This is a genomic window from Bartonella japonica (genome assembly GCF_040545385.1).
GTDB classification, from domain to species: Bacteria; Pseudomonadota; Alphaproteobacteria; order Rhizobiales; family Rhizobiaceae; genus Bartonella; species Bartonella japonica.
Genome location: NZ_JBEPLT010000011.1, coordinates 1 through 57,671, shown reverse-complemented (window position 1 = coordinate 57,671; position 57,671 = coordinate 1). Strand labels below are relative to the sequence as shown.

General features: G+C 36.8%; 47 protein-coding genes, 2 tRNA genes and 3 pseudogenes. 11 read left to right on the top strand and 41 right to left on the bottom strand.

Annotated features, from left to right (window positions below; genetic code table 11):
* Positions 1–16: 16 nt before the first annotated feature.
* Positions 17–100 (bottom strand) — tRNA-Tyr (locus ABID39_RS05740).
* 202 nt (positions 101–302) lie between these two features.
* Between ABID39_RS05740 and ABID39_RS05735 the strand changes: the two genes are divergently transcribed.
* Entirely contained in the window at positions 303–1,133 is an 831-nt protein-coding gene (locus ABID39_RS05735) for a TrmH family RNA methyltransferase (RefSeq protein WP_354186912.1), read from the top strand.
* Here the strand turns inward: ABID39_RS05735 and ABID39_RS05730 are convergent.
* The 6 genes from ABID39_RS05730 to ABID39_RS05705 form a co-directional block, all read right to left on the bottom strand.
* Complete coding sequence (locus ABID39_RS05730) at positions 1,123–1,863, bottom strand: rhomboid family intramembrane serine protease (protein WP_354186918.1); 741 nt, start codon at positions 1,861–1,863, stop codon at positions 1,123–1,125. The genes ABID39_RS05735 and ABID39_RS05730 overlap by 11 nt on opposite strands.
* 489 nt (positions 1,864–2,352) lie before the next feature.
* Positions 2,353–2,778: a DUF2155 domain-containing protein gene (locus ABID39_RS05725; protein WP_354186910.1), complete on the bottom strand. Its 426-nt coding sequence runs from the start codon at positions 2,776–2,778 to the stop codon at positions 2,353–2,355.
* 82 nt (positions 2,779–2,860) lie between these two features.
* Positions 2,861–3,259: an NADH:ubiquinone oxidoreductase subunit NDUFA12 gene (locus ABID39_RS05720; protein WP_354186908.1), complete on the bottom strand. Its 399-nt coding sequence runs from the start codon at positions 3,257–3,259 to the stop codon at positions 2,861–2,863.
* Positions 3,260–3,441: 182 nt separating this feature from the next.
* On the bottom strand, positions 3,442–4,941 hold the full coding sequence (gatB, locus tag ABID39_RS05715; protein ID WP_354186906.1) for an Asp-tRNA(Asn)/Glu-tRNA(Gln) amidotransferase subunit GatB: 1,500 nt from the start codon (positions 4,939–4,941) through the stop codon (positions 3,442–3,444).
* Positions 4,942–5,066: 125 nt separating this feature from the next.
* The gene (tig, locus tag ABID39_RS05710; protein ID WP_354186904.1) at positions 5,067–6,494 is read right to left on the bottom strand and encodes a trigger factor; all 1,428 of its coding nucleotides are present in this window, start codon (positions 6,492–6,494) and stop codon (positions 5,067–5,069) included.
* 138 nt (positions 6,495–6,632) lie between these two features.
* Positions 6,633–6,715, bottom strand: a tRNA-Leu gene (locus ABID39_RS05705).
* A gap of 171 nt (positions 6,716–6,886) precedes the next feature.
* On the opposite strand from ABID39_RS05705, the gene trmFO reads away from it, so the two are divergent.
* Positions 6,887–8,287, top strand: coding sequence for a methylenetetrahydrofolate--tRNA-(uracil(54)-C(5))-methyltransferase (FADH(2)-oxidizing) TrmFO (gene trmFO / locus ABID39_RS05700; protein WP_354186902.1), 1,401 nt, complete (start codon positions 6,887–6,889; stop codon positions 8,285–8,287).
* A gap of 628 nt (positions 8,288–8,915) precedes the next feature.
* Here trmFO and ABID39_RS05695 read toward each other — a convergent pair.
* From ABID39_RS05695 to ABID39_RS05660, 8 genes are all read right to left on the bottom strand, one after another.
* Positions 8,916–9,191, bottom strand: coding sequence for an HU family DNA-binding protein (locus tag ABID39_RS05695; RefSeq protein WP_354186900.1), 276 nt, complete (start codon positions 9,189–9,191; stop codon positions 8,916–8,918).
* Between the two features lie 231 nt (positions 9,192–9,422).
* Complete coding sequence (gene lon / locus ABID39_RS05690; RefSeq protein WP_354186898.1) at positions 9,423–11,846, bottom strand: endopeptidase La; 2,424 nt, start codon at positions 11,844–11,846, stop codon at positions 9,423–9,425.
* Positions 11,847–12,027: 181 nt separating this feature from the next.
* On the bottom strand, positions 12,028–13,302 hold the full coding sequence (gene clpX, locus ABID39_RS05685; RefSeq protein ID WP_354186896.1) for an ATP-dependent Clp protease ATP-binding subunit ClpX: 1,275 nt from the start codon (positions 13,300–13,302) through the stop codon (positions 12,028–12,030).
* 180 nt (positions 13,303–13,482) lie between these two features.
* The gene (gene clpP, locus ABID39_RS05680) at positions 13,483–14,112 is read right to left on the bottom strand and encodes an ATP-dependent Clp endopeptidase proteolytic subunit ClpP (RefSeq protein WP_354186894.1); all 630 of its coding nucleotides are present in this window, start codon (positions 14,110–14,112) and stop codon (positions 13,483–13,485) included.
* 161 nt (positions 14,113–14,273) lie between these two features.
* Positions 14,274–15,083: a glycosyltransferase family 32 protein gene (locus ABID39_RS05675; protein ID WP_354186892.1), complete on the bottom strand. Its 810-nt coding sequence runs from the start codon at positions 15,081–15,083 to the stop codon at positions 14,274–14,276.
* A gap of 10 nt (positions 15,084–15,093) precedes the next feature.
* Positions 15,094–16,470, bottom strand: coding sequence for a Trk system potassium transporter TrkA (trkA, locus tag ABID39_RS05670; RefSeq protein WP_354186890.1), 1,377 nt, complete (start codon positions 16,468–16,470; stop codon positions 15,094–15,096).
* Between the two features lie 3 nt (positions 16,471–16,473).
* Entirely contained in the window at positions 16,474–17,829 is a 1,356-nt protein-coding gene (ntrX, locus tag ABID39_RS05665) for a nitrogen assimilation response regulator NtrX (protein WP_354186888.1), read from the bottom strand.
* Position 17,830: 1 nt separating this feature from the next.
* Positions 17,831–20,086: a sensor histidine kinase gene (locus ABID39_RS05660; RefSeq protein ID WP_354186886.1), complete on the bottom strand. Its 2,256-nt coding sequence runs from the start codon at positions 20,084–20,086 to the stop codon at positions 17,831–17,833.
* Positions 20,087–20,262: 176 nt separating this feature from the next.
* Between ABID39_RS05660 and rirA the strand changes: the two genes are divergently transcribed.
* From rirA to ABID39_RS05645, 3 genes are read left to right on the top strand one after another with little or no spacing between them, the layout of a single operon-like run.
* Positions 20,263–20,709, top strand: coding sequence for an iron-responsive transcriptional regulator RirA (rirA, locus tag ABID39_RS05655; protein ID WP_354186884.1), 447 nt, complete (start codon positions 20,263–20,265; stop codon positions 20,707–20,709).
* A 21-nt stretch (positions 20,710–20,730) separates the two neighbouring features.
* Positions 20,731–21,924 carry a bifunctional 2-C-methyl-D-erythritol 4-phosphate cytidylyltransferase/2-C-methyl-D-erythritol 2,4-cyclodiphosphate synthase gene (locus ABID39_RS05650; RefSeq protein WP_354186916.1) on the top strand — a complete coding sequence of 398 codons (1,194 nt, stop codon included), beginning with the start codon at positions 20,731–20,733 and terminating at the stop codon, positions 21,922–21,924.
* Positions 21,921–22,409 (top strand): CinA family protein, encoded by a 489-nt coding sequence (locus tag ABID39_RS05645; RefSeq protein ID WP_354186882.1) that lies wholly within the window; start codon positions 21,921–21,923, stop codon positions 22,407–22,409. The genes ABID39_RS05650 and ABID39_RS05645 overlap by 4 nt, the downstream gene beginning before the upstream one ends.
* A gap of 88 nt (positions 22,410–22,497) precedes the next feature.
* Here ABID39_RS05645 and ABID39_RS05640 read toward each other — a convergent pair whose 3' ends face one another.
* The 14 genes and pseudogenes from ABID39_RS05640 to tpiA all read right to left on the bottom strand — a co-directional run bounded on the left by ABID39_RS05640 (position 22,498) and on the right by tpiA (position 36,639).
* A complete protein-coding gene (locus ABID39_RS05640; RefSeq protein WP_354186880.1) occupies positions 22,498–22,959 on the bottom strand; it encodes a type II toxin-antitoxin system RatA family toxin in 462 nt (153 codons plus the stop codon).
* Positions 22,960–22,961: 2 nt separating this feature from the next.
* Positions 22,962–23,924: a lipoyl synthase gene (gene lipA, locus ABID39_RS05635; protein WP_354186878.1), complete on the bottom strand. Its 963-nt coding sequence runs from the start codon at positions 23,922–23,924 to the stop codon at positions 22,962–22,964.
* 71 nt (positions 23,925–23,995) lie between these two features.
* The gene (gene lpdA / locus ABID39_RS05630; protein WP_354186876.1) at positions 23,996–25,456 is read right to left on the bottom strand and encodes a dihydrolipoyl dehydrogenase; all 1,461 of its coding nucleotides are present in this window, start codon (positions 25,454–25,456) and stop codon (positions 23,996–23,998) included.
* A gap of 214 nt (positions 25,457–25,670) precedes the next feature.
* Complete coding sequence (locus ABID39_RS05625; RefSeq protein ID WP_354186874.1) at positions 25,671–27,026, bottom strand: pyruvate dehydrogenase complex dihydrolipoamide acetyltransferase; 1,356 nt, start codon at positions 27,024–27,026, stop codon at positions 25,671–25,673.
* A gap of 13 nt (positions 27,027–27,039) precedes the next feature.
* Positions 27,040–28,413 carry a pyruvate dehydrogenase complex E1 component subunit beta gene (locus ABID39_RS05620; RefSeq protein WP_354186872.1) on the bottom strand — a complete coding sequence of 458 codons (1,374 nt, stop codon included), beginning with the start codon at positions 28,411–28,413 and terminating at the stop codon, positions 27,040–27,042.
* 16 nt (positions 28,414–28,429) lie between these two features.
* Complete coding sequence (pdhA, locus tag ABID39_RS05615) at positions 28,430–29,473, bottom strand: pyruvate dehydrogenase (acetyl-transferring) E1 component subunit alpha (RefSeq protein WP_354186870.1); 1,044 nt, start codon at positions 29,471–29,473, stop codon at positions 28,430–28,432.
* A gap of 129 nt (positions 29,474–29,602) precedes the next feature.
* Positions 29,603–29,932: an FtsB family cell division protein gene (locus tag ABID39_RS05610; RefSeq protein ID WP_354186868.1), complete on the bottom strand. Its 330-nt coding sequence runs from the start codon at positions 29,930–29,932 to the stop codon at positions 29,603–29,605.
* 175 nt (positions 29,933–30,107) lie between these two features.
* Positions 30,108–30,517 (bottom strand): annotated as a pseudogene (locus ABID39_RS05605) (TM2 domain-containing protein).
* A 349-nt stretch (positions 30,518–30,866) separates the two neighbouring features.
* The gene (locus ABID39_RS05600; protein WP_354186866.1) at positions 30,867–31,271 is read right to left on the bottom strand and encodes a TM2 domain-containing protein; all 405 of its coding nucleotides are present in this window, start codon (positions 31,269–31,271) and stop codon (positions 30,867–30,869) included.
* Positions 31,272–31,374: 103 nt separating this feature from the next.
* On the bottom strand, positions 31,375–32,643 hold the full coding sequence (gene eno / locus ABID39_RS05595; RefSeq protein WP_354186864.1) for a phosphopyruvate hydratase: 1,269 nt from the start codon (positions 32,641–32,643) through the stop codon (positions 31,375–31,377).
* Positions 32,644–32,707: 64 nt separating this feature from the next.
* Positions 32,708–33,547, bottom strand: a complete 840-nt coding sequence (kdsA, locus tag ABID39_RS05590) for a 3-deoxy-8-phosphooctulonate synthase (RefSeq protein WP_354186862.1) — start codon at positions 33,545–33,547, stop codon at positions 32,708–32,710.
* Positions 33,548–33,583: 36 nt separating this feature from the next.
* Positions 33,584–35,212 carry a CTP synthase gene (pyrG, locus tag ABID39_RS05585; protein ID WP_354186860.1) on the bottom strand — a complete coding sequence of 543 codons (1,629 nt, stop codon included), beginning with the start codon at positions 35,210–35,212 and terminating at the stop codon, positions 33,584–33,586.
* Positions 35,213–35,343: 131 nt separating this feature from the next.
* Positions 35,344–35,793, bottom strand: coding sequence for a preprotein translocase subunit SecG (secG, locus tag ABID39_RS05580; RefSeq protein ID WP_354186858.1), 450 nt, complete (start codon positions 35,791–35,793; stop codon positions 35,344–35,346).
* A gap of 81 nt (positions 35,794–35,874) precedes the next feature.
* Positions 35,875–36,639, bottom strand: a complete 765-nt coding sequence (gene tpiA / locus ABID39_RS05575; protein WP_354186856.1) for a triose-phosphate isomerase — start codon at positions 36,637–36,639, stop codon at positions 35,875–35,877.
* 153 nt (positions 36,640–36,792) lie between these two features.
* Here tpiA and ABID39_RS05570 point away from each other — a divergent pair, with 153 nt between their 5' ends.
* The gene (locus tag ABID39_RS05570) at positions 36,793–38,682 is read left to right on the top strand and encodes a peptidyl-prolyl cis-trans isomerase (protein ID WP_354186854.1); all 1,890 of its coding nucleotides are present in this window, start codon (positions 36,793–36,795) and stop codon (positions 38,680–38,682) included.
* Positions 38,683–40,154: 1,472 nt separating this feature from the next.
* Here ABID39_RS05570 and ABID39_RS05565 read toward each other — a convergent pair.
* Complete coding sequence (locus ABID39_RS05565; protein WP_354186852.1) at positions 40,155–40,757, bottom strand: MFS transporter; 603 nt, start codon at positions 40,755–40,757, stop codon at positions 40,155–40,157.
* A 497-nt stretch (positions 40,758–41,254) separates the two neighbouring features.
* Here ABID39_RS05565 and ABID39_RS05560 point away from each other — a divergent pair.
* Positions 41,255–41,452 (top strand): annotated as a pseudogene (locus tag ABID39_RS05560) (Arm DNA-binding domain-containing protein); the annotation flags it as partial.
* Between the two features lie 198 nt (positions 41,453–41,650).
* Here the strand turns inward: ABID39_RS05560 and ABID39_RS05555 are convergent.
* The 9 genes from ABID39_RS05555 to tatA form a co-directional block, all read right to left on the bottom strand.
* Positions 41,651–42,511, bottom strand: a complete 861-nt coding sequence (locus tag ABID39_RS05555; RefSeq protein WP_354186850.1) for a phytoene/squalene synthase family protein — start codon at positions 42,509–42,511, stop codon at positions 41,651–41,653.
* 952 nt (positions 42,512–43,463) lie between these two features.
* A complete protein-coding gene (locus ABID39_RS05550; protein WP_354186848.1) occupies positions 43,464–43,850 on the bottom strand; it encodes an Mth938-like domain-containing protein in 387 nt (128 codons plus the stop codon).
* 490 nt (positions 43,851–44,340) lie between these two features.
* The gene (gene yajC, locus ABID39_RS05545) at positions 44,341–44,793 is read right to left on the bottom strand and encodes a preprotein translocase subunit YajC (protein WP_354186846.1); all 453 of its coding nucleotides are present in this window, start codon (positions 44,791–44,793) and stop codon (positions 44,341–44,343) included.
* 402 nt (positions 44,794–45,195) lie between these two features.
* Positions 45,196–46,359 carry a peptidoglycan DD-metalloendopeptidase family protein gene (locus ABID39_RS05540; RefSeq protein WP_354186844.1) on the bottom strand — a complete coding sequence of 388 codons (1,164 nt, stop codon included), beginning with the start codon at positions 46,357–46,359 and terminating at the stop codon, positions 45,196–45,198.
* 168 nt (positions 46,360–46,527) lie between these two features.
* The gene (locus tag ABID39_RS05535; protein WP_354186842.1) at positions 46,528–47,187 is read right to left on the bottom strand and encodes a protein-L-isoaspartate(D-aspartate) O-methyltransferase; all 660 of its coding nucleotides are present in this window, start codon (positions 47,185–47,187) and stop codon (positions 46,528–46,530) included.
* 135 nt (positions 47,188–47,322) lie between these two features.
* Entirely contained in the window at positions 47,323–48,600 is a 1,278-nt protein-coding gene (serS, locus tag ABID39_RS05530; RefSeq protein WP_354186840.1) for a serine--tRNA ligase, read from the bottom strand.
* Positions 48,601–48,660: 60 nt separating this feature from the next.
* Complete coding sequence (tatC, locus tag ABID39_RS05525) at positions 48,661–49,443, bottom strand: twin-arginine translocase subunit TatC (protein ID WP_354186838.1); 783 nt, start codon at positions 49,441–49,443, stop codon at positions 48,661–48,663.
* Complete coding sequence (gene tatB / locus ABID39_RS05520; RefSeq protein WP_354186836.1) at positions 49,433–49,879, bottom strand: Sec-independent protein translocase protein TatB; 447 nt, start codon at positions 49,877–49,879, stop codon at positions 49,433–49,435. Before tatB ends, tatC begins: the two co-directional genes overlap by 11 nt.
* 56 nt (positions 49,880–49,935) lie before the next feature.
* Positions 49,936–50,247 carry a twin-arginine translocase TatA/TatE family subunit gene (tatA, locus tag ABID39_RS05515; RefSeq protein ID WP_354186914.1) on the bottom strand — a complete coding sequence of 104 codons (312 nt, stop codon included), beginning with the start codon at positions 50,245–50,247 and terminating at the stop codon, positions 49,936–49,938.
* Between the two features lie 968 nt (positions 50,248–51,215).
* Between tatA and ABID39_RS05510 the strand changes: the two are divergent.
* The 4 genes and pseudogenes from ABID39_RS05510 to pgsA all read left to right on the top strand — a co-directional run.
* A pseudogene (locus tag ABID39_RS05510) lies at positions 51,216–51,350 on the top strand (DUF4102 domain-containing protein); the annotation flags it as partial.
* Positions 51,351–52,339: 989 nt separating this feature from the next.
* A complete protein-coding gene (locus ABID39_RS05505) occupies positions 52,340–53,194 on the top strand; it encodes a 23S rRNA (adenine(2030)-N(6))-methyltransferase RlmJ (protein WP_354186834.1) in 855 nt (284 codons plus the stop codon).
* A gap of 406 nt (positions 53,195–53,600) precedes the next feature.
* Positions 53,601–55,586, top strand: a complete 1,986-nt coding sequence (gene uvrC, locus ABID39_RS05500) for an excinuclease ABC subunit UvrC (RefSeq protein ID WP_354186832.1) — start codon at positions 53,601–53,603, stop codon at positions 55,584–55,586.
* Positions 55,587–55,657: 71 nt separating this feature from the next.
* Entirely contained in the window at positions 55,658–56,239 is a 582-nt protein-coding gene (pgsA, locus tag ABID39_RS05495; RefSeq protein WP_354186830.1) for a CDP-diacylglycerol--glycerol-3-phosphate 3-phosphatidyltransferase, read from the top strand.
* 97 nt (positions 56,240–56,336) lie between these two features.
* On the opposite strand, the gene ndk is transcribed toward pgsA, so the two are convergent.
* Both ndk and ABID39_RS05485 read right to left on the bottom strand, forming a co-directional pair.
* Positions 56,337–56,759 carry a nucleoside-diphosphate kinase gene (gene ndk / locus ABID39_RS05490; protein WP_354186828.1) on the bottom strand — a complete coding sequence of 141 codons (423 nt, stop codon included), beginning with the start codon at positions 56,757–56,759 and terminating at the stop codon, positions 56,337–56,339.
* 698 nt (positions 56,760–57,457) lie between these two features.
* Positions 57,458–57,671: autotransporter outer membrane beta-barrel domain-containing protein (locus ABID39_RS05485; RefSeq protein WP_354186826.1), on the bottom strand; the 214-nt coding region annotated here is incomplete at its 5' end.

The following is a 57,671-nucleotide window of genomic DNA, read 5'->3' as shown; positions in this document are numbered from 1 at the left end:
CTCTCCTTACGATGAATGGTGGAGGGGGTTGGATTCGAACCAACGTAGCATACGCAACGGATTTACAGTCCGCCCCCTTTAACCACTCGGGCACCCCTCCATTCCATCGGTAGAGTTACGCGATGAAACATCACGACAACCAAATCTTGACCCATTCAATTCAATGGCTGCGGGGTGTTTATGGCGATTACTGCCGCATCTGTCAACAAAATAAATATGATTCTGTATAAATTTCCTGCTAATAATTTTAAATCACAGCTTTTTTCTACCCATTTGTGCCATGAACACGCTATAAAGAAGCTATGAAAGAAAAAACATCAAAAAATATTCATTATGCCCGTTTACGTCGCCAATATCGTGATGCAAAAGGCTCTTCTTTTCGAACTGCAACATACCTCAAAAAAGAAGCAGATTCCTTGCAAAAAGAAACAATCCGTCTGTATGGAATCCATTCAGTTCATGCCGCTTTAAAAAACCCAAAAAGAATTTTAAAAAAACTTTATGTTACACAAAATGCCTTGAACCGGTTAAATATACCCGAATCAGATTTACCTTGTCCTGTTGCATTATGCTCCCCAAAAAAACTCGATGCACTTGTTGGAAGTGATGCTGTTCATCAAGGTGTTGTTGTCGAAACCGAACCTCTTAAGCCATGCCAATTGTCTGAACTCACCAATACTGATCTTGTTATTGTTATGGATCAAATCACCGACCCACATAATGTCGGCGCTATTATGCGCTCTGCCGTTGCATTTAAAGCCGAAGCCCTTATTACCACTTGTCGCCACTCACCACAAGAAAGCGGAGTTCTTGCTAAAGCTGCATCCGGAGCTTTAGAAATGATTAACTATATTACCGTGCGAAACCTCGCTAAAGCAATCCAAGAGCTGCATAAACTGGGTTTTAGCAGTTTTGGACTCGATTCAGAAGGCGAATACCCTCTAGAAACAGTATTAACAGGAAAGAAAATTGCTCTTATTCTAGGGGCAGAAGGAAAAGGTTTACGTAAAAAAACACGCGAAACCGTTTGCGCATTAACACGCCTCGATATGCCCGGAAATATTAAGTCATTAAATGTTTCAAATGCGGCAACAACAGCGCTTTATGTGGCTCATAGATATCTTAGGTCGTAGTTTTCAATTTTTTCTGTGAAATATCAAAAAAACTGATTAGCAAAAACCCTGAAATAAAACCACCAATATGAGCCTCCCACGCAATCGAAACACTGTCTTCTTCAAGAAAAACAGAGGAAATACCTATGATAAAATCAATACTTAACCATATACTTATGTAAATAAGTATCTCCCTTGAACATAGGGCTTTTTTAAGAGGCAATAAGGAACCTAGAAACTTTTTATTCTGCACACTAGTACCAAGAGATCTCAAAGCAAAACCGTAACGTACAACGGCCCCCATCATTCCAGATACAGCACCCGATGCCCCAACAAGCGATACCATACTCTCTTGATGAAATACAAAATAAGTTAACACCGAAATTATTGCTGTTAATATCCAAAAAATTAAAAAACGCAAACCACCCAAATGTTTTGCCAAAAGAGATCCAAACACCAAAAGCCAAGCCATATTAATAGTAAGATGTTTCAAACTACCATGCATAAACGAATAGCTAATAATTGTATGACAAAATTTTAACGGTTCAGTCTTAAATACCCTTGGTATAAATGAAAAAAACTCAAGGCTTGCAATATAAAGTTTATAAGGAAAAAGGTGATGAGGAATAAAATAGATACAAGAGCAAAACACTATCAAAACAACTATAATCAATGGAACATTTAATAATGGTCTCTTAGATTGCTCTGATAAAAATGAAGCATTACCATACTGATGGTCGACATTTTTCATTGTATAAAATCTCATACGCTTTGTAGAAGCGATAAGTTTTTGCATAAAAATGATATACTCTTTTTGATCATGAGGGATCTTTAAACTTAATATTCATTCAGTTCCTACTCTTAAAATCCCAATATCTTACAATGAATGCTTGTATTTTGTATAAAATATTATTCTCAAAATTTCCGCACCATGACCAGTCTAAATGGAATCATTCAAATGACTAAGATATTATTGTAGAAAAAATTCATTCTGATTATTCACCTGTTGAATGCATTCTTAATCAAAAAGAAAAAACTCTACCGACATGAAAATAAAAAAACTCAACTTAAAAACTATCAAAACATAAAATAGATAAACCACCTATAAAAAAAGAGAGAACTTCTCCCTCACTTTCAGTATTTTACAACTCTTACTTTAAAAACTGCATTTAACCACTAGAATAGAATTACAAAACAAACAAAATACTACTTTGATTTGATATATATTTATGAAAAAAAATCATTGAGAAGAAAGGTTCGAAGAATTTTGTTTGCAATCTTTTAACCACACATCGTAAATAGGATGTTCTACAGCATTCAAGCCAGGGCTATCTGCAAACATCCATCCTGTAAAAATACGCCGTACCTTTTTATCTAATGCAATTTCATTAACTTCAACAAAACTGGTCGTACGCGTTGCCTCATCCTTGGAGCTTGTATAACATGCACGCGGTGTTACCTGTAAAGCACCATATTGATGAACTTCACCAAGAGAAACTTCAAAACGTGTAGTCCGCCCAGTAATTTTATCAAGCCCCGAAAAAACAGCAATTCCATTGCTGACACGCTCGGCCTGTACTCCAGAAATTGAGGACAAAACCACCACAACTCCTGTAAAACAAACATTTAAAAAATGCCTCAACCTTAATAGTAAAACAGCTCTCATCACATTAAATCAATCGCATTTAGAAAATTTTATTTATAAAATAGTACAAAATAAGAAAAATACACGAATACATCAAAACATTTTAATTTTTAGGAGACCATGCATCATAATCCTCATGCATACAAAGACGCTCATTGCTGTAAGAAATAGCACCTTTTGGACGATAAGCTTCTCTTGTCCCTGTCATATTTGCAACATGAGGTTTTTCCCATTCATACGGCTGATAATCCTCCTGCGTCGGAGGGTTATCACAACGATGATGAATCCAACCGTGCCAACCTGGCGGAATAGTAGAAGCTTCAGAATAATCTTTATAAATAACCCAACGCCGTGAATACCCATCCTTATGGGTGCCTCCCTCATAATAAACATTTCCAAACTGATCTTCCCCTACACGCTTACCCTTACGCCATGTAAAAAAACGCGTTCCCATGGTATTACCGCTCCACCATGTAAAGATTTGCTTCAGAAAAGTAGGCATCTTCTAGTCCATTTCTTTCATATACCTATGAATCATTTTTCGGAATAAACTCATCATAATATTTTAGATTACTGAAAACAAAACATCACAGATAAGATAAATAACGACTCCACCTGACAAACAAAAGTATTTCTCAATCTTGAGAATATCACATTTATGAACTTTCCTCTACGTCATAAAACTTAATCTATGCCAAGTTTCAGTTTAACCAATTCATTAACAGTTTGAGGATTTGCTTTACCACCAGTTGTTTTCATAACCTTCCCAACAAACCAACCAGCTAAAGCAGGTTTTTGTTTTGCTTGTGCAACTTTATCAGAATTATTGGCAATAATTTCATCAACAGCTCTCTCAATCGCCTTTGTATCTGTGACCTGCTTCATATTGCGCTCTTCTACAATTTGACGCGGATCTCCACCTTCATTCCAAATAATTTCAAAAAGATCTTTGGCAATTTTACCAGAAATAGTGCCTTCTTTGATAAGATCAATAATACCTCCCAATTGATCTGGCGATACTGGAGTTTCTTCAATCTCACGATTATTTTTATTCAAGGCACCCAAAAGATCATTAATCACCCAATTAGCAACTGTTTTTCCATCACGTCCATGCGCTACTTTTTCAAAATAGTCAGCAATAGCCTTTTCCATCACAAGAATGGAGGCATCATACACTGTTAATCCCATCTCCTCGATAAAACGATTCTTTATATCATCAGGCAATTCAGGCAATTCAGCTGCCAAGGCATCAACAAATTCTTGATCAAATTCTAGTGGTAAAAGATCAGGATCAGGAAAATAACGATAGTCATGCGCCTCTTCCTTTGAACGCATAGACCGCGTTTCACCTTTAGCGGCATCAAAAAGCCGCGTTTCTTGATCTATGACACCACCATCTTCCAAAATTGCAATTTGACGACGCGCCTCATATTCAATGGCTTGACCAATAAAACGAATAGAATTCACATTTTTGATCTCACAGCGCGTTCCAAAATTTTCACCAGGGCGACGAACTGATACATTAACATCCGCACGCATAGACCCTTCATCCATATTGCCATCGCAAGTCCCTAAATAACGAACAATCGTACGCAATTTAGTCATATAAGCTTTGGCTTCATCTGATGAACGCATATCTGGCTTAGAAACAATTTCCATAAGAGCTACACCAGAACGGTTAAGATCCACAAAAGACATCGTTGGATGCTGATCATGCATCGATTTCCCCGCATCTTGTTCAAGATGCAAACGCTCAATTCCAATTTCAATGTCCTCAAATTGACCACTCGAATCTGGGCCAACAGATATAGTGATCTTCCCCTCTCCTACAATAGGATAATGAAATTGAGAAATTTGATATCCTTGTGGCAAATCTGGATAAAAATAATTCTTACGATCAAAAACAGATCTTAGATTAACATGTGCCTTTAATCCCAAACCAGTTCGAACAGCTTGACGCACACACTCTTGATTAAGAACAGGTAACATGCCAGGCATAGCGGCATCAATAAGCGATACATGATTGTTTGGTTCTGCACCAAATTTGGTTGATGCACCTGAAAAAAGCTTCGAATTTGATATGATTTGCGCATGAACCTCCATGCCAATAATAACTTCCCAATCACCTGTAACTCCAGAGATAAAACGTTTAGAATCAGGAGTACGCGTATCAACGATATTCATTGCCAATCCATTATCAATATTTTCAAATGTACCTGATGGCTAATCTAAAAACACTCTAAGTGCAAGCCTAGAATATAAATCTCACAAAAAAGCCCGATTTCATCGGGCTTATTCTTTTTAAATATTTAATCTTTTTTCGATGTCTTTTTCTTAGTTGGAGTTTTTTCTGTAGATTTGTCTTTCGATGCAGATTTTTTCTTTGTTGGTTTTTCTTCCTTTAAATCTGTCTCGTCATATTCCTTTATAAACTCTTCAGCTGTCACTTCTTTATCTGTAACTTTTATCTTTGCTAGCAAATAATCAATAACTTTTTCTTCAAAAATTGGTGCTCGCAGATTTGCAACAGCTTCCGGAGTCTTACGGAAAAAATCCATAATTTCCTTCTCTTGTCCAGGATATTGGCGCACCTGATCAAAAATCGCCGCGTTTAGCTCATCTTGACTAACGTTAATACCAACCTTCATTCCAATTTCAGAAAGAACCAAACCAAGACGAACACGACGCTGTGCAAGCACACGATATTCTTCCTGTGCTTGCTCCTCTGTAACACCTTCATCCTCAAAACTACGCTCAGCCTTTTTCAAATCATTATTAACTTGAGCCCATATATTGTTAAATTCAATTTCCGAAAGTCCTTCAGGAATTTCAAAATCGTAATCAGCATCTAAAGCATCAAGAATTTGACGTTTAACTTTCTGACGTGTCATTGAACCATATTGACTTTCAATCTGCCCACGAACAACCTCACGCAAACGATCTAGAGATTCTAAACCAACTTTTTGCGCTGCTTCATCATCAATCTTAAGCGCACCTGGCTTAGAGACAGCCTTAACAGTGATATCAAATTCTGCATTCTTACCAGCCAAATGTGCAGCGCCATAATTATCAGGAAATTTAACGGAAATTGTTTTCGTATCACCCGCTTTTACACCAACTAACTGCTCCTCAAAACCAGGAATAAATTGTTTTGAGCCCAGAATCAATTGGGCATCATTATCTGCTCCTCCCTCAAAAGGGGTCCCCTCAAGCTTACCAAGATAATCCATTGTGACACGATCACCTTCCTCAGAAAGACCATCTTTCAGTACGTAACTCCGCGTAGAAGAAAGGACACGCTCTACTTGACCATCAATCTCCTTTTCAGGAATAATCGCAATTTCACGGGTAACCTCAATATGTTCAAAATCCTTAATTTCAAACTTTGGCAAAACTTCATACTTTAGGCTAAAAACAAAATCGGCTTTACCATCCAAAATTTGTTCATCTTCACTTACATCAATTTGTGGCTGCATCGCTGAACGCTCGTTACGCTCAGCCAAAATAGAGTTGGGAGTTTCATCAAGAATCTCATTAAGAATTTCTGCCATAAAAGATTTACCATACATTTTTCGTAGGTATGCAGCTGGCACCTTACCCGGACGAAAACCATTAAGCTTAACTCTACCCTTGGTATCCTCCAACCGTTTATTTAATTTTTCTTCTAAATCCCTCGCCGGAACCACGATCTTAATTTCGCGCTTCAGTCCTTCATTAAGCGTCTCGGTAACCTGCATAAACAACCTTCATTCTTCTGAGGAGAGGGATAAACCCACTCTGATAACTGATAATCATTACTCTAACACTTGAGTGTTAAACCACCATGAAGCAGAATTTCAAACACGTAGAAATCTGTAGTGCTCAAAAAATCCCTTTGGTGCGGATGGAGGGACTCGAACCCCCACGGTCTCCCGCCAGAACCTAAATCTGGTGCGTCTACCAATTTCGCCACATCCGCTAAACTTACACAGCTAGTAACCTTATATATATAGGCGGCGTTTCTATACCACTAATTCGAGAACAAAAGCAAACAAATATATTTAAAAATCCAAAGACACATTACCTTGGTAAATTACAAAACCAAAATCTACCCTTTTCATACAGAAAAGCTTCCGCTAAAAGGAAAATTATGTCTCATACATTTAATACTCCAATTCATATCATCGGTGGCGGTCTTGCAGGCAGTGAAGCAAGTTGGCAAATCGCTCAATCAGGAATCCCTGTTATTTTGCATGAAATGCGGCCTCTAAAAAAATCTGATGCCCACAAAACAGATGAATTTGCAGAGTTGGTCTGTTCAAATTCATTCCGTTCTGATGATTCATCAGCAAATGCCGTAGGACTTTTACATGCTGAAATGCGATTGGCAAAATCGCTCATTATGGAGGCTGCAGATATTAACAAAGTACCAGCAGGTAGTGCTCTTGCTGTTGATCGCTATGGTTTTTCCAAAACCATTACGAAAACACTCGAAAATCATCCTCTTATAACGATAAAACGTGAAGAAATTCAAGAATTTCCTGAAGATTGGCATCATATTATCATCGCAACTGGTCCCCTTACTTCACCAGCACTTGCTCAAGCAATACAAGCAATAACGGGAACAGAATCTCTTTCTTTTTTTGATGCCATCGCACCTATTATTTATACTGATAGTGTTAATATGGACATTTGTTGGTATCAATCACGCTACGATAAAATCGGACCTGAAGGAACAGGAAAGGATTATCTTAATTTCCCCCTTAATAAAGAACAATATGAAGTATTTGTTCAAGCATTGAAAAATGCGGAAAAAATAGAATTCCGTGACTTTGAAAAAACACCCTATTTTGATGGATGTTTACCAATTGAAATTATGGCTGAACGCGGACTTGAAACCCTTCGACATGGCCCTATGAAACCTATGGGGTTAACCAATGCCCATAATCCCACAACTAAAGCCTACGCCGTCGTCCAACTTCGCCAAGATAATAAACTGGGAACCCTTTACAATATGGTCGGCTTTCAAACAAAACTAAAATACAGCGAACAAGTCCGTATTTTTAGAATGATTCCTGGTCTTGAAAAAGCTGAGTTCGCACGTCTTGGCGGACTTCATCGTAACACCTACCTTAATTCACCAATCATCCTTGATAAAACTCTTCGTTTGAAAAAAAAGCCAAAATTACGTTTTGCTGGGCAAATTACCGGATGTGAAGGTTATGTAGAATCAGCAGCAATAGGGCTTCTCGCTGGGCGATTTGCTACTGCTGAATACCACCATAACGACCCTTGCCTCCCCCCAAAAACTACAGCCTTCGGTGCTCTTTTAAATCATATTACAGGTGGACATATCGTAGTAAAAGAGGCAGAAAGACAATCCTTCCAACCAATGAATATCAATTTTGGACTTTTCCCACCTATTGATTCCACTAGGAATTCAGGAAAACGCTTGCCAAGTAAAGAAAAAAAATTAGCAAAAAAACAGGATATAACTGCTAGAGCTCTTAATGATTGTATTCAGTGGCTAACAGATCAGAAAAAAGAATAATCTCTAAGAAATTCCTCTAAACCTATTATCTCTTGATTTTATAAGATCTTATTCCCTTCCTGCTTACCACACTATACTCCTGAGAAATAACTTAGAACCTTATTGTACTACTGATTGCCTCAACCAACAGAAATACATAACCTATCATTTGTTATATAGATCTATCATTTGTTATATAACGTGAAAGTTTAGTTTTTTAACAAACATCCACCATACAAACGGATCTCAAACGGCAGTCCAATCATTCACTATTAGAAGCTCCCGAACGTGCGACAGCATTATAAACAATTAAATATATACTGAATGCACATATAACACGTAATACGCTATTAAATACAGCCACAACTTTTTCACAAATACGAAAACATTAGTGTATGATAGCGGAATAAAAATAAAATCACTCTTTCAGTAATTTACAAAGCCTTCTATAGCCAAGCACTTCATTGAAAATGCTAAAACAAAAACCTCTTACATAGACTCTAAAAATAGCCTTAAAAAATATTGAAAGCAAAAAAACATCGCAAATGCTTGAAATAAACACATATCCCAAACCCCACACGAAAGATACGTGCAGAACACTTTTTAAAAACCCGCTTATAAATCAAGCGGGTTTTTCATGCGATCCAAATTATTTATTAACAGCTTCTTTAAGCGTTTTTCCCGCAGAAAATTTAGGTACAGAACGTGCTGGAATATTAATTTCAGCACCAGTTGAAGGATTACGCCCCTTTGTAGCCGCACGATGAGAAACTCCAAAAAGACCAAAACCCGGAAGACGAACATCTCCTCCTGAAGCCAAAGTTTCTGTTACAGAAGCAATAAAAGCATCAATAACAGATCCTGCTTGTGCCTTTGAAATACCTGCCTTGTCAGCAACTGAACTAATTAATTCACTTTTATTCATTGAATATTTCCTTTCCCTATATTACCAAATAACACAATTTAACCATGTTATGGCTAGTTTATTGAAAAGTACAGTAAACAGAAGCCTTATTTTTATCCAAGACATTGTTTTTTTAGCAATAATCACAGTTATTCACGGAATTTTTTACTTTTTTCCAAATAATAAAGAACAATAACCGTAAAAATGCCTTCTAAACATCTTGAAAAGGCAGTCACAAATTAAATAAATGAATCAGTGCGCAATCTGGATTCCTTCACTATCACTCTCTGTCCTAATAGATACAGGTACCGGAGATGGCTCTGTCCAATCAATAGGATCAGGGAAACGAACCAAAGCATGCTTAAGAACTTCACTCACATGATTTACTGGTATAATTTCCATATTATTTTTGACATCATCAGGCATATCAACCAAATCTTTTGCATTTTCTTCAGGAATAAGAACCTTTTTTATACCTCCTCGAAGGGCTGCAAGTAATTTTTCTTTCAATCCACCAATCGGTAAAACACGCCCACGTAAAGTAATTTCGCCAGTCATTGCAATATCTTTATGCACAGCTATTCCCGTTAGTACGGAAACAATTGCCGTCACCATTGCAATCCCTGCTGATGGACCATCCTTGGGTGTAGCACCCTCTGGAACATGAACATGGATATCACGCTTATCAAAAAGCGGAGGCTCAATCCCAAAATCAACAGCACGAAAACGTACATAAGATGCTGCCGCTGAAATTGATTCTTTCATGATATCACGCAAATTCCCAGTCACCGTCATCTTGCCTTTACCGGACATCATTACACCCTCAATAGTCAATAGCTCTCCACCAACTTCTGTCCACGCAAGGCCTGTCACAATACCAATTTGATTTTCTCCTTCGATCTGGTTGTAATGGTAACGTTTAACACCCAGAAAATCACTCATATTATCTTCTGTAACCTTTATAGATCTTTGCTGTGTTTTAAGAATTTTTGTAACTGATTTTCGCGCTATCTTCATCAATTCACGCTCAAGATTACGCACTCCCGCTTCACGCGTATAAAATTGAATCATTGACTTTATAGCACCATCAGAAATGCTAAGCTCTTTTTTAGTCAAACAATGATCTTTCAATGCTTTTGGTAAAAGATGCTGCTTAACGATCTCTATTTTTTCACATTCAGTATAACCAGCAATACGAATAATTTCCATTCGATCCATTAACGGCCCTGGAATATTAAGCGTATTTGCAGTCGTTATAAACATGACATCAGAAAGGTCATATTCAACTTCCAAATAGTGATCAATAAATGTACTATTTTGTTCAGGATCAAGTACTTCTAATAAAGCTGATGAAGGATCTCCACGAAAATCTTGCCCCATTTTATCGATTTCATCAAGCAAGAAAAGTGGATTAGATTTTTTAGATTTTTTCATAGACTGAATAATTTTTCCAGGCATAGAGCCAATATATGTTCGGCGATGCCCACGAATTTCCGCTTCATCCCGGACCCCTCCTAATGAAATACGAACATATTCACGCCCCGTTGCTTTTGCAATAGAGCGTGCTAAGGAGGTCTTCCCTACACCAGGAGGACCTAGCAAACAAATAATAGGCCCCTTTATCTTTGATGCACGACTTTGCACTGCGAGATATTCGATAATTCGCTCTTTGACTTTTTCAAGACCAAAATGCTCATTATTCATAACCTTTTCAGCAAAATCTAAATTGTTTTTAATCTTCGATTTTTTGCCCCAAGGCATTGCTAATAACCAATCAAGATAATTACGAACAACTGTTGCCTCAGCAGACATAGAAGACATATTTCGTAACTTTTTTAATTCTGCTTCAGCCTTTTCATGTGCTTCTTTCGAAAGTTTTGTCTTCTTAATGCGTTCTTCTAATTCTGAAAGCTCATCACGACTATCATCACCGGACCCTAACTCTTTCTGAATAGCCTTCATCTGCTCATTCAGATAATATTCCCGTTGATTTTTTTCCATTTGCCGTTTTACATGTGAACGAATACGCTTTTCAACCTGCAAAACAGAAATTTCTCCTTCCATGAAAGAAAGAACACGTTCAAGACGATCACGTACAGGCAATAACTCTAATATTTCTTGCTTTTCTGCAAGTTTAATCATCAAATGGGAGGCTATCGTATCGGCAAGCTTAGAAGGATTATCAATCTGACCAATAGCATTGACAACTTCAGGAGAAATTTTTTTATTAAGTTTTACATAACTTTCAAAATAAGAAACCACCGACCTTGAGAGAGCTTCAACTTCAACATCATTCTCTCTAAACTCTTCTATAACAGTTGCACAAGCCTGATGATAATCCTCATTCGCAGCAAATTGGATAATTTTTGCACGCGCAATACCTTCAACCAAAACCTTTACTGTTCCATCAGGAAGCTTTAAAAGTTGAAGAATATTAGCAAGAGTACCGATATTGTAAATGTCTTCTGATTTTGGATCATCATCAGAAGCATTTTTTTGTGTAACCAACAATATCTGTTTATCAAGCGCCATCGTTTTTTCAAGAGCACGAATTGATTTTTCTCGGCCCACAAAAAGTGGAACAATCATATGAGGAAAAACAACAATATCACGAAGAGGTAAAACAGCATAAAGCTCCTCTCTTACCTCATCTATTTTTTCATCAATATACTGCATAATTCTCCTTTCTGGAGCCTATGATCTATCCGCTACAACAAACTATTTTTAGAAAACCTCTCGCTTTCTACAACACATGAAGTGGTAACTGCAAATACATAAATCAAGCATCACGACTATAATATCTAAAAACATCCATTTTGAACTGATACTTATGACCACTTCTCAATATCGCACAATATTATGCCGATACATTTTCTTTATCTTCTACACGTTCGGAATAAATGTAAAGAGGGCGCGCTTTCCCATCAACCACATCACTTGAAATGACTACCTTTTCAACACCTTCAAGAGATGGTAGTTCAAACATCGTTTCAAGAAGTATCTTTTCCATAATAGAACGCAAACCACGTGCACCAGTTTTACGTTCAATTGCCTTTTTAGCAATAACACTTAAAGCGTCTTCATGAAATGCTAATTCGACATTTTCCATCTCAAAAAGACGCTGATATTGTTTCACCAAAGCATTTTTGGGTTGTGATAAAATTTGAACAAGCGCATTAACATCTAAATCCTCTAAGGTTGCTACAATAGGAAGACGACCAATAAATTCTGGTATCAATCCAAACTTTATAAGATCTTCAGGCTCTAAATCACGAAAAATTTCACCTACACAACGCTCATCAGGTGCTTTAACGGTAGCAGAAAAACCAATAGACGTTTTTTCTCCACGTCCTGAAATAATCCGTTCTAAACCAGCAAACGCACCCCCACAAATAAATAGAATATTTGTTGTATCAACCTGAAGAAATTCTTGTTGTGGATGTTTGCGTCCACCTTGAGGAGGAACAGAAGCAATCGTTCCTTCCATAATTTTTAACAAGGCTTGCTGGACACCTTCCCCCGAAACATCTCTTGTAATAGAAGGATTGTCCGCTTTACGAGAAATCTTATCGACCTCATCAATATAAACGATTCCACGCTGTGCACGTTCAACATTATAGTCAGCAGCTTGAAGAAGCTTTAGAATAATATTCTCAACGTCTTCACCCACATAGCCTGCTTCAGTCAAAGTGGTTGCATCTGCCATCGTAAAAGGTACATCGATAATGCGCGCTAAAGTTTGTGCAAGATAAGTTTTACCACACCCCGTTGGACCAACAAGAAGAATATTCGATTTTGCTAACTCAATATCATTGCTCTTTGACTGATGCGCAAGACGTTTATAATGATTATGGACAGCCACTGAAAGAACACGCTTTGCATGCTGTTGGCCAATGACGTAATCATCAAGGACTGCTATAATCTCTTGTGGAGTAGGAACACCATCACGCGCCTTAATTCCAGAAGATTTATTTTCTTCACGAATAATATCCATGCAAAGCTCCACGCATTCATCACAGATGAATACAGTAGGACCTGCGATGAGCTTACGCACCTCATGCTGACTTTTGCCGCAGAACGAGCAATAGAGAGTATTTTTTGCTTCGCTCCCGCTATTGCCAATTTTGCTCATTTCTCTTTCCTTTCACAACAGTATATGAATACTTCGTCTTTTCAAAGGAAGTGTTTCATAACAAAAATTACAAGACATATAAAACACGCATGTCTCAATTTATTTAGGTGTTTTTATTATTTTCGCTATATTTCTTACAAAACTCTTTATTTAAGGTAGCTTCTTTTTCTATAAAAATTCTTAATCTTTTTCTTCTTCAGTTTCTGCACGATATTGTATCACATCATCAACTAAACCAAATTGTTTTGCTTCTTCTGCTGTCATAAAATGATCACGATCAAGAGTTCTTTCAATCACCTCATAATCCTGACCTGTATGTTGCACATAAATTTCATTTAAACGCCGTTTCATCTTTATAATATCTTGCGCATGCCGTTCAATATCTGAGGCTTGACCTTGAAAACCACCGGAGGGTTGATGCACCATGATACGTGCATTAGGTAATGTAAAACGATGACCTTTTGCTCCAGCTGTTAAAAGCAACGACCCCATAGATGCTGCCTGTCCCATGCAAAGCGTAGAAACAGGAGGACGGATAAACTGCATCGTGTCATAAATTGCCATACCAGATGTCACGACACCACCTGGAGAATTAATATAAAGACTAATTTCTTTCTTAGGATTTTCAGCCTCCAAAAAAAGCAATTGTGCACAAACAAGCATCGCCATACCATCCTCAACGGGACCATTCATAAAAATAATCCGCTCTTTTAAAAGACGAGAAAAAATATCATAGGCACGCTCGCCACGATTAGTCTGCTCAATCACCATAGGAACAAGACTTAATGCTGTTTTCATTGAATCACTCATGTTTTTACTTTCCGTTCATATAACAATCGCTCTTTATGCATTCAATGTTTTTCTCTAAAGGGCTTTCCTTCACAGGTTAACACTCCCTCTCTTACCTAAGACACACTCAATGCTCTTTAAACGAGATTAAAACCTCAGTAGTTAAAATAGCAATAATAACTTCACCTGAAAAAATCATATACTTCAGGAATACGAGATACTGCCCAATGGTAAAAGCTTCCTTCCTGCGGTTTTTGAATAGTCTTTGCCTTTCTATGAATATGAAATCCTATCAAACGTGGATCCGCAAGCGGCTCAACGCCAAAACTTGGATCAAAGATATATTCAGCCTTTCTCCCTGTCCAATAATAAAAAGTTTCTTTTTCTTTTGCTTTATGAAAAAAACCATATTGTTTGGCTAATCGCGAAATTCCATCATTTCCAAATATAGTCACTCCAAGATTTTTTGGTAAAATCGGCTTTTTTTTTCTCTTTAACCAGAATGGTTTCCAAACACGACGTCTAAACCCGAGCCAATAAGGAACCATTCCTGTACCTGCCAAATAATTTTCAAACACTTCTATAATAGGGTTATCGGATGGAAAATAAAGTGCAGAAACACCTACTCTTGCAGCATTTTCTCTTGCAAACCAAATCTTATCCACATCTGGATGAAATTGTTTAACCAAATAAACATCTGTATCTAACCATACACCTTGCTGATATTTCATCAGCATAACACGAAAAAAATCCGAAAACTGAACAATTGTACATCCTGGATCATCATCAGAAAAATTGGGGTCAATGCGATAAATAGCTGAACGTGGTAGAATTGATTCGGCTTCATGCAACTCAACACCAACAGGCAAATTATCTATTTTTTTATCATAACTAAAAAGCTTAACGCGTTGCCCAGTCCTAACCATTGAGGATAAACAAAGTCTATCCACCAATCTTAATTGTCCACCATACCAAAAAGTGCAAATATCCATAGGAGATATATCAAAAATATTCTAAACTTACACGAAATAATTGTTCAACATCGCGAACTTTATCAGCAAGAGCAAAAATTACTATCCGATCGCCAGACAAAATACGTGTATCCGCCGAAAGCTGTATTATTGTTTTATTACGATAAATTGCACCAATTCTCAAGCCATCTGATAAATTAAGTTCAGATAAGGGTTTACCAACCAATGAGGATGTTTGCATTACTTCAGCTTCAATAATTTCTGCCTGACCATTAAAAACCGAATGAACCGCACGAATACGCCCACGCCGCATTTGTTGCAAAATTTTTGATATCGTAACACTATGTGGATTAAGATAAGCATCCACACCAACTGCGCGACTAAATTCCTGATATGCAACATTATTAATTAAAACCATATTGGCTTTACAGCCCAGCCTTTTAGCGATAATGGCACTTAAGAGATTAACCTGATCTTGATTAGTTAATGTAATCATTAAATCAGCCTGATCAATTCCAGCATCTTGGAGTATCACTGGATCTAGTACATTACCATATAAAACTGTTGTTTTTTCGAGCTGATCAGCAATTGTTAATGCCCTCTCTCTTTGTGATTCTATAATCTTCAATCTTAATTTATGAAGACGCTTTTCGATAGCCTGAGCAACATAGAGACCAATATGACCACCCCCTGCGATAATCATGCGATGAGCATCTTGTTCCTTATGACCAAAAAGCCCAACTGCGCGACGCATCTGATCACGAGCGACAACAAGATAGGTCACATCACCAACGTGCAATTGCGTCCCTGAATGCGCTATTAATAATTCTGAACCTCGTTTAATAGCAGTAACTGTCGTTCGAAGATCTGGAAAAAGCTCTGTTAACTGACGCAAAGGTGTATTAATAACAGGACAATCTTCCATACATTCTAGAGCTAACGCAACAATATCATCATTACAAAAATGAAGGACATCTATTGCACCAGGCAAAGCAATACGGCGTAGAACCATTTCTCCAACTTCAACTTCTGGCGAAATAACCACATCAATGGGAATATTTTCTCTAGCAAAAAGCGTTTTATAGCGAGGCTCCAAATAAGACTGTGAGCGAATACGGGCTATTTTTGTGGGAACATTGAACAATGAATGTGCTACTTGGCACGTAACCATATTAACTTCATCAAATAAAGTCACAGCAATCAACATATCAGCTTTGTCTGCATCAGCTGCCAAAAGTATTTCAGGTCGCGATCCATGACCAACGAAACCTCTAACATCCAACGTATTGCGAATTTTTTCAATCAACCTTGCTTCAATGTCAATAACGGTGACATCATGATTTTCAGCAGAAAGACGTTCGGCTATCCCATAACCGACCTGTCCTGCCCCGCAAATAATAACACGCATAATCTATGAAACTCCAAGTGCCTTGAGCTTACGGTGCAAAGCTGAACGCTCCATACCTATAAATTCAGCTGTACGCGATATATTTCCACCTAAGCGCCCAATTTGCGCTTCTAAATACCTTTTTTCAAATAATTCTCGCGCTTCACGCAACGGTAAATCCATTATGCTCTCATCCGTATTCATTTGAAAGCTTGGTAAAAAATCGCTTACTTCACTAGGAAGAAATTCTGCTGTTATTGGATCATCACCATCGCGTGCAAGGATGAGAAGACGCTCAATATTGTTGCGTAACTGTCGTACATTACCCGGCCACGTATGTGCTTGCAAAATGGCTATCACATCATCACCAATTTCACGTGGCTTAATACCAACCTGCTGCGATATTGTTTTAACAAAATGATGTACAAGCTCTGGAATGTCTTCACGACGCGCTGCAAGCGGTGGCACAGTAATAGGAACAACCGAAAGACGGTGAAAAAGATCCTCTCTAAAGCGTCCGTCAGAAATGAGATTTTCAAGATTCTGTGCCGTGGAAGAAATGACACGAACATCCACTTTGACACGTTTTGTACCACCAACCCTCTCAAATGTTTGCCCCGTCAATACACGAAGAATTTTACTTTGAGTCTCAAGAGGCATATCAGCAATTTCATTAAGATATAATATTCCACCATGCGCTTCTTCTAATGCACCAATTTTACGCTCACCACTTTCCATTTCGCTACCAAACAATTCTATTTCCATTCTTTCTGGAGTAATTGTTGCAGCATTTATTGTAACGAATGGCCCATTCGAACGCATTGAAAGCGTATGAATAGCACGTGCAACCATCTCTTTTCCTGCACCTGATGGACCTGTAATCATGATACGGCTATTGGTTGGTGCTACTTTTTCTATGATTTGACGCAAATGTTTTATAACTGTTGATGTTCCAAGCAATTCTAATGTCTCATTCGAACGCTTACGTAATTCTAAAACCTCACGTTTTAAATTTGAATTTTCAAGCGTCCGTTCCGCAACCAATACAAGCCGATCTGCTTTAAACGGCTTCTCAATAAAATCATATGCTCCTCGTTTTATAGCAGAAACAGCCGTTTCAATATTACCATGACCAGAAATCATAACCACTGGAAGAGCAGGATATCGCATTTTAATTTCATCAAGCAGCGTTAATCCATCAATACGACTTCCTTGCAACCAAATATCTAAAAAAATAAGCTTTGGAATACGCTCACCAATTTGAGCCAATGCTTCATCAGAATTACAAGCAACACGCGTTTCATAACCTTCATCGTCTAAAATTCCAGCAACAAGTTCACGAATATCTGCTTCATCATCAACGATTAAGATATCTGCCATCTTATTCCCCTATATCATGATTTGTGATTTGTGAGACACTACCCTGCTTAACCCCATCGGCTGGAAATATCAAACGGATCATCGCGCCACGACCTTCATAAAAACTCTTTGGTGCATCATGTAATTCCATATAACCACCATGATCTTCAATAACCTTACGCACAATAGCTAAACCAAGCCCTGTTCCCTTTTCCCGCGTTGTTATATAAGGCTCTAATAATTTTTGCCTTTGCTCCTTAGGAAGTCCTTTACCATTATCGATAACATCTACAACCACATATCCTTCCTGACGATAAGAGCGGACAAGAATATGACCTTGAATCCCCTCCTCTCTCAAGACTGAACCTATAGATTCGCTCGCATTTTTTATAACATTGCAAAGAGCTTGAACAATGAGACGATTATCAAATGCACCAACAAGTGGTATATTTCCTAGATCTTGCTCAAATTGAATATCATGTCGCGTAACTTCTATCAAGAAACATGCCTCACGCAGTAATCCACGTATATCTAAAATATTCATTTGTGGTTTGGGCATACGAGCAAAAGAAGAGAACTCATCAACCATACGACCAATATCCCCAACCTGTCGAATAATTGTATCAATACACCGATCAAAAACCTCTCGATCCTGTGTAATAGCTTTGTTGTATCGCTTACGAATACGTTCAGCAGATAACTGAATGGGGGTAAGCGGATTCTTTATTTCATGTGCAATTCGACGTGCAATATCTGCCCACGCTGATGTACGTTGTGCTTCAACAAGATCTGTAATATCATCAATTGTAAGAACCCAAGAATGTCCTTGTCCATCATCTTCTTCTATCGTAATTTGCACATTACAAACACGTTCTTGTCCCGCAACACTTAAAGTAACCTGCTCACGGTGATTTTTACGATCTAGCGAACGCGCAAATTGAAAAACTTGCCAAATTTCAGAGCTGAGCGACAAAAGACTATGTCCAATAACTTGCTCGGAACGAATATCAAACATCGTTTCCATAGACCGATTAATAATTGTAATATCACCATTATTATCAATGCCAGCCACTCCAGCTGTTACGCCAGATAAAACAGCTTCAGAAAAACGCCGCCTCTCATCAATTTGATCACGAACGGCAATCAACTCATTGCGCCGACTTTTCAATTCACTGACCATATAATTAAAAGTTTTTGATAACTGCCCAATATCTCCATCCTTTGCTCGTACTGGCACAAAGACTTCCATATTCCCAGAAGCCACATCATCAGCCGCACTAATAAGGCGACGAATAGGACGCACCAAGCGATCAGCAACCGCAATACCAGACCAAATAGCTGATAAGAATAAACTAAAAAAAAGACACAAATACAGCATGCCAAATGCAATTTGCGTCAACAAACGATTTTCATTTAAAGCACGATAACGATCTGTATTGATTTCTGTCAGACGCAAAGCGGATAAAACTTCTTTATCAACATCACGCACCAAATACAAAAATGTATTCGGAATATTGGTAAATTTTAAAACAATACCAAAATAATCATGAACCCCTGGTTGAAAAGAAAAAGGCCTCACACTTGTTGCACGCTCAATAAGATTGGAGGGTGGTATAGGCAGTTTATCCTCATCACCAAGATTACTCGATATAAACACAGCTCCGCTAGAGCTTAACAAAAATGCCCCACGCAGATTTCTTCCTATAGCGTGACGCGTCAACTGCATCCTATATTCAGCTGGACTACGTTCTAAAAGCTTTTTATTATCAAGTGCAAATGCCATAGCATAAGATAAATTTTTCAAATTTTGAAGCATTTCATCTGCATAAGCATTCGCTAAATCGATAGAAGAACCTACAATTTGCCGTGTTGTTGTATCAAACCATCTATCAAGTCCTAAATTCAGTGCCGTCCCCGATACAAGAGCCACTGCAACAGCCGGCACTGTTGCAACAAGTGCAAACAATGAAATAAGGCGAACATGAAGACGTGAACCTGCACGCCTTGAACGCCAAGCACGAATGATAGGGATCATCTCATAAAAAACAATGATAACAAGCCCTAAAACCCAGAAACTATTAATCCCTATAAGAATAAGAGTTACAGCTCTACTAGGCACAACAAAGGTTAATCCTATAAGAATGATAAACGAAATCGACGCTGTCAGCAAAGCCAACACAATGATTGTGATACCTAACCCTTTGCTCAAGCGATACAACTCATCGTTACCCGTATCTCGATCTATGTCTTGGAGATTCATTACAGATGTTGTATTCATGATTAGCTTGTATTACCTTGTCCCATTGTTTCTATATAACCTTTTGTGACAAAAATTGACAATAGTACCAGCATATTTAAAATAAAGCTAATCTAATACATGAAGAAATAACTTCTATATTTTCCAGAATATATTTAAAATAACATGCACTCAGTGATAATTTATGGAAAAAATCAATGCGGTTAACAAAACAAACAAATTATGCTCTCCGAATGCTTATGTATTGTGCAGATAATCAGGGATCTTTGAGTCGTGTTCCGGAAATTGCTAAAGCATATGCCGTTTCCGAGCTTTTTTTATTTAAAATCCTTCAACCTCTTGTTGAAGCAGGTTTTATACAGACAGTACGAGGACGCAATGGCGGTGTAAAACTAGCTAAACCTGCAGCAGAGATTTCTGTAGCTGATGTTGTGAAAGTAACAGAAGACAACTTCTACATGGCAGAATGTTTTGATGCTGTAGAGCCCCATTGCCCATTGATCGATTTTTGTGGTTTAAATACCGCACTTCAAAAAGCATTAAATGCTTTTTTTGATGTATTATCCGTGATATCCCTTGCTGATCTGCAACGGACTCCCCTTCGAAAAAAAATTAAAATTAATGATCATAAAATGATAAACTAAGATAATAAAAGGAGACGAAATATTTCTATTGCAGCAATAATATTAGCCGCTGGACGCGGTGAAAGAGCAGAATCTCCACAAAAAATTCCAAAACAGTACCGACTTCTAGGAAGTAAGCCAGTTATTTTTCATACTGTGCAGTGCTTTTTGCAAAATCCTGCCATCACAACTATTGCTCTTGTTATTCACCCAGAAGACCATAAAATCTGTGAACAAGCTATTACCGATTTTAAAGAGCATCTTATTGTGGTTGAAGGAGGTCATACACGTCAAGATTCCACCTTACATGGGCTTCATGCACTCAAAAAATTCAATCCCCAATATGTGCATATTCATGATGGCGCACGCCCCTTTATTGAAAACCAACTCCTCGAGAAAATCCATACCACCATAAACCATCAAGAAGGCATTATCCCCGTTCTTGCTATCTCTGATACCATCAAACGCGTAAATAACGAATACCATGTTTTAGAAACAATCCCACGTACTCATCTTTATAGTGCACAAACTCCACAGTGTTTTCCTTTTGAATATATTTTGGCTGCCCATGAAAAAGCAAAAAAAGCTTGCAAAAAAGAATTCACTGATGATTCTTCCATTGCTGAATGGTTTGGGATTCCTATGCGTACCATCCCTGGAGATCCCAAGAATATAAAAATTACATGGCACGAAGATTTTGATACTGCACATTTATATCTCCAAAAAAAAATGCACATGTTTCCCGATATCCGCACCGGCAATGGTTATGATGTTCATTCTTTTGAAGAAGGAACTTCTCTTATATTATGTGGCATAAAAATTCCTTTTCATAAAAAGTTAAAGGGACACTCTGATGCTGACGTTGCTCTTCATGCATTAACAGATGCCATTCTCGCTACTCAGGGCGCAGGAGATATAGGCACACATTTTCCTCCTTCTGATCCTCAATGGAAAAATGAATCTTCGGAAATTTTCCTCCGTCATGCTCTTGATATTGTTAAACAAGCAGGGGGTCGTATCGCCAATGTTGATATCACACTTATCGCCGAGGAGCCTAAAATTGGTCCCTATCGTCATATAATGGTAGAAAATCTTATGAATATGCTCAAAATTTCACCTGATCGAATATCTATAAAAGCAACAACAAATGAAAAACTTGGATTTATTGGTCGTGGTGAAGGCATTGCAGCTTTTGCAACAGCAAGCGTCCTTTATCCAGGAGAAACTCCTCAATGACATATTTTTATGAAAAGAAAGCACGTGAAGTTCTTGCAGCTTGTCGACAAAAAAGGGTTCTTTTAACAACTGTTGAATCTTGTACAGGAGGGCTCATTGCTGCAAATATCACCAATATTGCAGGGTCATCAGATGTATTTGATTGTGGATTCGTTGTTTATTCAAATGAATCTAAAACGCGTCTTGTTGGTGTATGCGCTGAACTTATAAAAAATTATGGTGCCGTTTCAAAAGAAGTTGCCATAGCAATGGCTGAGGGTGGTTTAAAATATTCACAAGCTGGAATTGCAGTTTCCGTAACAGGAATTGCTGGACCAGGGGGAGCATGTCTTAATAAACCCGTAGGGCTTGTGCATTGTGCAGTTGCTTACAAAGATCATAAAACCTCACACACAGAAATGCACTTTGGCAATCTTGATCGCAAGGACATTCGTTACGCAACCGTTGAAAATGCTTTAAAAATGATCTTGAAATCTCTCCAATGAGCTTCCCCACTCCGATTTCCGAATTTCGCATCACCACAATTACAGATAATATATGATACGAATCATATGATAAAGTCAGCAGAGTTAATTAGGTTACCGACGAACCATAAATCTGATGCGCACGCATTTCAAAAGCATCTGTAAATTTACGAAAAGCAATATCGAACATTGATCCCATTATTAACCCAAGCATTTTGTTTTTAAATTCATAATCAATAAAAAACTCTACATAACATGAATGAATATTCTCAATATCACGAAATACCCAGCGATTTTCAAGATATCTAAATGGACCATCAATATATTTAACCTCTATCAGATTTTTCTTCGGCTGGAGAAAAACTTGGGTCGTAAAAGTTTCTCGAATGACCTTATAGCCAACTGTCATATCAGCAAGAAGCAACACCTTTTCTTCATATTCTCTGCGAGAACGTACTTTTAAAGCTTCACACATCGGTAAAAATTCAGGATAACGCTCAATATCTGAAACAAGATCGAACATTTCACAGGCACTGTGGGCAACCTGCCGATGTGTTGTAAAAGTCGGCATAACTATCTCTGTAAAGCAAATTTTTCATCACGTGCTTTTTGCAAGATTGCAAAATCGTCCCCAGCATGATGAGAGGAACGCGTTAAAGGATTGGAAGCCATATGCAAAAAACCCTTCACTTTACCAATCTTAGCAAAAGACTCAAACTCTTCAGGAGGTACAAAACGAATAACAGGATGATGCTTTCGCGTAGGCTGCAAATACTGCCCAATTGTCATAAAGTCAACATCAGCAGAGCGCAAATCATCCATCAATTGAAGAATTTCATTTCGTTCTTCCCCAAGACCAACCATAATTCCTGATTTTGTAAAAATCGTCGGATCAAGTTCTTTAACACGTTGTAATAAACGAATCGAATGAAAGTAACGTGCCCCAGGACGAACTTTTAAATATTTAGAAGGAACTGTTTCTAAATTATGATTAAAAACATCAGGCTTAGCATCAACAACAATCTCTAAAGCACCATCCTTATGATGAAAATCAGGTGTTAGCACTTCGATGGTTGTCTTGGAAGCCTTTCGACGAATAGCATGAATAACTTTTGCAAAATGCTCCGCACCACCATCAGCTAGATCATCGCGATCAACAGACGTAATTACAACATGTTTTAATTCCATTTGTGCAACAGCATCTGCTATACGTTCCGGCTCATTCTCATCAACCGGCAGTGGAATACCCGTTGCAACATTGCAAAAAGCACAAGCTCTCGTACAAATTTCACCTAAAATCATAAAGCTGGCATGCCGTTGACTCCAACATTCACCAACATTTGGACACCCTGCTTCTTCACATACGGTTACTAATTTATGAGCACGTACAATACCATATGTTTCCTTATATGCCTGTGATGTTGGTGCTTTTACACGAATCCAATCCGGCTTTTTTTGAACGCTTGTATCCGGACGATGTGCCTTTTCAGGATGGCGTAAACGTCTATTCGCAACTCTATCAACAACCGTAACCATTTAAGCCTCTGCCTCGTAGGTATAGAACACCGATGAAAACCAAATATAAGATCTTTCATACAGCTCATTCATCAAGCGTTTAAAACCTGTCCATAAGCATCCAATACACTTTCCTTCATCATTTCCGATAATGTTGGATGTGGAAAGACGGTATGCATTAATTCTTCTTCGGTTGTTTCAAGATTCATAGCGATAACAAAACCTTGTATCAATTCTGTTACCTCTGCCCCTACCATGTGCGCTCCAAGAAGCTGACCTGTTTTTTTATCAAAAATAGTTTTCACTAATCCTTGATCTTCACCCAAAGCAATAGCTTTGCCATTTGCTGAAAAAGAATAACGACCAACACGTATATCATAGCCCGCTTCTTTTGCTGCCGCTTCTGAAAGACCTACAGAGGCAACTTGCGGTGTGCAATATGTACAACCTGGAATTTTTCTCTTATCAAGTGGATGCGTATTCTCTAAACCCGCAAGATGCTCAATGCATATCACGCCTTCTTCTTCTGCCTTATGAGCCAACATAGGGGGACCAGCGACATCACCAATAGCATAGATACCCTCTACACCTGTCCAGCTCCATTCATCCGTTACAATGCACCCACGATCAGTTTTTATACCCAACGCTTCCAATCCCAGATTCTCAATATTCCCTTGAACTCCAACAGCTGAAATCAATCGATCCACCGTGATTGTTTCTGTTTTACCTTTAACATCAATATATGCAGTAACAGAATCGGAAGCCTTTTCAACCTTCGTTACTTTTGCTTGGCTAAGAATACGAATACCTTTTTTCTCTAATTGTTTACGAGCAAATGTTGAAATTTCAATATCTTCAGCTGGCATGATGTGAGGCATCATTTCAACAACAGTGACTTTTACCCCCATGTCATGATAAAAAGAAGCAAATTCAATACCAATTGCCCCAGACCCCATTACCAAAAGCGATTTTGGTAATGTCTGTGGAATCATTGCTTCAAAATAAGTCCAAATGAGCTTTCCATCCGGCTCGATACCAGGAAGAGAACGAGGGCGTGCACCCGTTGCAATAATAATATACTTTGCTTGATAAATTCCTTCTCCTAAAGTTCCTTTAGGTACTGGATTTTGCGGTTGCATAATTGGTTTTGACGATGAAGAAACCATAATTTCCGTAAAATTACCTTCTTTTGCTTTTTTAGCAAGCTTCGCTTCACCCCAAATGATATCGATTTTATTTTTTTTCATCAAAAAACCAACACCAGAATTTAAACGCGCCGAAACTCCACGAGAACGCGTCACAATATCTTTGATATTTGCTTCAATTGAACCGTTAATCTTTAAACCATAATCTTTTGCATGTTCAGCAAAATGCTTCATTTCTGCGGAACGTAAGAGTGCCTTTGTTGGAATACACCCCCAATTTAAGCAAATCCCACCGAGATGTTCACGTTCAACAATTGCAGTCTTGAAACCACATTGTGCCGCACGAATTGCGGTTACATATCCGCCAGGACCTGATCCAATCACAATTACATCATAAAGATTCGCCACAGTAATCCCTCCATGGATATACAAAAACGGATATATACTCTTTAAGCTTAAGATAAACAAACAATATGATAGAACTTTCTTGTGTCTCTCATTTTAAGCTTCTCACGAATGGCTTTAACCACATTAAAAGCGGCAATACTACTGGGCCTTTCAATCTTTTTACCATATTAACACATCACACACAGACAATTTATGTAAAGCATTTTAAAATAATTCACATTAACATTGTTAATGGATTCTCAATTATCTTCTTAAAAGCCCGTGCAAGCTCTGCTGCTAACGCACCATCAACAGCACGATGATCAGCAGAAATTGTAACAGACATAACAGTCGCGATTGCTAATGCACCATCCTTAACAACAGCACGTTGTTCACCGGCACCAATGGCAAAAATCGTCGCATGGGGCGGATTAAGAATAGCAGAAAAACTTTTCACGCCATACATTCCCATATTTGATATAGCTGTTGTTCCTCCTTGATATTCTTCCATTTTTAATTTGCGCTCCCGTGCACGTTTTGCAAAATCCTTCATCTCGTTAGAAATCACTGATAAAGATTTTTCTTCTGCATGACGAACAACAGGTGTAATTAAACCATCCGGAACAGAAACTGCTACACCAACATCACAGTGTTTGTGATGAATCATCCCACCTTCCAGCCAAGAAACATGAGCTTCCGGAACAGCCTTCAAAGAAAGTGCTACAGCTTTAATAACCATATCATTAACAGAAAGCTTATAAGCAAGCTTACCTCCTTCTTGCGTCTTAACCATTGGTGCTGCAGCATTCAATTGGGAACGAAGCTCTAATAACGCATTGAGCTCACAATCTACCGTTACATAAAAATGTGGTACCGTCTGCTTTGATTCAACCAAACGTCTAGCGATTGTTTTACGCATATTATTATGAGAGGTGAATGTATATTCATCCTCTTTAAAGAGTTTTAGTATCTGTTCGTCAGACACGCCTACTCTTATCGGCTTTCCAATTTGTGATGAACAGGAACTTTCAAGAATACCACCATTCAATGCTTTTTCTATATCGCGCCTAATAATACGTCCATGTGGACCACTCCCAGAAACAAGTGATAAATCGAGTTTTGCCTGAGCTGCTAATCGCCGCGCTAAAGGAGAAGAAAAAAGACGTGTGTTTTTTTTATCTTGTTGTACGAAAGTCTGAGCTGTTGATACATAAGACATCTCTGTAGCCTTTGAATCTATCTGCTTTACGTCTGTTGATTTTTTGAGAATATTTGCATCTCCTTTTTCTTTGAGTGCAAAAGGAAAAGGCATTTCATCCGCAACTTTTGCAGCTTCGGCTAAATCTTCACCTTCTTCTGCCAAAACAACAATTAAACTGTTCACTTTAACACCTTGCGTTCCAGCAGGGACTAAGATCTTAGCAACTGTTCCCTCATCAACAGCCTCTACTTCCATTGTTGCCTTATCTGTTTCAATTTCAGCAATAACATCACCAGAAGAAACCTTATCCCCTACCTTAATATTCCATTTTGATAAGTTTCCTTCTTCCATAGTCGGAGAAAGCGCAGGCATTGTAATTTTAATGGGCATAATGCTTTTCTCCTCATGATCTATAAGTTACAGCCTTAACGGCTTCAACAATTTCAGCAGTGCTGGGTAAAGCCAACTTTTCAAGATTGGCAGCATAAGGCATTGGAACATCTTTACCAGAAATTGTAGCAACTGGAGCATCAAGATAGTCAAAAGCCTGTTGCATAACACGCGTTGCTATTTCAGTTCCAACGGATGATTGAGGATATCCTTCTTCAATAGTTACCAAACGTCCTGTTTTTTTCACTGAAGAAACAATCGTCGGAAGATCCATTGGACGAATAGTCCGTAAATCTATCAGTTCAACATCAATACCAAGTTTTTCAATTTCTGGTAATGATTGAACCGCATAATGCATTCCAATTCCACACGCAACAATCGTGACATCTTGTCCAGTTTTATGAATACGCGCTTTACCAATAGGCAAAACAAAGTCATCAATTTGAGGAACCTCAAATTGATGACCATATAAAATCTCATTTTCAAGAAAAATAACAGGATTGTCATCACGAATAGCAGCTTTTAACAAACCTTTTGCATCTGCAGCACTATAAGGCATAATAACTTTAAGACCTGGCACATGACCATACCATGCAGCATAACACTGAGAATGCTGCGCACCAACACGCGCAGCAGCACCATTGGGACCACGAAAAACCATAGGGGCAGTCATTTGCCCACCAGACATATAACCAGTTTTCGCTGCAGAGTTGATAATTTGATCAATTGCCTGCATAGCAAAATTAAATGTCATAAATTCAACAATGGGACGCAAACCTCCAAATGCAGCACCAACAGCCAATCCTGCAAAACCATGTTCCGTGATTGGTGTATCAATAACTCGGCGCGCACTAAATTCTTCTAATAAACCTTGGCTAACCTTATAAGCACCTTGATATTGCGCTACTTCCTCTCCCAAAAGAAAAACCATTTCATCACGCCGCATTTCTTCAGCCATCGCCTGATTAAGTGCTTCACGCACCGTCATCGTCACCATTGCTGTTCCCACTGGGATATCAGAATCGGGAAGAATATTCACAGTAGAAGATTCCAGCACAGATGAAGAAAAAGAAGAGGAATCGCCTCTATTTTTGGGATGCGTGTTTAAAGAATCGGCAGTTTGTGAAATATCCTCAACAGCTTCACCTTCCTCCAACAATACTGCAATAGTCGTGTTAACCCTCACAGCTTCAGATCCCTCAGGAACAAGAATTTTACCAAGTGTCCCTTCATCAACAGCCTCTATTTCCATCACCGCTTTATCAGTTTCAATTTCAGCGATCACATCACCAGAGCTCACTTTATCGCCTTCTTTCTTAAGCCATTTAGACAGTTTACCTTCTTCCATCGTCGGTGAAAGCGCAGGCATCAAAATATTAATAGACATATTTGCTTCCTTCGCATCAAACTAAAATATCAGTATAGAGCTCAGAAGCATCCGGCTCTGAATCACTTTGCGCAAAATCTGCGGCGTCTGCAACAATCGCACGCACCTCTTTATCAATAGATTTTAAATCATCCTCACTTGCCCAGCCTTGTTTAAGAATACGATCCTTTACCTGATCAATTGGATCTTGCTCTTCTTTTATTTTTTGAACCTCTTCTTTTGATCTATATCTTGCTGGATCAGACATGGAGTGACCGCGATAGCGATAAGTCTGCATATCAAGAATAATCGGTCCTTTACCCGAACGCGCCCAAGATATTGCTTCATCAGCAGCACCTTTTACTGCTCGAACATCCATACCGTTAACAACAATACCGGGAATCTCAAAAGAAAGACCACGACGGGAAAAATCAGTGTCTGCAGATGCACGTGCAACAGATGTTCCCATAGCATACTGATTATTTTCAATGATATAAATAACAGGGAGCTTCCAAAGCGAAGCCATATTAAAACTTTCGTAAACCTGTCCCTGATTTGCAGCACCATCACCAAAATATACTAATGTCACATTATCTTTACCAAGGTACTGATTTGAAAATGCCAAACCAGAACCAATTGGAACCTGCGCACCAACAATGCCATGCCCACCGTAAAAATTCTTTTCTTTAGAAAACATATGCATAGACCCTCCCTTCCCCTTAGAAAAGCCCCCTCGACGACCCGTCAATTCCGCCATAACACCACGCGGACTCATCCCAACCGCCAACATATGTCCATGATCACGATAAGAAGTGATCACTTGATCACCTTCTTTTGCTGCCTTTAATGTCCCAACAACAACAGCTTCTTGCCCGATATAGAGATGACAAAAACCACCAATAAGCCCCATACCATAAAGTTGACCTGCTTTTTCTTCAAAACGACGAATTAAAAGCATTTCACGATAGGCATCAATTTCTTCTTCTTTTGTAAAACGCGCTATTGATGCACTCTTTGTGGTGTTTGTTGATAATGCAGTATGCATCACCGACGCAGAACTTTTTTTAGATTTTTCTGCCATATGAAACTCCCTTTATATGATTATCCAAGGATAACCTCTACGAACATAAGTTACAAGCACTATCAATCAGCTCCAATGCTATCATAGATAATTGTTTCAAAATATTTTTTGAAATTAAGTAATTTCTCATTAACTTTTAATATCATTTAAAGGAGTTAAAATTGTCAATTCATTTGGCTTAGAAAGATTTAAATTATCCCGAATATACTCATCCAACATATCTTTCTCAATATGTCCGTTGCGCAAAAGAGCAATACGTTTTTCAATGAATATCCGTTCAGCCTCTACTTTATGAAGCTCCTCTTCTAATTCAACAATACGTTGATTAACCTCACTGCGTGAATACAGACCGTATTCACCATGATAAATGTGATAACTGAAATAGCTTAAAACTCCCACCGTTATAAGTGGCAGTACAAAGCGCATTTTGATCGATTTGCGTTTCTGCTTTGTCCACATAAAATAGCACAGTCTTTATAGCATAACCCTCTTAATACTTCGCTAGACTATGCATCATTTTGATTAACGCCTCATTACCAAATACACACATAAAAAATAATTTTTTGCTATATATTCACCACAAGAATTCCGATATATGTCTATTTATTGCGTTTTAATAAGGTTATACAGTGCATCAGCTTGTGATTTTACAACCGTTTTTGTCTGTAAAGTGGCCTGTTAAAATAAACATGAAATCAATAAGCGCCCAAATTCCAGATATGATCGCTCCCAAAAGAGTTATCGTTAGAATAAGCATTAAAATACCAGTTCCAATTTTACCAACCATAAAACGGTGAATACCCAACGACCCCAAAAAAAAGACAAACAAATGCTAAGAGTATTTTTGATTGTTCTGACTGCCTTTCATTCAGGAGAGGCAAAATAGATCTAATTAGTGTCACCTTCACACACAAAATCAACTGCATCACCAATTTTTGGTGGTTTTTTCCCTAACCAATCCCAAGTTGCAAACTGATAACGTTTACCATCATCACCGGAGACGAGATAAGTTCCTTGATCTTGATTAATAATCTTACCTTTCATTTTCATCACCTATAAAATTGTTATTCACATGCCATGAATAAGCATGTATCTTTACTTAACTAGTAGAACATTGATTAACTTCACGGTAGAACATAACTTTATGTTCACCATGGCAAATATGATAACTGAAATAGCTAAAAATCCCCCCAATAAATTAAAATCCCCTGCCACTTAAAAAGCGGCAACAAAAAACACCAAAAAGTTTGAAATCTATTTTAAAGATACAAAACAATATACTCTTTTACAACATTTTTATTTAAATGCACATTATTTTTATTAGCTTAACCTCATAAAATAACTATACTTAATAAGATTATCTATCTCTTTATATTATAATATACAATTTCTACTAACTTGTAATTTGATCCCCATTTTTATCGGTAAACTTACCAGCTATAATGACTATAAAATCAACAATCGACCAAATCCCTGTAATGATTACCCCCACAAGTGTTAAAGACAAAATCAACATTAAAGAACCAGTTTTGACTTTACCAACCATAAAGCGATGAACACCAAATATACCAGCAACCCAACAAATAAGTGCTAACATCACTTTCGAATACTCTGAACCTTGTTGCAATAATGGAAAAACAGAATTAATAGAATCCCCATCACATATAAAATCAATGGAATCCCCTACTCTTGGTGGTTTTTTTCCTAACCAATCCCAAGTTGCAAATTGATAACGCTTACCATCATCACCGGAGACGAGATAAGTTCCTTGATCCTGACTAATAATTATACCTCTCATCTTTAACACCTATAAAATCTACCGTATATATATATTTATATAAAAATTAAATCATATAATCCATAAAGAATATAATGATCTAAAAATTTTATGCTTTTCACTATCAACGATGAAAATTACCAGCATAACATGCCTGTTCTCCAAGCATTTCCTCAATACGAATGAGCTGATTATATTTTGCTAACCTATCTGAACGTGCAAGCGAACCCGTTTTAATTTGCCCACAATTTGTTGCAACAGCAAGATCTGCAATAAAAGAATCTTCTGTTTCACCCGAACGATGAGAAATAATAGCACGATAACCTGCTTTATGCGCTGTTTCTACAGAATCAAGTGTCTCGCTCAATGTGCCAATTTGATTCACTTTAATAAGAATAGAATTGGCCGCTCCTATTTTAATACCATGACGCAAACGCATAGAATTTGTTACAAACAAATCATCGCCAACAAGCTGACACTTGTTACCTATCGAATCAGTAAGTAACTTCCAACCATCCCAATCGTCTTCAGCCATCCCATCCTCAATCGTAATGATAGGATAATCTTTAACCAGTTGTGCCAAATAATCCACCTGTTCCCTAACATCGCGACACTTACCCTCACCTTTATAAAAATACAAACCATCTTTATAAAATTCGGTTGAAGCGCAATCTAAACCAAGTGCAATTTGCTCACCTGGTTTATATTTACATGCTATTATAGATTCCATAATAAAATCAATTGCCTGCTCGGCACTTTTAAATTGCGGTGCAAAACCACCTTCATCACCGACATTGGTATTATAGCCGGCATCTTTTAAACGTTTTTTTAACGTATGAAAAACTTCAGCACCATAGCGAATAGCTTCCTTCACTGTAGAGGCTCCGACTGGAATAATCATAAACTCTTGAAAATCAATCGGATTATCAGCATGAACACCACCATTAATAATATTCATCATTGGTGTAGGAAGAACATGTGCTTGTGTACCACCAATATAACGATATAAAGGCAACTTCAATGAGTCTGCAGCTGCTTTTGCAACAGCCAGCGAAACACCAAGAAGTGCATTAGCACCAAGACGTGCTTTGTTTGGTGTTCCATCCAAGGCGATCATTGCTTGATCAATAGCAATTTGATTTTTTGCATCCCTCCCACCAAGTTCTTCAAGGATTTCACCATTGACTGCAGCAATTGCCTTTTCAACGCCTTTTCCTTGATAGCGCAGATCTCCATCACGAAGCTCAATGGCTTCATGTGCTCCTGTTGATGCTCCTGAAGGAACAAGAGCACGTCCAAAAGCCCCATCCTCCAAATGAACTTCAACCTCTACTGTTGGATTACCTCGACTATCAAGAACTTCACGTCCAACAATATCAACAATTATAGTCATGTATCCTTCCTATCCAACAAAAATGTTACTTCATTCTAAACGCAATAATGATGAAAGATCCTTTTTATTCAATGCATTTTTTTGACAGATAATCAAATTCCATTAAAGTCTCAAGTAATCTTTGGAGATGATCAATTTTAACCATATTAGGCCCATCAGAGGGTGCATTATCGGGGTCTTGATGTGTTTCTAAGAAAATACCTGCCACCCCAACAGAAACAGCTGCACGTGCCAAAATTTCAACAAACTGACGCTGTCCACCAGATGAAACACCTTGACCACCAGGTTCTTGAACAGAATGCGTTGCATCAAAAATAACAGGAGCTTGAAATGAACGCAAAATGGGCAATGAACGCATATCGGAAATAAGTCGGTTATAACCAAAAGAGGTACCTCGCTCACAAAGCATAACATTAGGATTACCGCTTTGTGTGACCTTTTCTAAAACATTCTTCATATCCCATGGCGCCAAAAACTGACCTTTTTTAATATTAATAACACATCCTGTTTTTGCTGCTGCCACCAAAAGATTTGTTTGACGACATAAAAAAGCCGGTATTTGCAAAACATCCACCGTGGAAGAAACGGTCGCGCATTGCTCTTCTGTATGTACATCAGTTAATATCGGACAATTAAATTCCTTCTTCAGATCAGAAAAAATAGCCATTGCTTTTTCAAGACCAATACCACGTGCTGCACTCAAGGACGTTCTGTTAGCTTTATCGTAACTCGATTTATAAACAAATCCGATACCAACTTGATCCGCAATTGTTTTGATCCGGCCAGCCATTTCAAAAGCATGGTCCCGACTTTCCATCTGACACGGACCTGCAATCAATGAAAGGGGAGATTCATTTGAAAAGATAACATTCTTTACTTTCACAACAGCATTTGGTTTAAACATTTTATCCCTCAAAAAGCAAATAATCAAAATTTATAATTAAACCAATCTACTCTGTTCAACAGCGGCTTCAATGAAAGAAGAAAAAAGTGGATGCGGATCAAATGGACGTGACTTTAACTCCGGATGATACTGAACACCAATGAACCAAGGATGATCTGCATATTCTATCGTTTCTGGTAAAACACCATCAGGCGACATGCCTGAAAAAACTAAGCCACATTTTTCCAATGTATCTTTATAATCAATATTTACCTCATAACGATGACGATGCCGCTCGCAAACCCTTGTCATTCCATAAATTTTTGCTATATGGCTACCTTCCTTTAATTCAGCTGTAAAAGCACCAAGCCGCATTGATCCGCCGAGATTTCCACATTTTGTACGTTTCTCAAGAATATCCCCTTTCAGCCATTCTGTCATTAAACCTACAATCGGATTTTGCGTCTCACAAAACTCACTTGATGAAGCATTCTCAATATGTGCAATATTGCGTGCAGCCTCTATACAGGCCAATTGCATGCCAAAACAAATACCTAAAAATGGAATTTTACGCTCACGTGCAAATTGAATCGCTTGAATTTTACCTTCTGCACCACGTGCTCCAAAAGCACCAGGAACCAAAATTCCATGAACTTTTTGTAAATAAGATGCAGGATCTTCTCTTTCAAAAAGCTCTGCTTCAATCCACTCAATATTAACCTTTACCTTATTAGCTAACCCCCCATGCGCAATTGCTTCAATAAGAGACTTATAAGCATCCTTAAGTCCTGTATATTTTCCAACAACAGCAATTGTAACTTCTCCTTCTGGATGATGAATTCGATGGGTAATATCTTTCCAACGATCCATTTTAGGCTCAAGCACAGAATTCATTCCAAAAGCAGAAAGAACTTCTGAATCTAGTCCCTCTTTATGATATGCTATGGGAACATCATAAATTGTTGGCATATCTAATGCCTGAATTACTGCACTTGAACGAACATTACAAAAAAGTGATAATTTGCCCCGCTCTGTTTCTGGAATAGGTCGATCTGCACGCACCAACAAAATATCGGGAGCAATACCGACTGACTGTAATTCTTTGACGGAATGTTGTGTTGGTTTAGTCTTTAATTCACCAGCCGAAGGGATATAAGGCATTAAGGTAAGATGCACATAAACTGCACTTTGCTTTGGTAATTCATTGTGAAGCTGACGAATCGCTTCAAGAAAAGGCATTGCCTCAATATCACCTACTGTACCACCTATTTCACACAAAACAAAGTCAAACTCTTCATTTCCCTTCGTAATGAATCTCTTAATTTCATCGGTAACATGAGGAATAACTTGAACTGTAGCCCCTAAATAATCACCACGTCGTTCTCGTTCAATAATATTTTGATAAATACGCCCTGTCGTAATGTTGTCTTGGCTATTCGCAGAACACCCTGTAAAACGCTCATAATGACCAAGGTCAAGATCAGTTTCTGCACCATCATCAGTGACAAACACCTCACCATGTTGATAAGGTGACATCGTACCTGGATCAACATTCAAATAAGGATCAAGTTTGCGAATCCGTACGCAATACCCACGAGCTTGCAGTAATGCAGCTAATGCTGCTGCTGCGATGCCTTTTCCAAGCGAAGAAACCACACCACCAGTAATAAAAACATAACGTGCCATGGGGTTACTGTGATAAGCCGTTTGTAATGATTTTTCCAGTAAAAAATGCAAAAAGAAACAATTTTTCTTTTCTAAAATAAAATAAAAAGGTGAAAAAATCACCTTTTTAAAATCTATACTTTCTTGAAAAACTATTTTGTAGCACTATCCGGCACTGGATCTTCAAGAGCCGGTGGAACTGGGTTTTCAGTTTCAGAATCTGTAGATTGATCTTGTTCTTGAGATGGAGGTGTAACATCTCCTAATTGTTCAAGAATAGAAGGCTGAGCTCCACCTTCTGATGATGGTATTGATTCCGAATCCCCTTTATTTGTAGAATTTTGTTTAACTGGAATACGCTTGAGAATATCAGAACTGGAATTCGATATACTCCCCACCACAGTAAGTCCAATAGATACTGCAAAAAAACAACATGCCAAGATAGCCGTAAAACGGGTTAACGGATTTTTTGACCCACGGGTTTTCATCAATCCTGAACCACTGCTAACACCAAGACCGCCACCTTCTGAAGGCTGAATTAATATAACACCGATCAAAGTAATAACAATCAAAAAATGGATAACGATAAGTACTGTTTGCATAAATCCTGCTCTTTAAATAAATATTTATAGCTATTTACACATAAATAACGCATAATCCAAGGGAAAACTAAGATTTCTCTTTTATAATTTACGATAAACATTGCAAATAGTTAAAAAATCAATCGCTTTTAAGCTCGCTCCACCTATTAGAGCACCGTTAACATGGTCAATGCTTAAAAGCTCAAATGCGTTGGATGGCTTGACTGATCCACCATAAAGCAACCGCATCTTGTTTCCTTCATCACCAAAACGAGAACGCATTTCATCACGAATAAACTCGTGTACTTTCGCAACATCTGATGAAGTCGCTGTATTTCCGGTCCCTATAGCCCATACAGGTTCATAAGCGATAATGACGTTCTGTGCTGTTGCGTCATCTGGCAAAGACCCCTCAAGCTGCCGTGTGAGCACCTCAAATACTTTATTGCTTTTACGCTCTTCCAATGTTTCACCAACACAAACAAGAGCAACAAGATCTGCCTTCCACGCCGCCTGTACTTTAGCACAAATAATCGCATCACTTTCCTGATAAACTGTGCGACGTTCTGAATGTCCAATAATCACATGACTAGCTCCTGCTTCTTTAAGCATAAAAGCTGAAATATCTCCAGTATAAGGGCCATGATCATCAAAATGACAATTTTGCCCCCCTAAAAGAAGGGATTCACCACTTAATATATCAGAAGCACGCGATAAAAGTGTTGCTGGAACACAAATAAGTGCTTCAAACAAACGGCCTAAATCAGAGCTAACGCCAACAGCAATAGCACGCAACTCTCCAAGTGATTCACCCGTTCCATTCATTTTCCAATTCCCAGCGACAAAAGGCCGAATATTTGGAGACATATCTTCACCTCAAAAGCTATTACAACACATTATTTATCCTTAGCTATCAAATTATAAAATGAAAGCAAGTCTTTAAGCTTGCATCTTTCGTATCTTTATTGCAAATTCCGTTATTGCTTTGATAATAACTCATGATAAAAATGGAATTAAACGATGCTTGACATCATAAGAAATGCTACAGCCTCCTGGATTTCCAAGGTTTTCCTTGCTATTTTACTCTTATGCTTCATACTTTTATGGGGAATCCCACAGTTACATACAAAGAGTGAAAGAGACCTTATTACTTCTGGAAAGTCGACAGTCACTATCGATCATTACCGTCTCGCACTCGCTGATCAAAGCGTACGCTTAGCGTTCGCCTCTCGTCTTGGACGAATGTTTACAGAAAATGAAATGCAACAATACAAAATTCCTGCTTTCGTTTTCAGACAATTACAACAAGATGCATTATTAGATGAACAAGCACGCAAAATGAAAATTAGCCTTTCAAAAGATGCAATAGCGCGTATTCTTGGTGATGATGATATGCTGCAAACAAATGGAACTTTTGACCAAAATGTATTTCGCAACTATCTTCAGCATTTACGTATCAACGAAAGTAATTTTCTCCATTATTACACCCAAAAGGAAAAACGTAATCAACTCATTTCAGCTTCTCTATCTGGAATGAAAGCACCAGATCTCTTTTATAAAGCACTAACCCTTTATCAAGAAGAAACACGCGTTGCTGATTATCTCGTTATTGATCTAAAGGAAAAGAAAACAATTTCTGATCCCGATCAAGAAATATTGCAAAAATGGTTTGAAACGCATCAAAATGAATTTCGTACTCCCGAATATCGTACTGTTTCCTTATTATCTATGGCATCAACAGATATTTTAAAACCCAATGATATCTCAATAGATGAAGCTAAAGCTTATTATGACCAAAATACTTCACGTTTTGAGACTCCTGAAAAACGTACAATTGAAGAGCTGCGATTCCCTACACGTGACGCTGCCGATAATGCAGCAAAAAGAATAGCCGATGGATTGAGTTTTGATGAACTCGTTAAAGCTGAAAAAAAGACTCTCAATGATATAAAAAAAGGACCTCTCACAGAAAGGGAACTTCCTCCCAAACTTGCATCCGAAATCTTTGAACTCAAACAAGGACAAATCAGTGGTGTGATCAATGATTTACAAGGTCCTGTTATCATTCGCGTAACAAATATTGAACCTTCAATCTCCGTTCCTTTTGAAAAGGTAGAGGAAGATATTCGCCAAACACTTGCCCAAAATCGTGCTATGGATGATATACGTAACAATTATACAGCAATTGAAAATGCGCGTTTTGAGGGCGCTTCTCTCAAAGAGCTCGCTGACCAATACAAATTATCTTTGCGTACAATCACCATTGATAATACAGGAAAAACAATTGAAGGAAAAATCATTGCAGATTTACCTCAAAAAGATATTTTACTCAACGCTATTTATCAATCAAATGAAGGAGTTGATCTTGATCCACTCTCTCTTCAAAAAGGTGGGTATATTTGGTATAAGGTAGATAAAATTATTCCTGCCCGTGATAAAACACTTGAAGAAGCCAAGCAGGATGTAGTTTCTCAATGGAAAAGTGAAGAAATCCAACGCCTTCTTGATGAAAAAGCTAAAAATGCTCTCAAACAACTTAATGAAGGAAAAAGTCTTGTTTCTCTCGCTCATGAACTTGGTACCATAAAACAAACAACACAGGCTTTACGGCGCCGAGATTCATCTGAAATTCTTGGAGATGAAGGTATTAAAACGTTATTTTCTAATCCCAAAAATCATTATGGCATAATAAAAGGTCCGATCGCAACAAATCGTATCGTTTATCAAATAAAAACCGTAACCATACCTGAAAACACCACCCATCATACTCTTTCATCCGATATCCGTACAAATATAGATATGATGATAAAAGAAGATGTGAAATTAGAAATGCTACAAGTGGCCAATAAAGAGCATCCTTTGAAAATTAATAGCACTCTTTATAATCAAATATTAAACAATCTTCAGTAAAAAATGTTGTAAATGATTTGTGCTCTTTAGATGATAAAATCACACTCAAAATTTCTTCTACGATTGAAAAAGTAAACAGACTTCTTTTTCATTCGTATCAGAATGAACAACATCTGTACAAATGATAAATATTTTCTGCAAACTTACCAGTTTGCAGAAAATGATTGGATGTAATTGAGAGAGAAGTTCTTTATTATAATAAAGAAAGTACTCCATACAAACGATTCTGTATCTGTTATCGTATATAAAACAACAGTCATTTATAGTTTTATAATTTATAGAAACCTCTATTCAAACATATAGATTTTTCTATAACCGTTAAACGCAGTGTTTTAATAGAAAGAAGAATTATACTTCAAAAAATGATGCAACATTGATATATTAAGGCAATGAGTATCAAAACCAATATCACCCAAAAATTAGCTGACATACTTCCTCGTAAGTCTATTTGAGGTGCTATGTTCTCTCAATCAGAAACATTTTAAACTCTCGAACAAACGTATCATCTTTCCGCAATGGCTTATTTTTCTACTTCTTATAACCATCCCCAACACTAGAAGAGTATCCTACATCATGGTCGAAGGTTTCCCCACAATAACACCTCAGAGATTAGGAACAATTTTCTAATTGGCATGTTGTTTTGAAGCGATACGTACGCCATTTCCAATAACAGCAGCCAAGGCACATAAAGCAGAACTTTTTTCTTTAGGCGATAAGAAGAGGACTAGACAAAACAGTAAAAATGCAACGATAAAGAAAGTGAGAAATATAATATATGTTTGGTTGAAGGACAGATATTCTTCTGTCAAAAAATGTAGCAAAAAGCCAGCAAATATTCCCCCTAAGACGCCACCTATTTGCTATAATATACGTGTAATAACGGCTGTATCTTTGACGTATAAACTATTGACATATTGGATGTGAGCAGACAAGCATACAATGGTGGTGATACCAAATCCTACGCCTCTTAGCAAGAATCCCAGCCCGTCCATGCTGATATTATAGCCAAAGCATAATAATCCAAATCTTGATATCACCAAACCAATGCCTATCATGAAAAAGGGAGATTTTTCTTTCCATTTTTGGCAAATAAATTTTCTTCCTATCCATGCTCCCACTCCTTACAGAGCAAGAATTGCGCCGATGATAAGAAGGTTATTTTCATGGTTCCCTCCTATGGCAACGGCTAACGGAAAATACACGAGAAAGCTATAAAAAAGAAATGAAGCAATAAGCCCCATGATCATGAGCAACGTGTAACGCGTATTTTGAAATCCACTAAAAACGATTAATTTGTTTTTTGATTTCTGATTAGAAAAAATGAATAATATAAGAGATATCATCGCTATAAATGAGATATCATCGCTATAAATGCTAGGATAGAGAGGGCGTTGTGGTTATTAATATTTCTGGATTCTGTGAGATAAAAAAACGAAATAAGGAATATGGAAAACGTTAAAAATGCAAATAAATTAAATTTTGTTTTTGCTATTTCGTTGCTCTTTAAATATTTTGCACCAAGGGCGAGTGCCAATAAAATAAGCGGAATATTGATAAAAAATAACAAACGCCAAGATACATACTGAGCAAATGAGGCTCTTACCAGCGGTCCAAAGGCAGGAGCAAAAACCGTTGGTACGGCTATGGTGCCCCATGGCTTGGCGCACTCGTTCTTGCCCAAATTGTAACGCAATAATGGTTTGGCTAAGGGGCAGTAAAAGGCCTGTTCCAATTCCTTGAACAATACGAGCAGATATAATGGTTGGAAAATTGTAGCTTAATCCTACTCCCAATGAGCCAAGCATAAAAATGAAACTTGCAAGGAGCCAAGTTCTTTTTATACCTATTCTTCCTTGCATAAAAGTGGCCATTAGCAGCCCTGGCACGGTAGCTAGAAAATAGGACGTGACAACCCATTGTATATTATTTCCTTCCACTGAAAAATAATACGCAAGATCAGGAAGGACGACATTAATAATACTCCCGTCTGTAAGAGGAAGTATACTAGAAATAATGACCGTATATACGATATATTTTTCTGATTGAGTATAGGAATCTCTCTTTTGTATGATCATGCCCTCCACAGATATTATTTTAGATATTGGTTCCGTGTCATAAATTACAGAGCCTTATTAAGAATAAACACATATTTGTGATGGCTGTGGTATTGAGATAAATGTAATTGGAAGCGCTGATAGTCCCCTTGTATATAACCCTTCTTCCTCCAAAATAAAACCATCAGTTAAACTGATGTCAATGAGTTTATCGAGGAGTCTATTCAACTCAATCTGCATAAAAGTAAAAGAAGAACCTACACAAATGTGCACGCCTGCTCGGCTGAATAGTTTGCGGTCCTTATAAGATTCAGCCCAGTTTTACTGCCCCGTTTGCGCCCTATACAAAGAATTGATTTATAATGATAATTTACTGTTTGTATATTGAATGAGAGTTCTGAATATCGTAAAATTCTCTCATTCCGAACCTGTTTATCTTAAATCAATCAAAACCATTCGCTTACACGTTACAAGCAGGATAAGCGTGTGGATAAAATTTGTACAAGAAAGGGCTAAAAATGGCTCTTATGAACCGTCTTAATACAAGATCTTTCTCAACATTGGGAGTTGGTAAATATAATGATGGTGCCGGCTTGCTTCTTCATAAGCGTAAAGATGGAGGTGCTCAATGGATTTTATGGTATACTTTTCATGGACGCCGTCGCGAAATGGGCTTGAGTACCTTGAGAGATGTTTCTTTAAAACAAAACACTGAATAATAAAATGTATACAAATAATAAAGAAAATACACGATATTTTTGTCTTATAAGAACAATTTCTTACTTCTCTAAGACCAATATAATTAACACATGAGCAGGTTTTCCAAATAACAAAAAATGATTTGATTCATAATATCTTTATTTTCTTCAACACATGTTACTAATATTTTCATTTCTCATAACAATCTTTTATCCTTATAATACCTTTGGAAAATTACCGGTTATTGCTACTCTTGTTATCAAACAATAGCGATGAAGCAATGATAAAGTTGGGCTTTCTTGAAAAACTATTGCTCCCAGCTGTACTGTTTTTTGAAGAGTTGCCGGTATAATTGCCAATGGAAGAAATGCTGGTTTAAGCGTTTTAGGTATAGTCATGTAATGCTCATAAAACTTGGTATAATAATCTTGCGATAACGCTACCATTGCTTCAATAATGTGGAGTTTTTGTTTTTCACTTACACGATTGGATTCTAACTCTTCCCTATTTACTCCTACGGTCTGAAGCATATCAGCGGGTAAATAATATTGATATCGTGATTGCATGAATGATAAAAGACGCAATACACCGCTTAATCCTTGAGAAATTCCCCCATATTCATAGATATCTGTAAAATCTTTTGCGGTATCAGGATCTAATATCTGACAAGAAAGCTGTAAAATTATACTCGCTGTCTCGCTACAATAAACTTCGAGATCATGAAGTGTTGCTATTGGATTGCGATAAAGATCTAAAATCTGCGCATTGCAATAACGTAAAAAAGCTGCCTCAGGTAAATTAAACAGCTTCATTGCTGTAAATAGATCACTTAAAATCGGATTATTTCTGCTATCTTGCATTCTACCACTCGCAATGGAATCATACCACCAACGTAATCGTATCTCGCCAATAACTGGATCATGTACAGTTTCGCGAATACGTGCAATTTCTACATTAAAAGCGTAAAGAGCAGCCAAAGCTCTGCGCTTTTTTTTAGGAGCGAATAAAACCGATATATAGCGATCACGATCCGCAGCACGTAAAATATCAAGACAATAAGGAAGAAACCTGATCATATTTGATACCTATCAACTTCCTTTTTTAGCAATTAACATTCTTTTTTTTCATATTTAAAAATAGTAGATAAACCAAGATAACTAATGGAATAACATTTTTTAATGTGCCCTTTTACAACATATTATAAATTAATATTTCTTTTATAGGCACTTATAGGCACTTTTTTATCTACGCCCAATATACGAAAATATTCTACTTCTAAAAGTTGTTTTTAAACTATAGTATAGTATGAACACTTAATCGTAAAAATTTACAATTGAAGAAATGTCTATAAAAGCTTATCGTTCGTGCACATATTTTTATTAAAATAAAAAGATGAACAATGATCGTCCTGAAATGCATGGGTTTAATACATCAAATCTTATTTATATGATATTTTTATATATACATAAAGAAAGCTATCTATCTTTTAAGATCATAACATCTAATAGAACACGTACAAAACTACAAAGAAATGAAGATAAATATTTAAAACGCTAATGCGTTATTTCATGATTTAAGAATCCAATATACTGCTATCTGTTTGTTCAGAATAACTCGAACATAATGTGTATAAGAAGAAAAACATAGTAACAGTATAGAAACTCCACAAATATTATTAAAATCCGTGGATCACATAAATGCTGTTACTGCAACGCTATTGTATCCACCCGCTAAAGAATATCAGATAGAGAAATATCGGAATTATTATATCATTATTATTCTTTTAAGTAAAAACATAACAAAGACTCGTAACAATAAATTAAACACTTTTTACTCCCTATGATATCAATTCAAAACACTTTTTAGATAAATAACAAACAATATGGGACATCTTTAAAGATGTCTTAATCGAAAAATTGCTTTTGAATTGATCAAAACAAATCAAGGATATAGATAAAAATTCTATGGAACAATCACTATCCAATTTTTTTTATTTTAATAAGGACCTTAATTTCATTAAATGATCCATCATTCTACTGCAAATAATAACGCCGCAACTGCACGATCTTCAGCTAGCAAAACATTAAATGTTCGCACCGCTGCTCCTGTATTCATTGTATCTGATGAAATACGCTTTTCCCATAAAAGCGCCCGTAACTCTTCGGGCAATCGTAATAATTCAACGCCTGTACCTATTAACAAAACCTCAATCTCAGATGCTTCTGCTAAAACACGAGATATATCCTCTTGAGTGGGAATAGGTCCTACCATATCGATACCATAAATACCTGATGGTACACAAATAATAGAACCTCTATGTGACATATCAGCAAAACGAAAACCACCATTTCCATAAGCATCAATAGGTGCACGCCCTGGAAAATGCGCTTCACGAATTTGAATTGCATGAAACATAAGTTAAATGTCCTTTATTTTAAAACCCAATTGCATTTTTTTCTCCATCGCTCAGTCAGTAAAAAACAGTCATAAACATTTCTAATTTAATAATAAGCTACATGACAATATTGACTACAAGCTCTTGCATACAAAAATATTACCCTAAAAATGCAACAGGTACTAAATGAAAAATATTTCAGATATTATGAATAAAAAATTGTAATAAAACGCATTAAATACCATATTTTCTAAATATAATTCATTGAAAAATAAACCTCGGCCTATTCTCTAAAAACAAGAAACTTCCCTCATATGAGACAATGACCTTATTCTAAGAACAATGAAAAAACCACTGCCTCCTATGAAAAAACTATTTTTAAAATATTACACAGGAAATAAAATGATTACATCTGTTGATCAACGATAACCCCACTCATACAGTGAAATAACTTTACTCTTTTACATAAGATCTCGTTATTAAAGAACGTAATGAGACTGCAGTTATATTTTAAGATTCATTTTCTTCTGATACTACTTTTTCCTCTTTAGATACGTTCACATTTTTTTTCGTTGTGATTTTAGACTTCGATTTCTGCGATGCTTTTGTTTTAACCACAGGTTTTGATTTTTTCTCTGCAACTGGTTCACCTTTAACACGAACATCAGACAATGTTGAACGGATAACGCGAATACGCATACCCTCACAAATTTCAACCTCTAATTCACCACTTTCGTCGTAAACTTTCGTAACCTTACCAATAATACCACCACCCGTAATAACAGTGTCACCACGACGCACAGCATTAAGCATTTCCTGACGTCTTTTCATTTGCACACGCTGTGGACGAATGATAAAAAAATACATAATTGCAAAAATCAGGATGAATGGGACAAAATTAACAAGTGAGAACCCATTAGAAACACCGCCTGCAGCTTGAGCATAAGCGTTAGTATTAAACATTTTTATCTCCTATAGATTAAACTTCAAGTATTTCACTCTATTTAAATAAAATTTCAGCTCAAAAAAAATCTTAGAGACCCCCTCATACAAAGTGATAACCACACACTGTAATCACAGCTTTACAGAAAGGCAATAAATCTCCTGAAAAAAATAGAAAGACATAAGAAAAAACTCAAAAAAAATAAATCTGTTTCTTCTCTAATATAGCATAAATATGAGCATCATCATCAATCAGAAAATAAATAATACAAAACAATTTTTTTCCTTCTCATAAAGTCAAACTCATCACACCCTTTAAAGAGATATTTTTTACTGAAAGATCATTTGATTTTAATTATATGTGTTTTCTCTTCTTTTGAAACCCATATAAATTATAGATTTTGAAAATAAAGTTATCATAGACTAATTTTCTAAATATTTAATAGGATCGACAGGTAATGAATTTTTACGCACCTCAAAATAGACACGTGGAGTTTTAACATTTCCTGAAAGACCAGATTTAGCAATCTCATCACCACGTCGCACTCTCTGTCCTTTGTTGACAACAAGCTTACTATTACATCCATAAATAGTAATAATATTATCTTCATGTCGAATCATCACAACATTGCCAAGCTCTTTTAATCCATCACTCGCATAAATAACCACACCATTTTCTGCCGCCTTTACTGATGACCCTTCAGGCACAGCAATATCTATTCCTCTATTCGTTGCTGTCCCTTTTTTTTGACCAAACTGGCTTAATAAACGCCCTCGCACTGGCCAACGCATCTTAGAAATTCCCGTAGTTTGTGGAGGAACACTATTATCTGTATTGGTAACAAGATCCGACGGACTAGTTTCATGATTCAATTGCATCATTTGTTGAAAAGAATTTTTCTCAATATTTGGATTTGGCTTGTTCTCTTTCGCAGAAGGTACGCTTGTTACAGGAGTTTTATATATAGGTTGAGCCTTATGCTTTACGGAAGATGTAACTTGAGACTGTAGGGAAGATTCTGTCTTTGATGGTGCTCCATTATCATTATAGGTATTTGAAGCTGCTACCGCACGCCTGCTTGGGAGTATAAGCACCTGACCAATATAAATGGAATTGCTACTTATATTATTTGCTGACTTTAATTCCTCAATACTAATCCCTATTTGCCGTGCAATACTTAACAGTGTATCTCCGCTCTGAACAATGTAAGAGTTTTTCCGACGAGTAGGAGAATTATTCATTTGTGAATGGGAAAGAGTTCCAAGATTACGTGGCGGTGCCCCCATAATTCGACTATCAGGAGAAGACATCTCATTTTGTTGTGGAGAATTATACGAAGTATTATCGTCAGACCATGAATTATCACTGCGCTCCACAGGTGGCAATTCAGTGCTTTCTATCGTACCACCATACGATAATCGTGGATCTGTAGACATATTCGATCGCGTAGGAACTGAATTATCAGAAAAAGTATTAGAGAAACGTTGCGTACTAGAACTACACCCCGCCAAAACCATAACCACCACTAAAAAAGCCACTTTCTGAAAATTATACAGAAAGATATTACCAAAAACTTTTAAACACATGGTTTTACTCACTCATCAATACTCAACTCATTCTATTAAAGCTTTTTAATCTTACCTAAGAGTTAAAATCAGATATTTTATTCATAAATACCTTTATAATAAGATCAAAACGAATTTATTATAGATTACGAAAATCAAATAATTCACGCCCTGCTTTCATTGAAAAAATTAAAGCACTTCTGCAATATTTGGAATAAAGGGTTGATAACGTACTTGAAACATTTCTAAACGTTCAAATCGACTGCCAATTTTTGTATAGCACGTCATCATTTGCACCCCTTCATCAGGCCCTATAGCTTGAATGAGCATCCCATTCTCAGCTAAAAGTTCTAAAGATTCTTTTGGTTCATCAGGACGTGATGGCCAAATAAGAATACGATCAAATGTTCCCAAACCTGTAACATTACAACTTCCATCAAGTTGGCGTATAATAATATTTTCAATCCCCAAAATTTGAAATTTTTGACGCGCTAAACCAACAAGTGTTTTATAACGATCAATTGTTGTCACACGATCGCTCAAACTCGCCATAATGGCAGTACAAAAGCCAGATCCTGTACCAATTTCTAAGACACGATGCTTTTTCTTCAATGATAATGCAAAAAGAACTAAGAGCTGTTCTTCCAAACGCTCAATATATTCACCACACTCAATAGGAATAATTTTATTATCATAAGCACTGTTAAACCATGGAGAAGCCATGAAATGTTGACGCGGAATTTTCTCAATTGCCTTAAAAAAGCGAACATCATCAATTCCTTTGCTGCGCATTTTCAGTACAAGACCTGCCAATTCCTCATGAAATCGTAAAGTACTATTCTGCTCCATATTATCATTTGATCTCCAATAGAGTAATATCCTTATTGTTGTACATACAACTCACTCTTTTTAAAATGGTAAAACTTCGCGTTGGCATATCATTACTTTCAACAATAGAGATATATCCATTTTCTTGTTGCAAAATTAAGCAGTAATACAACGCATACCTTTCATATATGGTTGTAAAACATCCGGTACAATAATAGACCCATCAGCCTGCTGATAATTCTCAAGAATCGCGATCAGACAACGCCCAATCGCCGTACCAGAACCATTAAGACTATGAACGAAATGCAATGCTTTATCACCTTCCTTACGATATCGTGCATTCATGCGTCGCCCTTGAAAATCTCCACAAACTGAACAACTGGAAATTTCACGATAGCACCCTTGTCCAGGAAGCCAAACTTCAATATCATAAGTTTTACGTGCGGCAAACCCCATATCACCTGTAGAAAGAACCATTGTGCGAAAAGGCAAACTAAGGCGTTTCAACACATCTTCTGCACATTCTGTCATACGCTCCAGTTCCGTTAAAGACTGCTCTTCAGTGGTAATCGATACCATTTCCACCTTCCAAAATTGGTGTTGACGTAACATACCACGCGTATCACGACCTGCAGCGCCAGCCTCTGAACGAAAACAAGGAGTTAAAGAAGAAAAGCGCAGTGGTAAATCCGATATCTCAAGAATTTCACTGTTTACCAAATTGGTTAAAGGTACTTCTGCTGTAGAAATAAGCCACCGACCATCTGTTGTTCGAAAAAGATCATCAGAAAACTTTGGCAACTGTGCAGCTCCGTAAACGACCTCTTCACGAACAAGAAGAGGTACCGAAACTTCTGTATAACCATGCTCCTCAACATGCACATCAAGCATAAATTGGCCCAATGCACGCTCAAGCCGTGCCAATGCCCCTGAAAGCACTGTAAAACGAGTTCCCGATAAACGGCTTGCTCGTTCAAAATCCATCTGTTTAAGATTTTGACCAAGGTCAAAATGCTCTTTTGGTGTAAAGTCAAACTTTTGTGGTGTACCAAAATATCGAATAACAACATTATCATTTTCATCTTTTCCCTCTGGAACATCATCCAATGGGATGTTTGGGAGAACAGAAAGAGCTATTTCAAAATTCTCTGTCAATTGCTTTTCTTCCGCTGTAGCAGAAGAAAGGAAATCTTTAATCTCTTCAATCTCAGCTTTAAGATGTTCCACCATTTTTTGATCACACGCTGCTAAGGCATGCCCTATTTCTTTTGAAATAGCATTGCGGCGTTCCTGCGCAGCTTGCACTTTAGCAACATATAAACGACGCTCAAGATCAAGTTTTATTAATCTTTCTGCTTGCGGCTCAAGACCTCTCTTTATCAGCGCTGCATCTAACTTTTCAGGGTGTTCACGAATCCACTTAATATCAAGCATCAAAATTCCTCATTTACATCGTTTTTATCCGTTTCCTCTCACACAAGAGATAAACTTTTCTTAAGAGGTTTTTTTTCTTTTTTCTATACAATAAGCAATTAAAATTGAAATCTCGTAAAGAGCTATCGTTGGCAAAGCTACTGCAAACATAGTAAAAAAATCCGATGGAGTAACTATCGCCGCAATTATAAAAGAGATGAGGACAGCCCATTTTCGCTTAGTCACCAAACTACGAGATGTTAAAAACCCAACTTTTATTAAAAGACTGGTAATAAGAGGTAATTGAAAAATCAAACCAAAAATTAAAACAAACGATGTCATGAAACTCAAATAATCAGAGATACGGACGATAAACTCTATCCTTAAATGAACATCAGGAAGAAATTGTTGAGAAAGGCTAAACCAAAGTATTATCGGCGCTAATAGAGCATAAACAAAAGCTCCCCCAAGACAAAATAAAACTGGTCCACTAATGAGAAATGGTAAAAAAACCATGCGCTCATTTTTATAAAGTCCTGGTGCAATAAAGCTATAAAACTGAAAAGCTGTATAAGGAAAGGATAAAATAGCTGCTCCAAAAGCGGACAGTTTCATTTTTGTTAAAAAAGTTTCCCATACTTGCGTTGATTGTAAACGAATGTTCTCAGGATTACCACCTGATATTTTCATCGCCCATTGATAAGGCCATATCAAAAAAGTTAAAATATAATCTTTGATAAAAAAACAAATAATAAAAGCTATCAAAAATACAATGAGAGTTGCCACAATTCGCTGACGAAGTTCAATCAAATGTTCTAAAAGCGACGCCATACTGGCATCAACTTCATCTTTCTTAACACTCATGATGTGCCTTTTTATTTTTAAAAGTTGCGGCTCTCCCCTCAGATGCATTATGATCAATAGAGATTTTTAAATCTTCATTGACTTTATCTTGATCACATCTAAAAAATTCTTCATCTTTTTTTGATTTATGATGTGCTGCGTTTTTACCACAACCATCACGAATCTCCTCTCCTGTACCGTGAATGGAATCACAAAATTCTGTCAATTTCTTAGTTGAATTAAGATTATTGATATCTGAGAATGTCTTTCGCAAATCATCAAGCTCAGCTTGCTTCATTGCATCATCAAATTGACGACGAAATTCATTCGCTGTCGAGCGCATATACGCTATTGCCTTTGCCATTGCCTTAAGAAATTTAGGTAAATCTTTTGGTCCAACCACGACAATGAGAACAAGTAAGATCACGAGAAACTCTAGTCCGTCAATCCCAAACATCGCTTATACTCGACTTCCTTATTTAAAAAATATGTGTAATTATGATTATTTCTTTATTATTTTACGCGCTGTCTTTTAGCAACAGAGGTCTTATTTCCCTTAGAGGAAGAAGAGTTTTTGTTGTGCGCTACCGCACGCTTTACCGATAATGGCTGAGATTGTTGAAGTTTAACATCAACTGTATTAGAATCATTAACCATTTTAATTTTACCCTCAATACTGTCCTCTTCTTCCTTTATATTCTTCTTAAAAGATTTAATTCCCTTAGCAACATCGCCCATTAGTTCAGAAACCTTACCACGCCCGAAAAGTACAAGGATGACCAGTAAAATTAAAATCAAATGCGTTGGTGAAAATATATTACCCATCATTCTCTCTCTGCTGTTAAATTGGATCTCATTTATTTATGCCCATCTTTGGAAGAATACTCCCAATACAATCATATCTTATTTTATATTTTCTTCTCAAATTAAAGGCAATTACATGCTTTTATTGTAAACTAAATTTTAAACCTTTCCTTTATGTTTTACCTATTATCACAAACGAAGATAAGTTAAAAACGACAAAATACTTCAAACAAAATTCAAAAAGCTTAAAACTCTTCTCTTATAGCATCCCCATCTGATACATTGGGTGATGAGATTGTCTTGTAAGCCGCTATACACATTCTTCAATACTTTCTCTTTTTTAAAATGGCGTTATCTATGCAACCACGCATATCTCTTGTAAATTACCATTACCAATGAAGAACAGTATCACAACCTGATAAAAAATTACGGTTCAATCTGAAAGATTTTTCAAAACTTAATCCCTAAAGGGGCTTTATATAATCTTATGACACTAAAAATTTGTAAAAACTTATTTTCTTACAAATAATATTTTCAATCATTGTTTTAGACAGTATTGCATGAACTTATTACAAACTTTTTCATAAACAATATGAACCGTTATTGCAGCTGATAAATCAGCTAAAGTTTTAAAAACATAAAATCATACCTTTCCAAAAGATAAATAGTACATCAACATGTGCTCACTCATAATAATATGCCTCGGATAGTGATCAACTATATCCGAGAACATGTTTTATAACTGAAGCTATTCCTTAATAAGCTCCTAAAACAGCTGCACTTCCTAAAACCATAACTTTTTCTGGATTTTGAGCATAATATATTAATTTATAATGATAATTTAGCGTTATTCATATTGAATTAGAATCCCGAATAACGTAAGATTCTCTCATTTCAAACCTATTTATATTGCATCAATCAAAACCATTCGCTTGCACGTTACAAGTAGAATGAGCGTGTGAATCAAATTTATAAAAAAAGGAATAAAAATGGCTCTTATGGATCCTCTTAATGCAAGAGCTATCGCAACGTTGGGAGATGGCAAATATAATGATGGTTCTAGCTTGCTCTTCCATAAGCGTAAAGATAGAGATACTCAATGGATTTACCATTATATCATTCATAAGCCACAATTCCTATAATATCATGTGCGTCCTCACAGGAATATTTAGAACAGCAAGACAATAAGCATTGATGCTAAACTCCACTTCAATCAACAACATGAAGTCGTAATATAACTTATGCAGTATGCCTTCTTTCTCTTGATCTCTTTTGTAAAACTCTCCCAATGTTGCAGATTTTGGATAATGAGCTACCAGAAGAAGAAGCAGAAGCAAACGCTATCTCCCTTCCTTCTTGATCAATAAAAATTAAAGCTCAAAACTTATTGTGCTCCATAATGAAAGCTTTTTATTCATCTTTTAAAACAACACAAAGAATATCAATAATCTCTTATTTTTTTGACATAAATCATATATCTCATGCCAATTTTAAAGCTATATTTTAATATTATATAACAACTGAGCAATTTATTAATACATCATGTAATAGCACATATTCAACCAATCAAAGCCATTACTTTAAATGGCTCACCTATCAAAAATTTGCCATCCATTCACGAGTACTTTTTACTACTTTTTTCATAAAATTATATTGGTTCTCTTCAAGAAAGGAGATGCTCAATTCACAGCATTTTCATCAGATATTTACAATGTATTGATTTTCAAATAATGAGAAAAATTAATGTGCAAATGAGATCTAAAATCTTCGATGAATTTCATTGGTACTTCCGTTAAGTTGTGTTTTCTATTTTCCTCTTTTTGAAACAAAACTAAAAAACTTTTACAAAGATGAATGATACATGCTTCCATTACAGCCTTTTCTCTTTTCCTATTCATATTCTGAGAAAAAATTAAAATTTTAATTCTCATTCATACAAACTATATGAATATAAAAACAGAGTGAAGCATTGCTATGACATTGATATTTTTCTAAGCGTCTATGCTTTTTGACTATTATGTGATCTCGACACTAAATTTTTTGTTGATACAAAATAAGTATTTTATGTTAATAAGGATATTTGATGCAATCATACATATAATAGAATTTATTCATGAATTATCGGCATATCTATCATGCTGGCAATTTTGCCGATGTTTTTAAACATATTATTGTTACCCGTATCGTAGAATATCTAAAACGCAAGGAAAAAGCTTTTCGTGTTATAGATACGCATGCTGGCATTGGCATTTATAATCTCTCTTCTGCAGAAGCGGAAAAAACAGGAGAATGGCGCGAAGGTGTTCAACGCCTTCTTTCAACTCCTATTCCAGAAAATTTAAAAGCACTTCTTCATCCATGGTATGATATAATTGATACCCTCAATAAGGGAAGAAAAAAAATCCTATTCTACCCTGGATCTCCCATTCTTATCCGTCAATTACTGCGTAGACAAGATCGACTAACTGCCATTGAATTACACGATGAAGATTATCATATTCTAGCAAAAAATTTCGCCGGTGATTATCAAACAAAAACTCTGCATTTGGATGGTTGGCTTTCTTTAAATGCGCATTTGCCACCAAAAGAAAAACGTGGATTGATTCTCGTTGATCCTCCTTTTGAAAAACCTGGCGAATTTTCCCGTCTTGTTGAGGGGCTGATGAAAGCATATCGCCGTTTCCCTGGAGGAATCTATGCTTTATGGTATCCTGTGAAATATGATAAAGAAATTAAAAATTTTCTTCACGCACTTCATCAAACACAAATTCCAAAAATTCTGCAACTTGAAATGCGTATTCGAAAAAGCTCAATATCACCTACAATGAATGGAAGTGGTATGATCCTTATCAATCCTCCTTATCTTCTTGAAGAAGAAATAAAAACACTTAGACCTTTTCTTCTTTCTCGCCTTGGGCAAGATGAAAATGCGCAAATAATCCATAAATGTCTCCAGAAGGAGTTTTAATGTAAGATACTCCACTTTAAACTAAAATCATTTTTCAAAAAAATAAACGGCATTAAGCAACTTAGAAATATTACATACCGTCACTTCTCTGCACTTTTAAACCATATTAGTCCTAACACACTTCAGAGTTAGAAGCATAGATTCGATTTTTTTCTCATAAAACCTATTTTAATGCTATCTCTTATCGTCATAGCTTTATCATTCCCGTCATCAAGAAATAAAGTTAGAAAACTGATAAGATATTTTTAGAGACAACCATCATGCTCTTTATAAAAAGTAATTATTCAATAATTGCACGACATCATAATGCGTTATTTATAAAAAAATGATCATCAACACATAAATGATAATACTGAACAAAAAGAGTATTTTGTATGAAAAAATAAAACATATGCGGATAAACTAAATGATCCTAAAAAATAATACAGCCCATCCTACAAATGAACAAGAAAAGCTCCCTTTTCTCTTTAACGTTGCATGGGATAATATTTACCAAGGAAATCATAGAAATCAATTCAAAGGAACTAAACTCATACAAGAATTTGTTAAATATCTTCCGCATAAGCCAGGGGTTTATCGAATGGTTGATGAAAATGGTGATATTCTCTATGTCGGAAAAGCACGTAATCTTAAAAAACGCGTCGCAAACTATGCACGCGAACAAGGACACAATAATCGTATTACCCGCATGATTCATGCAACATCTCATATGGAATTTATTGTTACCAAGACAGAAACAGAAGCACTCCTTTTAGAAGCTAATCTTATCAAGAGATTACATCCGCGTTTTAATGTGCTGCTGCGTGACGATAAAAGCTTTCCTTATATCATTATCACCCATGATCATCGAGCACCTGCACTTTACAAACACCGTGGATCTCGAACAAGAAAAGCCCATTATTTTGGCCCTTTTGCTTCTTCAAGTGCGGTAACACAAACAATACATGTTTTACAACGTGCCTTTTTATTACGAACCTGTACTGATTCAGTATTTGAAAACCGTACGCGCCCCTGTTTGCTCTATCAAATTAAGCGATGTTCTGCCCCCTGTACAAACGAAATTAATGAGAACGATTATAGAGAACTGGTGAGAGAAGCAAAAGCTTTTCTTTCAGGGAAAAGCCAATCTGTTAAAAATGATATGGTGCACGCTATGCATCAAGCAGCAGAAAACCTCGATTTTGAACAAGCAGCAGCCTATCGTGACCGATTATCAGCTCTTTCTCATATACAAAGCCATCAAGGCATCAATCCTCAAACAATACAAGAAGCAGATGTATTTGCAATTGCACAACAAGGGGGAATAACCTGCATACAAGTATTTTTTTTCCGCATGGGACAAAATTGGGGAAACCGAGCCTATTTTCCTAAAGCAGATTCCTCTTTTTCTCGTACTGAAATTTTAGCAAGTTTTCTTGCCCAATTTTATGATGATAAACCATTGCCAAAACTTATTCTTTTATCTGAAGAACTCGAAGAAAAGGCACTTCTTACCGAAGCATTCAGTCTAAAAGCAAATCGTAAAATATTTCTCTCTTTACCCAAGAAAGGTGAACGAAAAACTCTTGTTAATCATGCCTATATGAATGCTCATGAAGCACTTGGACGCAAGCTTTCTGAAACAATAACAGATACAAAATTACTTCAAGAACTTACTCAAATATTCCAATTGCCTCGCGCTCCATGCCGTATAGAAGTCTATGATAATTCTCATATTATGGGAACAAATGCAGTAGGTGCAATGATTGTAGCAGGACAAAAAGGGTTTATGAAAAATCAATACCGCAAATTCAACATCTGTTCGACTGATATCACACCTGGTGATGATTTTGGCATGATGAAAGAAGTCATCAAACGAAGATTTTCACGTCTTCTCAAAGAACATGATCTGCCTCATGAAAGTAACAGCACAAAAAGTAAAGATGATGATATTTTTCCTATTTGGCCTGATCTTATATTAATCGATGGTGGCGAAGGACAGATAAAAAGTGTACATACGGTATTATCTGAATTAAAATTAGATACTTTTATCACGGTTATTGGAATAGCGAAAGGTATTGACCGTAACGCAGGACGAGAACGTTTTTTTATAAAAGGCAAAGCACCCTTTACACTTCCTCCACGTGACCCTATACTTTATTTTCTGCAACGTCTACGTGATGAAGCACATCGTTTTGCTGTTGGGGCACACAGAACAAAACGAAAAAAAGCAACATTTACAAATCCACTTGATGAAATTGAAGATATTGGTCCGATAAGAAAGCGTGCGCTACTTCATCATTTTGGAAGTGCTAAGGCTGTTGCCGGTGCTTCACTCGAAGATTTAACAAAAGTTACGGGAATTTCTGTTACAATTGCAAAAAAAATTCATAACTATTTTAACGAAAAATAAGCTTGTTTCATAAACCGTGCCTTGTTACGTTTATGACATAAATCATTTTTTTAAGAATTGAAAATGGCTCTATGAAAAATCATACTTTTTCTTTCCCCAATATTTTAACTTATGCACGTATCGTAGCGGTGCCAATGGTTGTTGCATGCTTTTTTCTAGAAGGACGATTGCAATCAAGCGATATTGCACGCTGGGTTGCTGTTTCCATTTTTATTGTTGCGTCTATTACTGACTTTCTTGATGGATATCTCGCTCGTATTTGGGAACAAACATCCAATATTGGTCGCATGTTAGACCCAATTGCAGATAAGCTGCTTGTATCCGCCTGTTTACTATTACTTGCCGCAGACAGTACTATTGCCGGTTGGACATTATGGGCAGCCATTATTATTCTTTGCCGAGAAATTCTTGTATCGGGATTACGTGAATATTTGGCTGAATTGAAAGTCAGCGTTCCTGTCTCTCGTCTCGCAAAATGGAAAACTTTTGTACAGATGATCGCTATCATCTTTCTCTTAGCAGGACCATCTGGTAATAAAATTTTTGCTTACACAGTGGAATTTGGAATCACTATGCTATGGATTTCTGCTCTCCTCACCTTGTGGACAGGGTGGGATTATTTTCGTGCAGGCTTAAAGCATGTTATCACATGAAAAACTATAATCCTTACAAAGCTTTTCAAAGAAATCTATAATCCTATTAAAAAATCCCAAACTCATGGTTTTGGGATTTTTTTCATATATTGCTTTTTTAACCAACAATTTCCATCTCGGAAAACCAAAAAGCGATTTCTTCCTTAGCAGTTTCAGCGCTATCTGAACCATGAACAGAATTTTCGCCAATCGATAAAGCGTGGACTTTACGAATCGTCCCCTCCTGTGCATCCATAGGATTGGTAGCCCCCATTACTTCACGATTTTTAGCGATTGCATTTTCACCTTCTAAAACCTGTACAACTGTTGGACCAGAAGACATAAATTCGACTAACTCACCAAAAAATGGGCGATCTCTATGCACTGCATAAAATCTTTCAGCTTCACGCTGACTCATCCACACACGTTTAGACGCAACAACACGCAATCCTGCATCCTCAAGCATTTTTATAATTGCTCCCGTCAAATTACGACCTGTTGCATCTGGTTTAATCATCGAAAAAGTACGTTCTACAGCCATTTGACCACCTTTACTAATTTATAACATTATCTGGCTGTTCTATAGCGAGCAAGAAGCCTTTTGCCAAGGGACTGTAAAAACTCCGCTCTAACTTTTAAAAATATGCATTGGGTAATGTTTCAATACATAAAAGAAATACTCACAATGCTTGATTGCATCATTATGACAATACATTGATTCATAATGATAATTTATCGTTTTCTATATTGAATAAAAAATGAACATTGTAAGATTGTATTTTAAACCTATCTATGTTGAATCAAACAAAACTATTTACCTGAACGTCATTGGCATGAGGAAAAACTAATAAAAAAGACTAAAAATTCTTTTATGAAATGTTTAAATGCAAAGGCTACTGCAACACCACAAGCAAGAAAATAGAATGATGGTGCTGGCTTGTGCTTTGCAAAAGTAATACTCAATGACCTTATATCATTTACAGGCACTCTTAGGAAATAAGCTTGGAAACACTTAGATATGTTTCTGAAAACATCAACATCACCCCCCCTTACAATGTTAAACTCTTCGGATACCCTGTAAATTCTTCTCTTCAAAAGAGCTATTCAACAGAAAAATATACAAAAACAATAATAAGTGATATACATTCCTGTAAAAAACAACACCTCCCAAGAATAGTTCTCAATACCGAGCGCTTAACTTCCCACCTCCCCCAGCTTATAAAATAATAAAATACACTGCTAGAAACTATAGCGTACACCTAAAATACCCTGAAAAGCCTGTTTCGTTTTATGACCTTTAACATAATGGGCTTGCGCATAGAGTTTTAATTTGTCACTGACTAAACTGCTTAAACCAACTCCTAACTTACCTGCATTCCCTGATAAGTCCGTGATAAATTGATGCTGATGATTAATCTCTGTCTTATTATCATCTTTATTCTCACGCAACCAT

Coding starts and splice junctions, on each gene's coding strand:
- ABID39_RS05735 (WP_354186912.1), top strand. CDS start 303: ATGAAAGAAAAAACATCAAAAAATATTCATTATGCCCGTTTACGTCGC.
- ABID39_RS05730 (WP_354186918.1), bottom strand. CDS start 1,863: ATGAAAAATGTCGACCATCAGTATGGTAATGCTTCATTTTTATCAGAG.
- ABID39_RS05725 (WP_354186910.1), bottom strand. CDS start 2,778: ATGAGAGCTGTTTTACTATTAAGGTTGAGGCATTTTTTAAATGTTTGT.
- ABID39_RS05720 (WP_354186908.1), bottom strand. CDS start 3,259: ATGCCTACTTTTCTGAAGCAAATCTTTACATGGTGGAGCGGTAATACC.
- gatB (WP_354186906.1), bottom strand. CDS start 4,941: ATGAATATCGTTGATACGCGTACTCCTGATTCTAAACGTTTTATCTCT.
- tig (WP_354186904.1), bottom strand. CDS start 6,494: ATGCAGGTTACCGAGACGCTTAATGAAGGACTGAAGCGCGAAATTAAG.
- trmFO (WP_354186902.1), top strand. CDS start 6,887: ATGTCTCATACATTTAATACTCCAATTCATATCATCGGTGGCGGTCTT.
- ABID39_RS05695 (WP_354186900.1), bottom strand. CDS start 9,191: ATGAATAAAAGTGAATTAATTAGTTCAGTTGCTGACAAGGCAGGTATT.
- lon (WP_354186898.1), bottom strand. CDS start 11,846: ATGCAGTATATTGATGAAAAAATAGATGAGGTAAGAGAGGAGCTTTAT.
- clpX (WP_354186896.1), bottom strand. CDS start 13,302: ATGAGCAAAATTGGCAATAGCGGGAGCGAAGCAAAAAATACTCTCTAT.
- clpP (WP_354186894.1), bottom strand. CDS start 14,112: ATGAGTGATTCAATGAAAACAGCATTAAGTCTTGTTCCTATGGTGATT.
- ABID39_RS05675 (WP_354186892.1), bottom strand. CDS start 15,083: ATGGATATTTGCACTTTTTGGTATGGTGGACAATTAAGATTGGTGGAT.
- trkA (WP_354186890.1), bottom strand. CDS start 16,470: ATGCGTGTTATTATTTGCGGGGCAGGACAGGTCGGTTATGGGATAGCC.
- ntrX (WP_354186888.1), bottom strand. CDS start 17,829: ATGGCAGATATCTTAATCGTTGATGATGAAGCAGATATTCGTGAACTT.
- ABID39_RS05660 (WP_354186886.1), bottom strand. CDS start 20,086: ATGAATACAACATCTGTAATGAATCTCCAAGACATAGATCGAGATACG.
- rirA (WP_354186884.1), top strand. CDS start 20,263: ATGCGGTTAACAAAACAAACAAATTATGCTCTCCGAATGCTTATGTAT.
- ABID39_RS05645 (WP_354186882.1), top strand. CDS start 21,921: ATGACATATTTTTATGAAAAGAAAGCACGTGAAGTTCTTGCAGCTTGT.
- ABID39_RS05640 (WP_354186880.1), bottom strand. CDS start 22,959: ATGCCGACTTTTACAACACATCGGCAGGTTGCCCACAGTGCCTGTGAA.
- lipA (WP_354186878.1), bottom strand. CDS start 23,924: ATGGTTACGGTTGTTGATAGAGTTGCGAATAGACGTTTACGCCATCCT.
- ABID39_RS05625 (WP_354186874.1), bottom strand. CDS start 27,026: ATGCCCATTAAAATTACAATGCCTGCGCTTTCTCCGACTATGGAAGAA.
- ABID39_RS05620 (WP_354186872.1), bottom strand. CDS start 28,413: ATGTCTATTAATATTTTGATGCCTGCGCTTTCACCGACGATGGAAGAA.
- pdhA (WP_354186870.1), bottom strand. CDS start 29,473: ATGGCAGAAAAATCTAAAAAAAGTTCTGCGTCGGTGATGCATACTGCA.
- ABID39_RS05610 (WP_354186868.1), bottom strand. CDS start 29,932: ATGTGGACAAAGCAGAAACGCAAATCGATCAAAATGCGCTTTGTACTG.
- ABID39_RS05600 (WP_354186866.1), bottom strand. CDS start 31,271: ATGAGAGGTATAATTATTAGTCAGGATCAAGGAACTTATCTCGTCTCC.
- eno (WP_354186864.1), bottom strand. CDS start 32,643: ATGACTATAATTGTTGATATTGTTGGACGTGAAGTTCTTGATAGTCGA.
- kdsA (WP_354186862.1), bottom strand. CDS start 33,547: ATGTTTAAACCAAATGCTGTTGTGAAAGTAAAGAATGTTATCTTTTCA.
- pyrG (WP_354186860.1), bottom strand. CDS start 35,212: ATGGCACGTTATGTTTTTATTACTGGTGGTGTGGTTTCTTCGCTTGGA.
- secG (WP_354186858.1), bottom strand. CDS start 35,793: ATGCAAACAGTACTTATCGTTATCCATTTTTTGATTGTTATTACTTTG.
- tpiA (WP_354186856.1), bottom strand. CDS start 36,639: ATGTCTCCAAATATTCGGCCTTTTGTCGCTGGGAATTGGAAAATGAAT.
- ABID39_RS05570 (WP_354186854.1), top strand. CDS start 36,793: ATGCTTGACATCATAAGAAATGCTACAGCCTCCTGGATTTCCAAGGTT.
- ABID39_RS05565 (WP_354186852.1), bottom strand. CDS start 40,757: ATGATCATACAAAAGAGAGATTCCTATACTCAATCAGAAAAATATATC.
- ABID39_RS05555 (WP_354186850.1), bottom strand. CDS start 42,511: ATGATCAGGTTTCTTCCTTATTGTCTTGATATTTTACGTGCTGCGGAT.
- ABID39_RS05550 (WP_354186848.1), bottom strand. CDS start 43,850: ATGTTTCATGCAATTCAAATTCGTGAAGCGCATTTTCCAGGGCGTGCA.
- yajC (WP_354186846.1), bottom strand. CDS start 44,793: ATGTTTAATACTAACGCTTATGCTCAAGCTGCAGGCGGTGTTTCTAAT.
- ABID39_RS05540 (WP_354186844.1), bottom strand. CDS start 46,359: ATGTGTTTAAAAGTTTTTGGTAATATCTTTCTGTATAATTTTCAGAAA.
- ABID39_RS05535 (WP_354186842.1), bottom strand. CDS start 47,187: ATGGAGCAGAATAGTACTTTACGATTTCATGAGGAATTGGCAGGTCTT.
- serS (WP_354186840.1), bottom strand. CDS start 48,600: ATGCTTGATATTAAGTGGATTCGTGAACACCCTGAAAAGTTAGATGCA.
- tatC (WP_354186838.1), bottom strand. CDS start 49,443: ATGAGTGTTAAGAAAGATGAAGTTGATGCCAGTATGGCGTCGCTTTTA.
- tatB (WP_354186836.1), bottom strand. CDS start 49,879: ATGTTTGGGATTGACGGACTAGAGTTTCTCGTGATCTTACTTGTTCTC.
- tatA (WP_354186914.1), bottom strand. CDS start 50,247: ATGGGTAATATATTTTCACCAACGCATTTGATTTTAATTTTACTGGTC.
- ABID39_RS05505 (WP_354186834.1), top strand. CDS start 52,340: ATGAATTATCGGCATATCTATCATGCTGGCAATTTTGCCGATGTTTTT.
- uvrC (WP_354186832.1), top strand. CDS start 53,601: ATGATCCTAAAAAATAATACAGCCCATCCTACAAATGAACAAGAAAAG.
- pgsA (WP_354186830.1), top strand. CDS start 55,658: ATGAAAAATCATACTTTTTCTTTCCCCAATATTTTAACTTATGCACGT.
- ndk (WP_354186828.1), bottom strand. CDS start 56,759: ATGGCTGTAGAACGTACTTTTTCGATGATTAAACCAGATGCAACAGGT.